55 protein-coding genes (2 of these 55 cut by a window edge) are annotated in these 57,671 nt (G+C 36.6%); 21 read left to right on the plus strand and 34 right to left on the minus strand.

Going from position 1 to position 57,671, the window contains the following annotated elements; translation table 11 throughout:
- Together IPP64_12610 and IPP64_12615 are read left to right on the plus strand one after the other, a co-directional pair.
- Positions 1 to 1,243, plus strand: partial view of an AMP-binding protein gene (locus IPP64_12610; protein ID MBL0330229.1) — the 3' portion only. The gene continues 182 nt to the left of window position 1, outside the view; the window shows 1,243 of its 1,425 coding nt (coding positions 183-1,425); its start codon lies beyond the left edge, outside the window; it ends in the stop codon at positions 1,241 to 1,243.
- 8 nt (positions 1,244 to 1,251) lie between these two features.
- Positions 1,252 to 3,204, plus strand: coding sequence for a tetratricopeptide repeat protein (locus IPP64_12615; protein MBL0330230.1), 1,953 nt, complete (start codon positions 1,252 to 1,254; stop codon positions 3,202 to 3,204).
- Positions 3,205 to 3,211: 7 nt separating this feature from the next.
- On the opposite strand, the gene IPP64_12620 is transcribed toward IPP64_12615, so the two are convergent.
- On the minus strand, positions 3,212 to 3,844 hold the full coding sequence (locus IPP64_12620; protein ID MBL0330231.1) for a DsbA family protein: 633 nt from the start codon (positions 3,842 to 3,844) through the stop codon (positions 3,212 to 3,214).
- Complete coding sequence (locus IPP64_12625; GenBank protein ID MBL0330232.1) at positions 3,834 to 4,457, minus strand: trimeric intracellular cation channel family protein; 624 nt, start codon at positions 4,455 to 4,457, stop codon at positions 3,834 to 3,836. Before IPP64_12625 ends, IPP64_12620 begins: the two co-directional genes overlap by 11 nt.
- Before the next feature lie 110 nt (positions 4,458 to 4,567).
- Here IPP64_12625 and IPP64_12630 point away from each other — a divergent pair, with 110 nt between their 5' ends.
- The 6 genes from IPP64_12630 to IPP64_12655 all read left to right on the plus strand — a co-directional run bounded on the left by IPP64_12630 (position 4,568) and on the right by IPP64_12655 (position 11,636).
- A complete protein-coding gene (locus IPP64_12630) occupies positions 4,568 to 5,020 on the plus strand; it encodes a winged helix-turn-helix transcriptional regulator (protein ID MBL0330233.1) in 453 nt (150 codons plus the stop codon).
- 4 nt (positions 5,021 to 5,024) lie between these two features.
- A complete protein-coding gene (locus IPP64_12635) occupies positions 5,025 to 7,400 on the plus strand; it encodes a 3-hydroxyacyl-CoA dehydrogenase/enoyl-CoA hydratase family protein (protein MBL0330234.1) in 2,376 nt (791 codons plus the stop codon).
- A gap of 75 nt (positions 7,401 to 7,475) precedes the next feature.
- The gene (locus IPP64_12640; protein ID MBL0330235.1) at positions 7,476 to 8,651 is read left to right on the plus strand and encodes an acetyl-CoA C-acyltransferase; all 1,176 of its coding nucleotides are present in this window, start codon (positions 7,476 to 7,478) and stop codon (positions 8,649 to 8,651) included.
- A gap of 84 nt (positions 8,652 to 8,735) precedes the next feature.
- Positions 8,736 to 10,508, plus strand: coding sequence for an acyl-CoA dehydrogenase family protein (locus IPP64_12645; protein ID MBL0330236.1), 1,773 nt, complete (start codon positions 8,736 to 8,738; stop codon positions 10,506 to 10,508).
- Between the two features lie 77 nt (positions 10,509 to 10,585).
- Complete coding sequence (locus IPP64_12650; GenBank protein MBL0330237.1) at positions 10,586 to 11,029, plus strand: methylated-DNA--[protein]-cysteine S-methyltransferase; 444 nt, start codon at positions 10,586 to 10,588, stop codon at positions 11,027 to 11,029.
- A gap of 55 nt (positions 11,030 to 11,084) precedes the next feature.
- Complete coding sequence (locus IPP64_12655; GenBank protein MBL0330238.1) at positions 11,085 to 11,636, plus strand: methyltransferase domain-containing protein; 552 nt, start codon at positions 11,085 to 11,087, stop codon at positions 11,634 to 11,636.
- Here IPP64_12655 and IPP64_12660 read toward each other — a convergent pair.
- Positions 11,633 to 12,112, minus strand: a complete 480-nt coding sequence (locus tag IPP64_12660) for a hypothetical protein (GenBank protein ID MBL0330239.1) — start codon at positions 12,110 to 12,112, stop codon at positions 11,633 to 11,635. The genes IPP64_12655 and IPP64_12660 overlap by 4 nt on opposite strands.
- 45 nt (positions 12,113 to 12,157) lie before the next feature.
- Between IPP64_12660 and IPP64_12665 the strand changes: the two genes are divergently transcribed.
- A complete protein-coding gene (locus IPP64_12665; protein ID MBL0330240.1) occupies positions 12,158 to 12,766 on the plus strand; it encodes an FMN-binding negative transcriptional regulator in 609 nt (202 codons plus the stop codon).
- Between the two features lie 2 nt (positions 12,767 to 12,768).
- On the opposite strand, the gene IPP64_12670 is transcribed toward IPP64_12665, so the two are convergent.
- The 5 genes from IPP64_12670 to IPP64_12690 are packed head-to-tail and all read right to left on the minus strand — an operon-like array spanning position 12,769 to position 15,579.
- A complete protein-coding gene (locus IPP64_12670) occupies positions 12,769 to 12,996 on the minus strand; it encodes a (4Fe-4S)-binding protein (GenBank protein MBL0330241.1) in 228 nt (75 codons plus the stop codon).
- Positions 12,997 to 13,007: 11 nt separating this feature from the next.
- Positions 13,008 to 13,289, minus strand: a complete 282-nt coding sequence (locus IPP64_12675; protein MBL0330242.1) for an N-acetyltransferase — start codon at positions 13,287 to 13,289, stop codon at positions 13,008 to 13,010.
- Between the two features lie 6 nt (positions 13,290 to 13,295).
- A complete protein-coding gene (locus IPP64_12680; protein ID MBL0330243.1) occupies positions 13,296 to 13,853 on the minus strand; it encodes an NAD(P)H-dependent oxidoreductase in 558 nt (185 codons plus the stop codon).
- Positions 13,854 to 13,861: 8 nt separating this feature from the next.
- Complete coding sequence (locus tag IPP64_12685; protein ID MBL0330244.1) at positions 13,862 to 14,881, minus strand: aminotransferase class I/II-fold pyridoxal phosphate-dependent enzyme; 1,020 nt, start codon at positions 14,879 to 14,881, stop codon at positions 13,862 to 13,864.
- Positions 14,882 to 14,937: 56 nt separating this feature from the next.
- Positions 14,938 to 15,579 carry an O-methyltransferase gene (locus IPP64_12690; protein ID MBL0330245.1) on the minus strand — a complete coding sequence of 214 codons (642 nt, stop codon included), beginning with the start codon at positions 15,577 to 15,579 and terminating at the stop codon, positions 14,938 to 14,940.
- A 249-nt stretch (positions 15,580 to 15,828) separates the two neighbouring features.
- On the opposite strand from IPP64_12690, the gene IPP64_12695 reads away from it, so the two are divergent.
- Positions 15,829 to 18,642: a PD40 domain-containing protein gene (locus IPP64_12695; protein ID MBL0330246.1), complete on the plus strand. Its 2,814-nt coding sequence runs from the start codon at positions 15,829 to 15,831 to the stop codon at positions 18,640 to 18,642.
- Positions 18,643 to 18,731: 89 nt separating this feature from the next.
- Here IPP64_12695 and IPP64_12700 read toward each other — a convergent pair whose 3' ends face one another.
- The 4 genes from IPP64_12700 to IPP64_12715 all read right to left on the minus strand — a co-directional run bounded on the left by IPP64_12700 (position 18,732) and on the right by IPP64_12715 (position 21,067).
- The gene (locus IPP64_12700) at positions 18,732 to 19,208 is read right to left on the minus strand and encodes a T9SS type A sorting domain-containing protein (protein ID MBL0330247.1); all 477 of its coding nucleotides are present in this window, start codon (positions 19,206 to 19,208) and stop codon (positions 18,732 to 18,734) included.
- The gene (locus tag IPP64_12705; protein MBL0330248.1) at positions 19,193 to 20,449 is read right to left on the minus strand and encodes a CotH kinase family protein; all 1,257 of its coding nucleotides are present in this window, start codon (positions 20,447 to 20,449) and stop codon (positions 19,193 to 19,195) included. The genes IPP64_12700 and IPP64_12705 overlap by 16 nt, the downstream gene beginning before the upstream one ends.
- The gene (locus IPP64_12710; protein ID MBL0330249.1) at positions 20,446 to 20,811 is read right to left on the minus strand and encodes a proprotein convertase P-domain-containing protein; all 366 of its coding nucleotides are present in this window, start codon (positions 20,809 to 20,811) and stop codon (positions 20,446 to 20,448) included. Before IPP64_12710 ends, IPP64_12705 begins: the two co-directional genes overlap by 4 nt.
- Before the next feature lie 70 nt (positions 20,812 to 20,881).
- On the minus strand, positions 20,882 to 21,067 hold the full coding sequence (locus IPP64_12715) for a YwbE family protein (GenBank protein ID MBL0330250.1): 186 nt from the start codon (positions 21,065 to 21,067) through the stop codon (positions 20,882 to 20,884).
- Between the two features lie 145 nt (positions 21,068 to 21,212).
- Between IPP64_12715 and IPP64_12720 the strand changes: the two genes are divergently transcribed.
- Complete coding sequence (locus IPP64_12720) at positions 21,213 to 23,135, plus strand: PD40 domain-containing protein (protein MBL0330251.1); 1,923 nt, start codon at positions 21,213 to 21,215, stop codon at positions 23,133 to 23,135.
- A gap of 79 nt (positions 23,136 to 23,214) precedes the next feature.
- Here the strand turns inward: IPP64_12720 and IPP64_12725 are convergent, their stop codons facing one another.
- The 13 genes from IPP64_12725 to hpt all read right to left on the minus strand — a co-directional run bounded on the left by IPP64_12725 (position 23,215) and on the right by hpt (position 35,906).
- Positions 23,215 to 24,531, minus strand: coding sequence for a DEAD/DEAH box helicase (locus IPP64_12725; GenBank protein ID MBL0330252.1), 1,317 nt, complete (start codon positions 24,529 to 24,531; stop codon positions 23,215 to 23,217).
- Between the two features lie 413 nt (positions 24,532 to 24,944).
- Positions 24,945 to 25,394, minus strand: coding sequence for a GNAT family N-acetyltransferase (locus IPP64_12730; GenBank protein MBL0330253.1), 450 nt, complete (start codon positions 25,392 to 25,394; stop codon positions 24,945 to 24,947).
- Between the two features lie 65 nt (positions 25,395 to 25,459).
- Positions 25,460 to 27,103, minus strand: coding sequence for an alkaline phosphatase family protein (locus IPP64_12735; protein ID MBL0330254.1), 1,644 nt, complete (start codon positions 27,101 to 27,103; stop codon positions 25,460 to 25,462).
- A gap of 29 nt (positions 27,104 to 27,132) precedes the next feature.
- Complete coding sequence (crcB, locus tag IPP64_12740; protein ID MBL0330255.1) at positions 27,133 to 27,501, minus strand: fluoride efflux transporter CrcB; 369 nt, start codon at positions 27,499 to 27,501, stop codon at positions 27,133 to 27,135.
- On the minus strand, positions 27,494 to 28,069 hold the full coding sequence (locus IPP64_12745) for a phosphatase PAP2 family protein (GenBank protein MBL0330256.1): 576 nt from the start codon (positions 28,067 to 28,069) through the stop codon (positions 27,494 to 27,496). The genes crcB and IPP64_12745 overlap by 8 nt, the downstream gene beginning before the upstream one ends.
- Positions 28,070 to 28,117: 48 nt before the next feature.
- The gene (locus IPP64_12750) at positions 28,118 to 29,035 is read right to left on the minus strand and encodes a tail fiber domain-containing protein (protein MBL0330257.1); all 918 of its coding nucleotides are present in this window, start codon (positions 29,033 to 29,035) and stop codon (positions 28,118 to 28,120) included.
- On the minus strand, positions 28,983 to 30,872 hold the full coding sequence (locus tag IPP64_12755) for a hypothetical protein (protein ID MBL0330258.1): 1,890 nt from the start codon (positions 30,870 to 30,872) through the stop codon (positions 28,983 to 28,985). The genes IPP64_12750 and IPP64_12755 overlap by 53 nt, the downstream gene beginning before the upstream one ends.
- The gene (locus tag IPP64_12760; protein ID MBL0330259.1) at positions 30,869 to 31,831 is read right to left on the minus strand and encodes a T9SS type A sorting domain-containing protein; all 963 of its coding nucleotides are present in this window, start codon (positions 31,829 to 31,831) and stop codon (positions 30,869 to 30,871) included. The genes IPP64_12755 and IPP64_12760 overlap by 4 nt, the downstream gene beginning before the upstream one ends.
- 31 nt (positions 31,832 to 31,862) lie before the next feature.
- The gene (locus IPP64_12765) at positions 31,863 to 32,069 is read right to left on the minus strand and encodes a hypothetical protein (protein ID MBL0330260.1); all 207 of its coding nucleotides are present in this window, start codon (positions 32,067 to 32,069) and stop codon (positions 31,863 to 31,865) included.
- 47 nt (positions 32,070 to 32,116) lie between these two features.
- On the minus strand, positions 32,117 to 33,025 hold the full coding sequence (locus tag IPP64_12770; GenBank protein ID MBL0330261.1) for a T9SS type A sorting domain-containing protein: 909 nt from the start codon (positions 33,023 to 33,025) through the stop codon (positions 32,117 to 32,119).
- 125 nt (positions 33,026 to 33,150) lie between these two features.
- Entirely contained in the window at positions 33,151 to 34,179 is a 1,029-nt protein-coding gene (gene obgE, locus IPP64_12775) for a GTPase ObgE (GenBank protein ID MBL0330262.1), read from the minus strand.
- 128 nt (positions 34,180 to 34,307) lie between these two features.
- Complete coding sequence (locus tag IPP64_12780) at positions 34,308 to 35,306, minus strand: adenylate kinase (GenBank protein MBL0330263.1); 999 nt, start codon at positions 35,304 to 35,306, stop codon at positions 34,308 to 34,310.
- Positions 35,307 to 35,354: 48 nt separating this feature from the next.
- A complete protein-coding gene (hpt, locus tag IPP64_12785) occupies positions 35,355 to 35,906 on the minus strand; it encodes a hypoxanthine phosphoribosyltransferase (protein ID MBL0330264.1) in 552 nt (183 codons plus the stop codon).
- Between the two features lie 123 nt (positions 35,907 to 36,029).
- On the opposite strand from hpt, the gene purE reads away from it, so the two are divergent.
- From purE to IPP64_12820, 7 genes are all read left to right on the plus strand, one after another.
- Positions 36,030 to 36,542 carry a 5-(carboxyamino)imidazole ribonucleotide mutase gene (gene purE, locus IPP64_12790; protein ID MBL0330265.1) on the plus strand — a complete coding sequence of 171 codons (513 nt, stop codon included), beginning with the start codon at positions 36,030 to 36,032 and terminating at the stop codon, positions 36,540 to 36,542.
- Between the two features lie 123 nt (positions 36,543 to 36,665).
- The gene (locus IPP64_12795; GenBank protein MBL0330266.1) at positions 36,666 to 37,514 is read left to right on the plus strand and encodes a hypothetical protein; all 849 of its coding nucleotides are present in this window, start codon (positions 36,666 to 36,668) and stop codon (positions 37,512 to 37,514) included.
- Positions 37,515 to 37,566: 52 nt separating this feature from the next.
- Complete coding sequence (locus tag IPP64_12800) at positions 37,567 to 39,684, plus strand: helix-hairpin-helix domain-containing protein (protein MBL0330267.1); 2,118 nt, start codon at positions 37,567 to 37,569, stop codon at positions 39,682 to 39,684.
- 4 nt (positions 39,685 to 39,688) lie between these two features.
- Complete coding sequence (locus tag IPP64_12805; GenBank protein MBL0330268.1) at positions 39,689 to 40,075, plus strand: hypothetical protein; 387 nt, start codon at positions 39,689 to 39,691, stop codon at positions 40,073 to 40,075.
- 1 nt (position 40,076) lies between these two features.
- Positions 40,077 to 41,015 (plus strand): hypothetical protein, encoded by a 939-nt coding sequence (locus tag IPP64_12810; GenBank protein ID MBL0330269.1) that lies wholly within the window; start codon positions 40,077 to 40,079, stop codon positions 41,013 to 41,015.
- A 69-nt stretch (positions 41,016 to 41,084) separates the two neighbouring features.
- The gene (locus IPP64_12815) at positions 41,085 to 42,290 is read left to right on the plus strand and encodes an alanine dehydrogenase (protein ID MBL0330270.1); all 1,206 of its coding nucleotides are present in this window, start codon (positions 41,085 to 41,087) and stop codon (positions 42,288 to 42,290) included.
- A gap of 16 nt (positions 42,291 to 42,306) precedes the next feature.
- Positions 42,307 to 42,789: a DUF4348 domain-containing protein gene (locus tag IPP64_12820; protein MBL0330271.1), complete on the plus strand. Its 483-nt coding sequence runs from the start codon at positions 42,307 to 42,309 to the stop codon at positions 42,787 to 42,789.
- Positions 42,790 to 42,795: 6 nt separating this feature from the next.
- Here IPP64_12820 and IPP64_12825 read toward each other — a convergent pair whose 3' ends face one another.
- Both IPP64_12825 and IPP64_12830 read right to left on the minus strand, forming a co-directional pair.
- Entirely contained in the window at positions 42,796 to 44,076 is a 1,281-nt protein-coding gene (locus IPP64_12825; protein MBL0330272.1) for an ABC transporter permease, read from the minus strand.
- A gap of 72 nt (positions 44,077 to 44,148) precedes the next feature.
- Positions 44,149 to 44,904 carry an ABC transporter ATP-binding protein gene (locus tag IPP64_12830; GenBank protein MBL0330273.1) on the minus strand — a complete coding sequence of 252 codons (756 nt, stop codon included), beginning with the start codon at positions 44,902 to 44,904 and terminating at the stop codon, positions 44,149 to 44,151.
- Positions 44,905 to 45,062: 158 nt separating this feature from the next.
- Here IPP64_12830 and IPP64_12835 point away from each other — a divergent pair, with 158 nt between their 5' ends.
- The 3 genes from IPP64_12835 (at position 45,063) to IPP64_12845 (ending at position 49,692) form a co-directional block, all read left to right on the plus strand.
- Positions 45,063 to 46,328, plus strand: coding sequence for a tryptophan 7-halogenase (locus IPP64_12835; GenBank protein MBL0330274.1), 1,266 nt, complete (start codon positions 45,063 to 45,065; stop codon positions 46,326 to 46,328).
- 85 nt (positions 46,329 to 46,413) lie between these two features.
- Positions 46,414 to 47,946 carry an NAD(P)/FAD-dependent oxidoreductase gene (locus tag IPP64_12840; GenBank protein MBL0330275.1) on the plus strand — a complete coding sequence of 511 codons (1,533 nt, stop codon included), beginning with the start codon at positions 46,414 to 46,416 and terminating at the stop codon, positions 47,944 to 47,946.
- A 153-nt stretch (positions 47,947 to 48,099) separates the two neighbouring features.
- Positions 48,100 to 49,692, plus strand: coding sequence for an NAD(P)/FAD-dependent oxidoreductase (locus tag IPP64_12845; protein ID MBL0330276.1), 1,593 nt, complete (start codon positions 48,100 to 48,102; stop codon positions 49,690 to 49,692).
- On the opposite strand, the gene IPP64_12850 is transcribed toward IPP64_12845, so the two are convergent.
- From IPP64_12850 to IPP64_12880, 7 genes are all read right to left on the minus strand, one after another.
- The gene (locus IPP64_12850; GenBank protein ID MBL0330277.1) at positions 49,689 to 50,426 is read right to left on the minus strand and encodes a hypothetical protein; all 738 of its coding nucleotides are present in this window, start codon (positions 50,424 to 50,426) and stop codon (positions 49,689 to 49,691) included. The two genes, IPP64_12845 and IPP64_12850, sit on opposite strands and share 4 nt — an antisense overlap.
- 5 nt (positions 50,427 to 50,431) lie before the next feature.
- Positions 50,432 to 51,139, minus strand: coding sequence for a hypothetical protein (locus tag IPP64_12855; GenBank protein ID MBL0330278.1), 708 nt, complete (start codon positions 51,137 to 51,139; stop codon positions 50,432 to 50,434).
- A gap of 6 nt (positions 51,140 to 51,145) precedes the next feature.
- A complete protein-coding gene (locus tag IPP64_12860; protein MBL0330279.1) occupies positions 51,146 to 51,955 on the minus strand; it encodes a hypothetical protein in 810 nt (269 codons plus the stop codon).
- Positions 51,956 to 54,181: a M48 family metallopeptidase gene (locus IPP64_12865; protein MBL0330280.1), complete on the minus strand. Its 2,226-nt coding sequence runs from the start codon at positions 54,179 to 54,181 to the stop codon at positions 51,956 to 51,958.
- Between the two features lie 26 nt (positions 54,182 to 54,207).
- Positions 54,208 to 55,788: a hypothetical protein gene (locus IPP64_12870; protein ID MBL0330281.1), complete on the minus strand. Its 1,581-nt coding sequence runs from the start codon at positions 55,786 to 55,788 to the stop codon at positions 54,208 to 54,210.
- A gap of 94 nt (positions 55,789 to 55,882) precedes the next feature.
- The gene (locus IPP64_12875; GenBank protein ID MBL0330282.1) at positions 55,883 to 56,500 is read right to left on the minus strand and encodes a hypothetical protein; all 618 of its coding nucleotides are present in this window, start codon (positions 56,498 to 56,500) and stop codon (positions 55,883 to 55,885) included.
- Between the two features lie 83 nt (positions 56,501 to 56,583).
- On the minus strand, positions 56,584 to 57,671 hold the 3' portion of the coding sequence (locus IPP64_12880; GenBank protein MBL0330283.1) for an AMP-binding protein. 199 nt of this gene lie beyond the right edge of the window; only the last 1,088 of its 1,287 coding nucleotides appear in the window; the start codon falls outside the window, past its right edge — the gene reads right to left on this strand; the stop codon is at positions 56,584 to 56,586.

Genomic DNA, 57,671 nt, shown 5'->3' on the forward strand with positions numbered 1-57,671 from the left:
TTTATATACTTCCGGAACAACCGGAAATCCGAAAGGTGTAATGCTTTCCCACAACAATTTAATTAGTAATTCTATTGCTTGCCAAGTACTTGCTCCATTTGAGCATACTTGGATTGGATTGAGCTTTCTTCCTTTAAATCACGTTTACGAACGCATGTTGAGCACCCTCTACTTTTACCTAGGTGTATCGGTGTATTATGCAGAAAGCATAGAAACAATTGGCGACAATTTAAAAGAAGTAAAGCCGCAAATATTCGGAACGGTTCCACGCTTATTGGAAAAAGTATATGATAAAATTGTTGCCAAAGGCGAAGAACAAACAGGAATCAAAAAGAAGTTGTTTTTCTGGGCGCTTGATTTAGGCTTGCGTTATGAACTGAATGGTGCAAACGGATGGTGGTATGAGTTCCAATTAAAAATTGCCAACAAACTTATTTTCTCTAAATGGAGAGAAGCGTTGGGTGGAAATGTAGTTGCTGTTGCTTCCGGTGGAGCGGCCCTTCAACCACGTTTAGCACGGGTATTTCAAGCGGCACGCATTATTGTTCTAGAAGGCTATGGATTAACTGAAACCTCTCCTGTTATTGCCGTAAATAATTTTTTGCCAAATGGTATCAAGTTCGGAACGGTAGGACCATTAATTGATAAAGTTTCTGTGAAGATAGCCGAAGATGGAGAAATTTTAGTAAAAGGACCGAACGTGATGTTGGGTTATTATAATCGTCCAGATGCAACAGCGGAAGTAATGGACAGCGAAGGCTGGTTTCATACCGGTGACATCGGAATATTTGAAGAGAATCGCTTCTTAAAAATTACTGATCGTAAAAAAGAAATTTTTAAAACCTCTGGTGGTAAATACATTGCTCCGGTAATGATTGAAAACAAACTCAAAGAATCGCCATTTATTGAACAAGTAATGGTTATTGGAGAAAATCAAAAATTTGCATCCGCATTGATTGTTCCTGCATTTATTTTCTTAAAAGAATATTGCAAACGCAAAGAAATTGAGTTTACCAGCAATGAAGAGGTTATTAAAAATCCAATCATCATTGCACGCATCAACAAAGAAGTTGAAAAAACGAATGCCACCTTGGCGCAATACGAAAAAATTAAACGACCTGCATTGCTTTCTCGTGAATGGAGTATCGATAAAAACGAAATGACTCCCAAACTTTCATTAAAACGAAAAGTTATTATGGCAGCCAATAAAGAAATAATCGAAAGTATTTACGCAGCAGAATAGATGAGCATATGTCTACCAAAAAGAATCACAAGCACAAACCACACGAAACAAAAGCGAAAGAGCAATCTCCTTCGTTTTCAATTGATAAAAAATTAGTTCTTAAACTTTCTTTGGTTCTTGCACTCGTTGCATTTCTGCTGTATTCGAATACACTCAAGCATCAATTTGTATTGGACGACTATTCTGTCATCAAAGAAAATCAATTAACAAAAGGCGGAACGGCTTCTCTGAAAGAAATTTTTTCGAGCAGCTATCGAGAAGGATATGGTAATAACGAAAACAATCTTTATCGTCCTCTTTCAAAAGCAATGTTTGCGATTGAATGGCAAATCTCTCCCGACAATGCTCATTTTCACCATTTGATAAATGTTTTGATGTACGCATTGGTTTGTGTACTTCTATTTATCGTTTTGCTGCGCTATACAAAATTCAACATCTATTTATTGTTTCTCACCGTACTCATTTTTGCCGCCCATCCAATTCATACTGAAGTAGTGGCAAATATTAAAAGTCGGGATGAAATCTCCAGCATGCTCTTTATCTTATTATCCTTGCTATGCATTCACAAATACCTTTCAACCAACAAAATTTTAATGTTGATTGGAACATTGATTTGTTTCTTTCTGGCTCTTCTATCAAAGGAATCTGCAATTGTTTATGTGGCATTGGCACCGTTGTTTATTTATTTTTTTACAAACACATCTTTCAAAAACAACATCAAAATAACGGGAGCGCTTACTATTGTTGCAATAGTATACATGATGCTTCATGTTAAAATCATTGGAAGTATTGGCATTGATAACATTCCGGTAATCGACAATTCATTGCTTTACACCACCAATGTGTTTTATCAAAAAGCAACGGCAATCTTGATTATGGGAAAATACTTTTTATTGATGTTATTCCCTCATCCATTGTCATGTGATTATTCTTTTGACACCATTCCGTTAGTTACATCCTTTGCAAACATTGGATTTTTGTTGGCATTATTTTTTCATGTATTCTTATTGTATTATGCCATCAAAAAAATAAAAGAAAAACACTTACTCTCATTTCTTATTTTATTTTATTTAGTAAGTATGGCGTTGGCATCAAACATATTCATGCTGATTGGAACGCACTTAGCAGAGCGTTTATTATTCTTCCCTTCTGTCGCTTTTTGTCTTGCTGCAGTTTATTTCTTGAGTAGATTATTTAAAATGGACATGGCTGATCATTCAGCAAAATTAAATTCGCTATTCAAAGTGAACACCACATTACTCGCAATTGTTGGAGTGGTGATGGTTTTGTATTCAGCAAAAACATATTCCCGCAATAAAGATTGGAAATCAGACACCACCTTATTTGGTCGCGATTTAGAAACCGTTCCGAATAGTGCTCACATGCTCTTTTATTATGCAAACAACTTAGCAAACAAGGATTCATTAAATGCAGTTAAAAATCCGATTGAGCGTGAGCAACGTTTAATAAAAGCACAAAAGAGTATCACGAAAGCACTCCAACTATATGAATTGTTTCCTGATGCACACAATGTAGCCGGAAGAGTTTACTACGAACAAAAAAATTACGAAGCAGCATTTAAAAGTTACAGCAGAGCTTTAGAAATGAATCCCGGAAAGGGAATGTATCACAACAATGCAGGAACCTGTTTATTCTCTGTTGGAAAATTTGATGAAGCAGCAAGAGCATTTGAGAAAGCGGTTCAAATCGACAAATACGATGTGGATGCACAATGTAATTTAGGAAGTGCATATGGAGCAATGGGTGAATCTTATAAGAATCAAAAAGATATGGCCAATGCCAATAAGATGTTTCTGATTGCGATTGAACATTTTAAAAAGGCAACAGAGATCGATCCGAATTATAAGTCGGCATACCAATTTATTGGAATCACCTACAATAATATTGGCGATACAGCAAATGGAGATATTTGGCTAAAGAAAGCTGCGAGAATAAAGTAACAGCTACTTACTTTTCTGCAAGAATCTTCTCAATTACATTGCTCAAATTCTCGTAATCAACATATCCTTTTGCGATAAGGTAAAACTGATTGTCTTTCACCAATATCACGGCAGGAAATCCCGTAATGCCCCACTCCTGAATCATTTTAAAAAGGTTGGTGGTTTCCATTCTGAATTCGTCCGAGTTCAACTTTTGCAAAAATGAATCGGGATCAATTCCATAAGGCTTGATGAGCTCCGTATAAACAGCATCCTCTTGCAAATCATGCCCATCAATGTATTGTGCTTTTTGAACAGAAGAAGCGAAAGCAATGGCATCCTTTTGATTAAACGATTTAAAAACCTCTAAAGCAATGCATGGTTTTAAAGAAGATTGATACAATGATTTATCCCTTAATTTAGATAAATAAGGTTCTCCGAATTTCACACCGGTCATTTCTTCTAAGCGCGGCAATGCTTTCAAAATATAATCGGCAAAATCACCAATTAACCCTTCCCTGGAACCAACCACCATTCCACCGCTGATAATTTCAAAATCCATTTTTTCAGAATAGGCTTTCTCGATTTTTTGAATCACGGGAGAAAAGCCATAACACCAACCACACAAAGGATCGTAGATATAAATTATTTTAGATTTCATTCTTTTCTTTAATAAACTTCGGTAAACTTAAATTTTTCTTCACCGCAACAATGCGGATTCCTATAATTAACAATGCTGCCAACAAAAAGTTCATATTCCGCTCACAACCAATATAATCAAGTGTTAAATAAGCAATTGCTCCAAACAAACAAGCGGTGGCATATATTTCTTTTTTAAAAATAATCGGAATTTCATTTGTTAATACATCGCGAATCACACCACCCATAACTGCGGAAAACATTCCCATAATGGCCGCAATAACAGGATGAACGCCCAAACTCATGGCCTTTTCAGTTCCTACAATTGTAAACATAGCGATACCAATGGTATCAAATAAAAAGAAGGTCCTGCGCAATTTGATGAGGACTTTAAAGAAAACACTTGCCAGCACCACCCCAATCATAATGGCATATACAAAATTGAGGTCGTTGACCCAAACCAAGGGATAACTGCCTAGAAGAATATCGCGCAAACTACCTCCACCGATGGCGGTGATAAAGCCAATAAACCCTGCTCCAAACCAATCGGGTTGAGCCTTGTCGTTAGCCGCCAATGCCCCTGAAATGGCAAAAAAGCCTGTTCCTAAAACCTCTAAATAATACTGTGTTTGCATCGTTGAATTATGTGCAAAGTTAGTCAAGAATATAGATATGACGAAAATCAATGAAAAATACTTGATATTATGCTTGCATAATAAATAAAAATTATTATGTTTGCATAACAATGTCGAAAAAGCATACAGAAACCGTTGATTCAAAATTAAAATCTGCCTGGCAGATTATTTCCCGCATGTACAATGCAGAGGCAGCCCAATATGGCGGCAGTATTGCCATTGGTCATTTTTTATTGAATATAGACAGTGATGAAGGAGCGTATGCTTCTGACATCGCTCCCAAACTGGGAATGGAGAGTACCTCCCTCTCTCGTATCATCAAAGCACTGGAAGACGAGAAACTCATTATTCGTAAAGCCGATAAAGAAGATAAACGTAAGGTTAAACTTATCTTAACACAAAAGGGGAAAGAAAATAAAGAACTTGCAAAAAAGATTGTCCGCAATTTCAATGCGGAAATAGAAAACAAAATCGGTAAGAACAAAATCGATGAATTTTTGAAAACAGTGAATGACATTATTTCATTGGCTGAAGAAAAAAACAGAACGTTAAAACTTGGTTAACATTATGAATAGAACAATTAAAAAAGTAGCCATTCTTGGTTCGGGTGTAATGGGAAGCAGAATTGCTTGTCATTTTGCAAACATTGGTGTAGAGGTAATTCTATTGGACATTGTGCCCAAAGATGCAACTGCCGATAAAAAGTCTAGAAACAAAATTGTGGACGATGCATTGGCGTTTGCATTAAAATCAAACCCATCACCGATTTATCGCAAAGCATTTGCAAAGCGTATCACAACCGGCAACTTTGATGATAACATGAAAGATATCGCTACTTGCGATTGGATCATTGAAGTGGTGATTGAACGATTAGATATTAAAAAGCAAGTTTTTGATAATGTAGAAAAGTTTCGAAAACCAGGAACATTAATTACATCGAACACTTCCGGTATTCCTATTCATCTAATGAATGAAGGTAGAAGTGAAGATTTTCAAAAACACTTTTGTGGCTCTCACTTTTTTAACCCTCCACGCTATTTAAGATTGTTGGAAATTATTCCTACACCAAAAACTTCACCTGAAGTAGTTGACTTTTTAATGAAGTATGGAGAATTGTATTTAGGAAAAACTACCGTTTTATGTAAAGATACTCCTGCCTTCATCGCCAACAGAATTGGCGTTTACGGAATCATGAGTTTGTTTCACACAGTTGAAAAAATGGGGTTAACCATTGATGAAGTAGATAAATTAACAGGACCGGTTTTAGGCCGACCGAAATCTGCAACCTTCCGTACGTGTGATGTTGTAGGATTAGACACCTTGGTGCACGTTGCCAATGGAGTTGCTGCCAGCTGCCCAAAAGACGAATCCATTGATGTTTTCAAAATCCCTGGTTATGTTTCTAAAATGGTAGAAAATAAATGGCTAGGAAGCAAAACCGAACAAGGGTTTTTCAAAAAAGTAAAAGGTGCCGGTGGAAAATCAGAAATCCATTCCTTGGATTTAAAAACATTGGAATACAAACCATCCGTTAAAGCAAAATTTGCAACCTTAGAAGCAACAAAAACTATCGAAAATCTGCGTGATCGAATGAAAGTATTGTTGGCAGGAAAAGATAAAGCAGGAGATTTTTATCGTACTTCTTTTTATGGATTGTTTGCTTATGTTAGTAACCGTATCCCGGAAATCACAGATGAACTTTATAAAATTGATGCGGCCATGAATGCCGGTTTCGCTTGGGAACTTGGACCATTTGAAGCATGGGACGCACTTGGAGTTGCAGAAACAGTGAAAGCGATGGAAGCTGCAGGAAACAAACCGGCACAATGGATTTACGATATGCTTTCTTCCGGAGCAACTGCTTTTTATAAAGTAGAAAACGGAAGTAAAAAATATTACGACATTCCATCCAAATCTTTTAAAGTAATTCCGGGAACTGAATCATTTATCATCCTAGATAACATTCGTTCCAACAAAACAGTTTGGAAAAACAGTGGTGCCACCTTAACCGACATCGGAGATGGAATTGTGAATTTAGAGTGGAATACAAAAATGAACTCTATTGGTGCTGAAGTAATTGAAGGCATCAACAAATCTATAGAAATCGCTGAAAAAGATTTTAGAGGATTGGTGATCTCGAATGAAGGAGCAAATTTTTCGGCAGGAGCGAATGTGGGAATGATCTTCATGATGGCGGTTGAACAAGAATACGATGAATTAAACTTCGCAATCAAAACATTCCAGAACACCATGATGCGAGTTCGTTACTCTTCAATTCCAGTTGTTGTGGCTCCCCACAATTTAGCATTAGGTGGTGCATGTGAAATGAGTATGCACTCCGACAGAGTTGTCGCGCATGCTGAAACCTATATGGGATTAGTTGAATTTGGAGTTGGCTTAATCCCAGGTGGTGGTGGAACGAAAGAATTCGCAGTTCGTTTATCAGATGAATTACAAGATGGAGATATTGAATTAAATAATTTCCGCGATCGTTTCTTAACCATCGGACAAGCAAAAGTTGGAACATCCGCTTATGAAGCATTCGACTTGGGATATTTAAGAAAAGGAAAAGATGTAGTTGTGATTTCTCGCAACCGCGTTTTATCAGAAGCAAAATTAAATTGTATTGAAATCGCGGAAGCAGGTTATACAAAACCGGCTGCACGAAAAGATATTCGTGTATTAGGAAAACAAGCATTGGGATTAGCTTACTTGGGTGCAAACTCGATGCAAGTTGGAAATTACATTAGCGAGCACGATGTGAAAATCTCTCAAAAATTAGCTTACGTTTTATGTGGTGGTGATTTATCGTCTCCAACATTGGTAAGCGAACAATATTTATTGGATTTGGAACGTGAGGCATTTTTATCGCTTTGCGGAGAAAGAAAAACATTGGAACGCTTACAGTCAATTATCACTGGAGGAAAAATATTACGTAATTAGATATTAGATGTTGGATATTGGACTCAACACAGAAAATCCAAAATCCCAAAATCTAAAATCCAAAATCTTTAAAATATGAACGCATATATTGTAGCTGGTTTTAGAACCGCAGTAGGAAAAGCAAACAGAGGTGGATTTAGATTCACCCGTCCGGATGACTTAGCATCTGATGTCATCAAACATCTAATGGCAAGCGTTCCAAACATTGCCCATGATCAAGTAGATGATTTAATTGTTGGGAATGCAATGCCTGAAGCAGAGCAAGGATTGAACATGGCGAGATTAATTTCGCTGATGGCATTCAATACAGATAAAGTTGCAGGGATGACCGTGAACAGATATTGTGCTTCCGGTTTAGAAACAATTGCAATTGCTGCAGCAAAAATTCATGCAGGCATGGCAGATTGTATTGTTGCAGGTGGAGCAGAAAGCATGAGTTTAATTCCTATGGGTGGCTGGAGAATCGTTCCCCACGCTGGTGTTGCACTCGCACATCCTGATCATTATTGGGGAATGGGATTGACAGCTGAAGCGGTTGCGAATGAATATAAAATTAGCCGTGAAGACCAAGATGCATTTGCTTTCAACTCTCATATGAAAGCGATGAAAGCCATCAAAGATGGTAAATTCAAAGGTGAAATTGTTCCAATCAAAGTTTCTGAAACGTATGTTGATGAAAACGAAAAAAAGAAAACAAGAGATTTTATTGTTGATACAGATGAAGGTCCACGTGCCGACACTACCCTTGAAGCATTGGCAAAGTTAAAACCAGTGTTTGATGCCAAAGGAAGTGTGACTGCAGGAAATTCTTCACAAACAAGTGACGGAGCAGCATTCGTAATGATTGTGAGCGAGAAGTTTTTAAAAGAAAACAATTTAAAACCAATTGCACGCATGGTGAGTTTTGCTGCGGCAGGTGTTCCTCCAAGAATCATGGGAATCGGTCCAGTTGCAGCTATTCCGAAAGCGTTGAAATTAGCTGGAATGAATTTAGGTCAAATTGATTTAATTGAATTGAATGAGGCATTTGCTTCTCAGTCATTAGCTGTTTGCAGAGAATTGGACATCAACCAAGACATTGTGAATGTGAATGGCGGAGCAATTTCACTCGGACATCCACTGGGTTGTTCCGGAGCAAAATTATCGGTTCAATTATTCTCAGAATTAAAACGTCAAAATAAAAAATACGGAATTGTCAGCATGTGCGTTGGTACAGGCCAAGGCGCTGCTGGAATTTTCGAAATGCTTTAACAAAGTGACTAGGTGACTAGGTAACTAAGTAACTAAGTAACTAGGTAAAATAAAAAGAACATTAACATTTAAAATCATAAAACTATGTCATTAAAAGGCGGAGAATTCCTAATAAAAGAAACAGAAGCAAAAGATGTTTTTATTCCTGAAGAATGGAACGAAGAACAATTGATGATTGCTCAAACATGTCACGATTTTTTAGCTCAAAACGTTTGGGATAAATTGGATCGTATTGATGCGCAAGAAGAAGGATTAATGGTTGACTTGCTAAACAAAGCAGGAGAACTTGGTTTGTTGGGAATTTCTGTCCCTGAAGAATATGGTGGATTCGGAAAAGATTTTACTACTTCGATGTTGGCAACAGAAATTTTGGGTGCTGGCCATTCATTTGCTGTGGCGATTTCAGCCCACACAGGAATTGGAACACTACCAATTTTATATTATGGCACAAAAGAACAAAAAGCGAAATACATTCCAAAGTTGGCAAGTGGTGAGTGGAAATCAGCATATTGTTTAACAGAACCAAGTGCAGGTTCTGATGCTAATTCAGGAAAAACAAATGCAAAACTTTCTGCTGATGGGAAACATTATATTTTGAACGGACAAAAGATGTGGATTACCAATGGTGGATTTGCAGACATCTACACTGTTTTTGCAAAAATTGATGACGATGAAAACTTATCAGCGTTTATCGTAGAAAAAACTTTTGGTGGAATTTCATTAAACCCGGAAGAACACAAAATGGGAATTAAAGGAAGTTCAACGCGACAAGTATTCTTTAACGATTGCAAAGTTCCGGTTGAAAATTTATTGTCGGACAGACAAAATGGATTTAAGATTGCCGTAAACATTTTGAATCTTGGTCGTGTGAAACTTGCAGGTGCAGCCATTGGTGGAAGTAAAGAAACAAATACAAAATCTATTCAATATGCAAACGAGCGTAATCAATTCGGCAGACCGATTGCGAAATACGGAGCTATTCGTCATAAATTAGCAGAACAAGCGATTCGAATTTATGCTGGGGAGTCTGCAATCTATCGTGCAAGTCAGAATATTGAAGATGCAACAAAAGCTTTGATTGCTGGCGGAATGGATGAAGCAAAAGCAAAACTAAAAGGCGTTGAACAATTTGCTGTGGAAGCGGCCATCGTAAAAGTGCATGGATCAGAAGTATTGGATTATGTGGTAGATGAAGGTGTTCAAATTTACGGAGGGATGGGATACAGCGCAGAAGCTCCAATGGACAGAGCCTATCGTGATGCACGTATCAACCGTATTTTCGAAGGAACAAATGAAATCAACAGAATGTTAACGGTTGATATGATGTTGAAGCGTGCCATGAAAGGCGAATTGGATTTGATGGGACCCGCACAAGCAGTTGCTGCAGAGTTGATGGGCATACCTGATTTCTCTACTTCAGAAACAACAACGTTCTCAAACGAGAAAAAATATGTAACCGGATTTAAAAAATCGGTTTTGATGGTGGCTGGTGCTGCTGTTCAGAAATTAATGATGCAGCTTGGAAAAGAGCAGGAAATTTTGATGAACATAGCCGACATGATTATTGAAACCTATGTTTGTGAATCAGTGTTATTACGTGTAGAAAAGTTGGTAAGCATTAAAGGAGAAGACGCTTGCAAAGTTCAACTGGACATGATGCGTGTTTACATCAACGATGCTGCGGACAGAATTCATAAATCAGGGAAAGAAGCCATCAACACCTTTGCAACAGGCGATGAACAGCGCGCGATGCTAATGGGTTTAAAACGTTTTACAAAAACAGAACCTTTAAATACAACGGAGGCAAGAAGAAATGTTTCAGCTAAATTGATTGCTGAGAATAAATATTGTTTTTAAAATTTAGCATTGCTAAGAAACATAGAACCTATAGGAAACTATAGGTTTTTTGTTTTATATGGTTTAATTTTGACAGCATGGAACTCCATACCGCATATTACTCCTCTCCTATCGGCACTCTTGAGATAAAAGGGAACGAAGCCGGATTGCAAAGTTTGTTGTTTTTGGACGAACCCGTTGAGGCTACCGAAAAAGTTCACGAATCGATAAAAGAAGTAACCTATCAGTTGGACGAATATTTTATCGAATTTCAAAAAAAAGTGTGGAAAGAACTTCAGGAAATTCCATTTGGTAAAACCTGGTCGTATTTGGATATTGCTTTAAAATTAGGAGATGAAAATGCAACGAGGGCGGTTGGTAGTGCCAACGGGAAAAACCCCGTTGCCATTATTGTTCCTTGCCACCGTGTGATTGGTAGCTCGGGCAAACTCACCGGCTATGCAGGAGGATTGTGGCGCAAAGAATGGCTTCTCAAGCACGAGCAAGGTGTAATCTTTGGCAAACAAACTGAACTCTTTTAAATTTCATATTCCAGTTATTTATTGCTTAATTTGTAGTACTAATACAATTGCGCGCGTGAGCAAGAAAGACTTTTTTTCGGAATTCCTAAAACAAGGCAAAAACATTGGGTCTGTTACTCCCAGCTCAAAATTTTTGGTAAAAAAAATGGTGGATCCGATCCAATTCAAAAATGTAAAATGCATTGTTGAACTTGGACCTGGTACCGGTATCATCACGCATGAAATTTTAAAAAACATGCCCCAAGATGCAATTCTTTTGGCTTTTGAAATCAACAAGGAATTTTGTGACATCTTGAATCAGATTGATGATTCGCGATTAAAAGTTATCAGCGACTCTGCAGAAAAATTAGAAGAATACTTACAGAAATACAATGTAGAAAAAGTAGATTACGTAGTGTCATCACTTCCACTTTTCATGATTCCCAACACAGTGGTAGACGCCATTCTGGAAGTTGTATTAAAAGTATTGAAGAAAGACGGAGCATTTATCCAATATCAATATTCTTTAAATGCCTATAAACGTTTTAAAAACACATTTAAAAATGTGGCTTTAAATTTCACACCTATGAATATTCCTCCTGCTTTTATATTCACCTGCACCATTTAGGGAGCATTGATGGTTTCCAATTCTTCAAACGATTCAACAATCAACTGCTTTTTCTTTCTACCCACCCGATAATAAACAATTGCACCCTGAGTAAAATCTGCGATGGGAACAACCAGATTCATCGGTGGACTACCTGGTCGACCGCCTCCTCTGTTTTTCATAGAAGCAAAATGAATTTGAAAAACACCTTTCCCTTTAAGTTGATTCGAACAAACCACGGGATTTCCCGGAGCCAGAACCGTTGCATCGGCAAGTTTAAATACCGTAAACGCAATTGCTTTTTGCGTATAGACATTAACAACCGAATCGATGGTAAATGTGCATTTTTTCGATTTTTTCAATTCCAGCACATGGTTGGTCGTGGATGTTGGAGATGCACCCGCATTAATTGTTTGTTTGGTGGCTTTCTGAAGTTTCAACTCTTGCGCAAACGAAACAGTAGAAATAAAAATCAATCCCAAAAATAATTTATTCATTTTATTCAAATTTATCAATTGAGTAAATTTAGTTATTTTTATAGTATGTATATACCACCTTATTATAAAGAATCGGATGAGCAGAAACTGATTGCATTTATGCAAACTTATAATTTTGCTACACTTATAAGCACGAACAATGCCAATATTTTAGCAACACATTTACCTTTTGTAATTGAGAAAAGAGGAGAACAACTCTTTTTAGTTTGCCATATGGCGAAAGCGAATCCACAGTGGGAATCCTTTACAGAAAATGAGGTTCTTGTCATCTTCCAAGGACCGCATGCGTATATTTCGCCTTCAAACTATGAGAAACAACAAAATGTCCCAACGTGGAATTACATTGCCGTTCATGCAACAGGCAAAGCAAAAATCGTATCAAACCCGTCAGAAGTGATGGCATTGATGGAAAAAACGATTCATCAGTTCGAACAAAAATTTTATGAGCAATGGAAAACCTTATCTCCTGATTATATCAATGGAATGTTAAAAGCAATTGTCGCTTTTGAAATTGAAGTGACGAAACTCGAAGGAAAATTCAAACTAAGCCAGAACAAAACAAAAAACGAACAACAAAACATCGTCCATTCATTAGAACAAAGTGAGGATACGACTCAAAAAGAGATCTCTAAGGAGATGAAGAAAAAACTATAACGTTATTTATAGTTTTTATGGTAGCTCAACGCACCTGATGGGCAGCAATCAATCTGTTGCATTATTTTTTCTGACGTAGCGCCATCTATTTTCACCCAAGGCTTTTCAGTTGGCTTAAAAACATCGCCTAAACCTTTCCAACAATTTTTAGAATGGGTACATTTATGTGGTTGCCAAGCAACAGTTAGGTCGTTATTCTTGTAGTGAATGGTAACTTCTTTATTTTCCATCGTTCTTAAATTTAAAATAAAACATCGTTGTATTCGGGTACTTTATCAAAAATGGCTTTTGCAAAAGGGCAAAGTGGCAAAATTTTAATTTTATGTTCTCGTGCAAAGTTAACAGCTTTAGCTACGAGTTGTTTACCCACTCCTTTTCCTGACAAAACAGGATTGACTTCCGTGTGAGAAATAATCATTTTGTCTGCTCCCGCCATCGAATACTCTAATTTTGCCAGCACTTCATTATTTTCTTCAACAGAAAATAAACCTTTATTTGGTTCATGTATATGTTTGATATCCATCTGCTGTTATTTCATTTTATTAAATGCTTCTGTAAACCAAAGTAGTTCTTTCAAAAATCCGGCAGCACGTTTATCTGTTGTTTCTGTATGAATTGCATTTCCTTTCTCGTCAAAATTATCTTGAACCAGTGGTACAGGGAACGTAGCAGAAACAGGAACAGCTCTAATCTTCAACAAAACGGATTGCAAGAGCGCCAATGCATTTAGTCCTGCAAAATTTCCGGAAGAGACACTAGCCAATCCGATTGGTTTATGATACCATTCGTTATACAGTAAATCGATTGCATTCTTCAAACTAGCAGGGTATCCACCATTGTATTCCGGGAAAACCATAATCACGGCATCAGCCTTCATTATTTTTTCAGAAAACAATTTAGATGCTGCATCGGCATCAGCCGTTTTTGAAAGTCGCTCCTCCAACACCGGAAAATTAAATTCTTTCAAATCTAAAATTTCGGAGGTCGCAAGTTTATTTTCTTTAATGTATTTGTCAAAGTACAATGCAACATTGTGACTTTGCCGATCGATTCTTACGCTACCTGAAATTATTGCGATGTGGTACATATTTAAAATTATTTAATTGATTTTAAAACCGTTTCTGTTTTTGCCAACATTTCATCCGTAAAATCCAAATGGGTTACGAATCGGATGGCCTGTTTCCCAAAGCCGACAGCTTTGATGTGATGATCAGCGAGCTTCTGAAGAAAGGCCTCAGGATTTACAGTAGCTTTTAGATTAAAGATAATGATATTTGTATCAACAGGCAATACCGTATCTATATAATCTAAAGAAGCCATCGTACTTGCCAATTGTTTTGCTCGTGCATGATCTTCTTTCAAGCGCGTCACATGATGCTCCAAGGCATAAATTCCTGCCGCTGCCAAATAACCTGCCTGGCGCATACCACCACCAAATACTTTTCTAACTCTTCGTGCTTTACGGATAAATTCTTTTTCTCCTAATAGTATTGAACCCACCGGAGCGCCTAAGCCTTTTGAAAGGCAAATAGATATAGAATCGAAACAATTTCCGATTTGAGAAGTAGTATAACCGGCTTCAACAATTGCATTAAAAATACGAGCGCCATCCAGGTGATACTTTAAATTATTTTTTTTACAAACTTCGGATAGTTCCTGCATTTGTTGCAAAGAATAACAGCTTCCACCTGCTCTGTTTGCGGTATTTTCTATACAGACTAAACTGGTTTGTGTTAACCAATCGTAGGTAGGATTAATACTTTCCTGCACCTGTTGCGCAGAGATTCTGCCTCGGTCGCCTTGAATTAATTTTGCCTGTGCACCCGAATTAGAAGCAATACCTCCACCTTCATAATTATAAATATGAGCGGTTGTATCACACAGCACTTCATCACCGGGTTGTGTATGCACTTTTATTGCAATCTGATTGGTCATTGTACCAGAAGGACAAAATACAGCGGCTTCTTTTCCGAACATTTTTGCCGCTTTTTGCTCCAAGGCAATAACTGTTGGTTCTTCACCAAACACATCATCTCCAACTTCAGCATTAAACATGGCATCCAACATTTGTTTTGATGGTTTTGTAACCGTATCGCTTCTTAAATCTATTATCATGGAAATTATATTTTGTATTCATCTCCCTCTCTTTGAGAAGAGAGCGAAGTGTGGTGTTATTTTTTTCTGGCAATCATTAAACCATCGCGCACCGGTAACAACATGTGTTCAACACGCGGATCGTTGTGAATTTTTTTATTGTAGTCGTGGATGGCTTTTGTATCGGCATCCATTTTATTTTCTGCATCTAATACTTTCCCACTCCACAATACATTATCAGCAATTATATAACCACCTGTCCTTACTTTATCGAAAATCAAATCGTAATAAGCAGCATAATTTTTTTTATCGGCATCAATAAAAACCAAATCAAACGTTTCATTGATAGTAGGGATAATCGTTAAGGCATTCCCTAAATAATAATTCACACTATTGGTTAAGCCGGCTTCATCAAAAAAGGAACGCACCATCTTTTCTAATTCCTCATTTACATCTATAGTGTGAAGTTTTCCGTTTTCTTGCAATCCTTGTGCTAAGCAAATACCTGAATAGCCGGTATAAGTACCAATTTCCAATATTTGTTTTGGTTGGATCATTTTGCTCAACATTGTCAATAAATTCCCTTGCATGTGGCCCGACAACATTCTTGGCATCATCACTTTTGCATGCGTTTCTCTATTCAACTTTTTAAGCACATCGGATTCATCCTGAGACAGCTCTAAAGCATAATTTTCTATTTTTTCGTCTATAAATTCCATTCTTATCTCAATTTGTATCACGAATGTACACAATAATGTGGTGTTCTAAAAAAAAACCTAAAAATCGAAAACAACACAGATATATCTAAGGATTCGGAGGTGTTTTTGAATTTTAAAATCAGCCTTTTCAACGATGCGATGTTTATAAGTTTGGGTTTTATGAAGTTGCAACACGCTATATTATAGAGAATTTAGTCAAGTTAATAGAAGAACTGTGCTTACTCCTTTGTGTTAACAAAAACCAATTCTATGAAAAAAACACTTTTAGTCTTTTCCATTCTACTCCTGTTTTCCAATGCTTTTGCACAAAAAAGCATGAAACCCAATTTAAAGCAGCTTAGTAAAGAAGAGGCCAAAAAGCTTTCTGATGCAGAATATTTCTTCACAGAAGAAAACTACTTAAGAGCTTTACCATTGTTTATTGAGCTGATGACAGCTCACTCTGATGATTTATACTTTAAATTAAAATCGGGTATCTGTTATTTGAGTAAAAGCGATGAAAAGAATAAGGCCATCGACTTATTTAAAGCTGTTCAAACAGGAGATCCGAAGAATACTGAAATCAACTTTTATCTGGGCAGGGCTTATCATTTGAATTACGATTTCGAATCGGCAATTATGTCCCTCAATAATTATTTAGCGCAAAAGCCGGCTCCTTCTGTTAACCAACAAATTCTGGCAAAACGCTACATCGAGAACAGTAAAAATGCAAAAGTATTTATGGAGATCAAGGTAAGATGTGATATTTCTAACATTGGAAATGTCATCAATACCGAAAATCAAGAAGGCGTACCGGTGATTTCATCCGATGAATCTGTACTTATTTATACCTATTCAGGTCCAAGAAGTACAGGAGGATTGATGGATGAAGAATTTAATCCAGATCCTAATGGTATTTATTATTTAGATGTATTTATTGCACAACGCGTTGGCGAAAATTGGTTAAATCCTGAAAGTATCGGAATTAATATCAATACAAAGAACCACGATGCTAGTATTGCGTTATCCTCTGACGGACAAAAGCTATTTATCTTCCACAGTACAGAAAAAGATGGTGGAGATATCTATATGAGTACTTTAAAAGGAAATACTTGGGGCGAGGCCGTTGCACTTGGACCAAACATCAATACAAAATATTGGGAAGGCAGCTGTTCTTTATCATCGGATGAACAAACCTTGTACTTTGTAAGTGAACGTCCGGGTGGTTTAGGAGGACGAGATATTTATATCAGCAAAAAAATGCCTGACGGAAGTTGGGGAAAAGCAGAAAACTTAGGACCAACAATCAATACACCATTTGACGATGATGCGCCTTTTATTCATCCTGATGGAATTACCTTATTCTTCAGTTCTCAAGGACATAATAGCATTGGTGGATACGATATTATGTATTCCGCTTTCAAAGATGGTAAATGGGGAGAGCCAACAAACATTGGCTATCCAATTAATACAACAGAGGATGAACGCTATTATGTATTAACAGCAGACGGTGAACATGGTTATTATTCATCGGATATGAAAGGTGGATTCGGACAACAAGATATTTATTCTGTAACTCCAGGATATTTTGGTGAAAAACCAATTTTAGCGTTGGTGGTAGGAACTGTATTTGCAAATGATAATGCGGTGGATGCTACTATCAGTGTTACCAACGCAGAAACCGGTGAAAAGCAAGGTACTTACCACTCTAACTCTGAAAGTGGTAAATATTTAATTGCATTGACTCCCGGAAACAATTATAAAGTTGCCATAGAAGTAGAAGGATATGAAGCACAGATACAATATGTAAATGTTAAGAGTTTAGAAACATTTGTTCAGGTGCAAAAAGACTTTAAACTTTATACAGATGAGTATAAGAAAAATAGTGGAGTAACTTCTGTAAAAGATTCTTCTAATCTTATACAACTTCAGATTAACGAACAAATAAGAAGATACAACGAAGAGCGAAAAGCAGAAATTTATGAAGCAAGGGTTTACCAAGATCTTATTCGTAAATATGGTGAACTAAAAAAAGAATGTGTTACCTATAACTTAGAACTGGGAACCTTTGAAAAAGCAAGCGACTTTAATCCTTCTAAATTAAAAGGATTAGGTGATATTCAAGAACGTAAAGATGCCTTTGGAACCACTTTTTACTTTGGCGGTTTTGAAACCTTGTTGAATGCTGAGATATTCAAATACAAAGTGATAGACAAGGATACCTCTTTAAAAAATGTTGTTGTAACTGTAAATGATTGCGGTGCTCGCAAACTTATTCAACAATATTATTCTTACGAATACACACGTAAAGATTACAATGCCCCTACTGATACAAAATTAATAAAGGAGAAAAAAGGAATTGTAGATTTAAATACAAATCAAGTTGTAACCAACCTGGTGAAGGATGAAGGAAAATCTGAAATCTCAGGGTTAACGTATAAATTAGAAATTGGAGCAGTTGATAATCCAAACGATTTTAAAGGACAGGACTTAAGCAAATACGGCAAGATTGAAAGCAAAACATACCCTGATGGTAAAACACGTTACACGATGGGACCTTTCAAAACATTAGCTGAAGCTGAAGCCTTCAAAAAAATGTTGATTGAAAAAGAACCTGCTGCTGCAGAATCTTTCGTAACGGTTTTCTTCTTTGGTGTTCGTAAAACCATGGAAGAACAGAACAACCCTTGTAACCCGAATGCACCAAGTGATTTCTCAGCGTTTGTTGGTAAAGATTTAAACGACAAAGACACCTACAATAAATTGTTGGAAATGGCCGGAAACAATTGTGCAGAAGGATTAGTATTTAGAGTTCAGATTGGTGCTTACCGCAAACCACAAAACTTTAAACATAAAAACTTAAACAAATTAGAGCCTCCTGCTCCCCAAGTAACTCCTTATCCGGATGGTATTACTCGTTTCACGATGCGTGAATTCACCACCCTCAAGGATGCTGAAGCATTCCGTCAGGAATGTATCCGTTTAGGAACGAAAGACGCATGGGTTACTGCCTTTTACAATGGAAACAGAATGTTGCTGCAGGATTTAATCGCAAACAATTTCTACAATAGAAAAATCAACTAGTTTTTATAAATCACTAAAAAGAAAAAGGTTAATCGGAATACACGATTAACCTTTTCTTTTTTTATTTAACTACGAATAAAACGTTGAAGTTACTTTTGCACCAACAACCTTACTGGCTTCACAACATCTTTCCCTTTTTCAATAAATCGGCATACGTAAGCCCCATTCGTGTAATTTGATAATGAAATTCGAAACCCATTAGTCAACAAACTGTTCATTGACAACACGTCAATTTCTCTTCCAAAAACATCTGAAATAACAAGAACCGTTGAGTTGGTTATTGCAGTATTTTCTGAGTTCACAAATGCATAATCCGAAGCAGGATTCGGAAACAACGAAATCACATTTTCTGATGCTGCAATTGAATTTACTCCAAGGGTGTAGCAATTTCCGGGCATATTCGCATCCAACCAATCAATTCGTTCTGCTATCCAAGCTTTGAACAAATCAATATCACCTTGGAAAGTTGTTGGCTGAACTCCAATCTCCGGTGTTCCCACGTCAACGCCCAATGTTGCCCATTTTTCCTGATGACGGATTTGAGCTGAATCTAAATAAACGGCCATCGAATCAATGTAATTAAAGAGATATGTTGTATCCAAAAGCTGTTTCTAGCGGTTAACCATCTACATTTTAATTCATTTTGAAAAGTTGTATCCTGCATCATTCTTACATACCAACCATTTGAATTTACATCAGGACCATCATCATTAATTTTATGTGCCCAACCCGAACCATCTGTAGCAGAAAAAATACTACTCCCCGGAATATCTGCCCAAGCCCAATCAAAATCCCATACCGGTCCAGCTTTTAATTTCCCTCCTTTATCGTCTCTATTTTTATGCATGTACCAGCTCTTTTTAAAACCATCGTTGTTACGTGAAAGCTCATTTATAATTAAATAATCGATGAAAGAACCTGTACTCAAATAGGCTCTGTATCCAGTTAAAGGATCAGCAAATCCGGGACTATACAACGCACTTTCTAAGCTATTAATGTACGTTTGAATGTATGTTTTTTGTTGAGGAGTAATTTTATCAGGCTGAGGATAATCGTATACTAAATGAACATCATAAGTCGGGTGATCAATTGGATGATAACCTAACAACCAACTATTTGTTCCATCCCAATAATCATTTTTAATAATATAACCGCCAGTAAGCTGTAATCCAGCATTGTCAAGTGAATCTAATCTAGAGATATCCACACGGTTGCTATCGCGTTTAATTTTTTCACTCAAGAAATAAATTCCTTGGTATTGGCCATTTATCAAAACTTCACAATGCTTTGATCGCACGCCATAATGACCCATTTCATCAAACAATTTATTCGCAAGTGTATTACGTACATAAACTTTATCATTGTAAGTAGCTAGTAAACACCAGTCGTGCTCTGCCGGCATCCCAAGCAAAATCGTATCATTTTCCGCTAACAATGTATTTCGAGTTTCAATGGAATAAGGTTTTTGAGGCAAGATGGACGAAAACGCACCACGAATTTCAATGCCAATATTATTGTTGTAGGCATTGGGAGCATCGGTCACATAATTGGTAACACCCGGGCCATTATAAATAATTTTCATGTTTGCATTAATCTTTGGTTCATCCACAATGGTTTGCGAAAACGTATTGATTAACACAATAGGCAAATTAGAAGAAGTAAAAACATTCGGAAGCGGAGCTGCCGGACCAAAGGTAATGTTCCAGCTCAAAACGTTTCCGGCATCAGCAGCATAGGTATCAACAATTCGAAGTTTCCATGTGCCATTTCCGTTTTGCCCGTTATTGGCATTTCCCAATGTGTTCATCGGTTTAAATGTACCGGTGAAAGGAGCGGTGCCGGATACAATGGATGTGGTGGCACTTTGACTGAAACAGGTATTGGTAAAATTATCGTCACTCCCCCGACATACGCCAATAAAGTAATACTTGTTCCATCAGGAGCTATCAAATCAATGTTTAAATCCGAATCCCAAGTATGTGTAATATCGATACAGACACCTATTAAGCCATGTGTACCGTTTAAGGTACTTGGTGTTAAACCGGATACATTTAATAAAAAGTCGTTCGCTAAACCATCATCAGAAATAGGACCTATTGCACCAGAATACGTTTGTGAAAAGGTAGGAAGAGAAAGAAAAAGAAAAATTGCAGAAATTAATTTTTTCATAAATAATGTAAATTCGTTTAAAACAAATCTACAGTAAAAACAATTGTTTCACAAACCGAAAAACAAAAAATTAGCCTATGATTTCCTGAACACGACCAACTTGACGTGTATCCAATTGAACTTTTATGCCTCTTGAATGAAAAGCTGCACTTGTTAAAATAAATTGCACTTTGCCTCGTGTCCGTTTTCCGGTACGTTGATCCTTTTTAAGAACAACATCAACCTCCAGTCCTAAGGTTATATTAGAACGAAACATATTGGGTGTATGAGGAGCTTTTAAATTCATTGACTTTCGCACAAAATTAATTATATTTGGGTACCTTATCTAATATTGCATTATGAAAAAATTAGTTCTATCGATCTTTTGTCTCTTTTTTATATTGAATAGCTTCTCCCAAACCATGAAAACCCGCAAATGGAGAAAAACGGAGAAAGATTCACTTCTCAGAGCTCAAACGTTCTTTCAAGATCAAGATTATCTTCTCGCATTGCCGATTTTCGAAAAATTAGAGCAAAGTCACCCTAAAGAATTGTATTTAAAATATGTGATGGGTATTTGTGGATTGTATCGTAGTGACGTTCATCAAAAATCATTGGAATATTTAGAAATTGTGTATGCAAAAAATAAAAAAGCTGCAGGAATCAGATATGACCTTGCACGTGCGAATCATTACAATAATAAATTTGACGAAGCACTGCTATTGTTGGAAGAATATTTAAAAGATAAAAAAATCACTGAAAGAGAGCGGAAAGATGCAGAACAATTGGTTGAATATTGTAACAATGCAAAAATTTTAGTTGCTTCACCTGTTGACGCCAAAATTGAGAACATTGGAGATATTTTAAATACGGTTGGTTCAGAATATGTCCCCGTTATCACTTCCGATGAAAGTGTGATTATCTATACCTATACCGGTGACCAAAGTGTGGGTGGCTTACAAAACGGATACAATCAAGCCGATAGCTTCGGTATTTATTATGAAGATGTTTTTATCAGCCACAAAGAAAATGGCAATTGGGTGAGTCCTTCCAGCATCGGAACAAATATCAATACGAACATTCATGATGCTGCCATTGCAATTTCGAATGACGGACAAAAGTTATTCGTATTTAAAGACAACAGTTATGATGGTGGCGATATCTACATCAGCAAATTGGATACAACCAATTGGTCCCTTCCTGAAAAATTGAATGGAGATGTTAATACTGCTGCTTGGGAAGGAAGTGCCTCCTTATCATCAGACGAAAAAACATTGTACTTCTCGAGTGAACGCCCCGGAGGCTTTGGTGGAAGAGATTTATACAAAGCCAGTTTGTTAGCGGATGGATCATGGGGAAATATTAAAAATTTAGGCGAAAAAGTAAATACGCGATTGGATGACGATGCACCTTTTATTCACCCCGATGGCAAAACACTTATTTATAGCTCACAAGGCTTGAATAGTATGGGAAGCTATGATATTTTTTTAACGGAATATTCAGCTTCCGATTCATCTTGGTCGACACCTAAAAATTTAGGTTACCCCATTAACACACCGGATGACGATCGCTATTTTGTTCTTTCTACAGATGGAAATAGAGGTTATTATGCTTCCGGTAAAGAAGGAGGATTTGGCTTGCACGACATCTATGTAGTGGATATGCCCAACGATTTTGTGAAACCAAACGTAATGATGGTAAAAGGCGTTACATTTTTAGACGATAAACCGGTATTCGCAAATGTGGAAGTTGACATTGCTGATAGAAATGAACGCTACAGAAGTATAAACACTCATGCTACCGATGGTGGTTATTTAGTGAATTTAGTATCCGGACAAAATTATAAAATCACCTATAAACTAAAAGGGTTTCCAGATCAGACAAAAACAATTGAGGCCATGACCTTGAATGGATATACCGAAAAAATAATCGATATTAAATTCAGCACCAAGGTGGACAGTGCAAAAATTGATTCGACAGCTGTTCCAACGCTTGCAAAAACAGATTCAACCAAAACTACTCCTTCAGCAACATTTGACAGTGGAAACTTTTCAAAAGATGGTTTAGAATTTAAAGTACAGATTGCAGCCTACAACTTGCCAAAAAATTATAGATATGATTATTTGAAGGGATTGGGCAATGTAGAAAAACTGTTATTAGACGATGGCATTACCCGCTTTACGATTGGCGGATCATTTAAAACATTAAACGATGCCATTGCACATAAGAATAAAGTTAAAGAAGCCGGACAAAAAGATGCATTTGTAACGGCCATTTACCAAGGTAAACGCGTTTATTTAGAAGATCTAGAAAAGCTTGGATTGATTCCGGCAGTTCCGAAGTAAAACCACCTAAAAATAGATTTCTCGACTCCGCTCGAAATGACAGTTCTTTGCATCATTTAGAACAGAGTCGAGAAATTATTTAAGATGCAGTTGTATGTTTGCGTTTACCGCCAAACCATTTCTTTTTAGGTGCTGATGAATTTGGTTTTGCACCAGAAGAAGCATTTCCTCCCCCACTGCGTTGCCCGTTTCCATTTCTATTTTGTCCATGATTACGAGGCGGACGTTGTTGTTTCGCTGCTTTCACAACATTGTGATTCATTAACGGATAAGCATGATTATCAATAACCGGAATATCTTTCCCAATTAACTTTTGAATATCTCTTAAATATTCTTTCTCTTCAGCATCACAAAAAGCAATTGCAATTCCGCTTGCTCCTGCTCTTCCTGTTCTACCTATGCGGTGAACATACGATTCAGGAACGTTTGGTAATTCATAATTGATAACGTGCGTTAATTCATCAATATCAATTCCACGTGCTGCAATATCCGTAGCAACCAAAACGCGTGTTAATTTAGATTTGAAATTATTCAATGCATTCTGACGAGCATTCTGGGATTTATTTCCATGAATCGCTTGCGATTGAATTCCATTCTTAATTAAATCTTTGGCCACTTTATCTGCTCCATGTTTGGTTCTTGTAAACACCAATACGCGTTCGATTTTTTTATCTTTCAATAAATCTACCAATAAGTTTTTCTTATTCTCTTTATCTAGAAAATAAACAACCTGATTGATTGTATTTGCAGTAGAAGAAACAGGAGTTACCTCTACTTTTGAAGGGTTAACCAAAATGGTATCTGCCAACTTCACAATAACCGGAGGCATGGTTGCTGAGAAAAATAAAGATTGACGTTTAGCCGGTAATTTTGCAATTACTTTTTTCACATCGTTTACAAAACCCATATCCAACATTCGATCTGCTTCATCCAAAACAAAAATTTGAATTCTTGAAATATCCACATGACGTTGATTCATCAAATCCAACAAACGACCGGGAGTAGCAACGAGCACATCGATTCCGGCACGCAAAGATTCAACTTGTGAGAATTGATTTACGCCACCAAAAATTACTTTGTATTTTAAGTTGGTATTTCTTCCATAATTGGCAAAGCTCTCACCAATTTGAATAGCCAACTCTCTTGTTGGGGTTAAAATCAAACTTCTAATGTGACGTTTTCCTTGCGGTGGCGTTTTGTCTTCCATTAATAATTGGATAATCGGAATAGCAAATGCTGCTGTTTTTCCTGTACCCGTTTGTGCACAACCTAACAAATCTTTTTTAGCCAATACCAATGGAATGGATTGTTTTTGAATGGGAGTAGGTGTTGTGTATCCTTCTGTTTTTAAAGCCTTAAGGATCGGCTCAATTAAATTTAAATTTTCAAATGACATTGTATATGTATTTTAGTTATAGACCGAATAAAATGATAGACGTTCCATTCATCGGTCTGATGAAAAGGAATTCTTTTTTACTGGTTAAACTTCTAATTTTTGGGATAATGATACTCCGAAAGCATTGAGAGATAAGGATACTGGACAAGCCAGCATAACAATGAGTAGTTTAATTCATGTAATATGAAACAAAGGTACGCATTATAATTGGATAAGTAGTGATTTAAATTGACCGCGGTCATTTTATGAAGAAATAATGCGGAGTAAAAAACACACTATTAAAAAAAGCCCTTATGGCAACCGTCATTGCGAGGAACGAAGCAATCTCTCACGATGATCATTAGAATTGTTAATTGGTAGAGATTGCTTCGTTCCTCGCAATGACGCTCTGAATAGAGCATTCTCGCTTTGTATTATTTCTTCTTTTTATAAATTCCATCAATCTTCTTCGCCATAAAATTTTCAGGTTTGGGAATATTTTTAAATCCGTAACGCGCATAAAGCGTATGCGCATCTTGCGTCATTAAACAAAAATTACGCAATCCTTGCAATTGCGGATGCATCAGAATACACTCCATTAACCATTTGGAGAGTCCATTTCCTCTAGCAGATTCAATAATAAAAACATCCGCTAAATAACCAAACGTTGCATAATCTGTAATCACTCTTGCAAAACCAATTTGTCTCTCGCCATCATAAACGCCAAAGCACAGCGAATTTTCAATTGCTTTTTGAACAATCTCAACAGGAATTTCTTCAGCCCAATAAGAAGTGGAAAGAAATCCATGTATAACAGCAATATCCAATTTCGACTTATCTGTGGAAATCTCGTAATTGCCTTTTAGGTAAGTCTCAATTTTCATATTTTTTTACACACAAAATTTGCCCTACCCCTTCTCCTTTTGGAGAAGGGATTAAGGGATGAGGTTTACTTAACAATAAACGAAATCGGTTTTCCTGTGGTGCCATTCGGGAATTGAATGTTCAACAACATGGCCAATGTAGGCGCAATATCCGTAATATAAACTTGTTCTGTTGAACTTCCTTGTTTGATGTTCCAACCATAAAACAACAAAGGTACGTGTGTATCATAACTATAAGGAGAACCATGAGTGGTTCCTGTTGGCATAAAATCAACATAACCGGGAGAATAATTTACAAGCACATCCCCAGAACGTTTCGCATTGTATCCTTTTTGCATCAGATAACGAACCCCCTCTGTGAACTGGGTATTGTTCATTGTTGTTCCAGTGATCACTTCCGATACATCCGCAAATTTCATCATAAAAGCAGCAACATCTTCTTGTACTTGTGGCAAGTACAATTTTTTTGCTTCAATCACTCGGTGATTTAAAAATAGTTGTTGATTCGAATATGATAACACCAAGGAATCACCATAGGTTTTCGTCAGATACTTTTTCAAACTGTCTGTCATTTTATCCTCATTCACATATCCTGCAGGAATTTTCAAATCAACCAAATAGGCCGGTACTTCCGGAGCTGCATGATCAGCGGTTAAAAATATCAAAGCATTGCCTTTTCCAACTTGCAACTCAATCGCTTTTATTAACTCTGCTAAATCTTTATCCAACCTTAAGTAATCATCTTCTTGTTCAATTGAATTCGGACCATAGCTATGTCCGATATAATCCGGAGAAGAAAAAGAAATCGCTAAAAAATCAGTGGCTGTGGATTTTCCTAAGTTTTCTTGTTTCATTGTTTCAATCGCAAAATCTTTTGTTAAACTATTTCCAAAAGGTGTATTCCGTATCATTCCATAACCGCCATTCTTAGGATACAAGTTTGGCAAATCATGTGGAAACACGGGTTTTAATTCTCCTTTAGCCAAGGTTTCATATTTATTATCATCCGGCAAACTCTCGGTATATTTTTCAATTGGCAACAATGTATTCCAAGGCTGACTCAAATAGAATTTAGGTAATTCTTTTTTATTGAACTCTTGCACCCACTTTGGTAATTCAGCCATGTAATACGTGCTTGAAATAAAACAGCCATTGCTTCCATCAAACCAATAGGCAGCATTGGCAACATGTCCGGCTGGCAAGATGGCACTTCTATCTTTTAAAGCAATTCCGATTACTTTTGATTTCATATTAGAAGAAATGCGTAATTCATCGGTGATAGTAGTCGTGAGTAAATTAACTGGCGACCGTTTCCCTTCTTTTGCAGTTGTTCCCAAACCTGTTACTTTATTATCTTCCGCACAATACATGTACTTCTGGGTGTTTTTATCAAACCAATCGTTGGCGATGATTCCATTTACAGCCGGAGTTGTTCCGGTATAAACAGCAGCATGACCAGGACCAGTATACGTTGGCACATAATTGAAATTGGTGTTTTTACAAAAGAACCCTTCGTTCACTAATTTCTTAAAACCATCCGTTCCAAATTTATCCCAAAAACGATAGATATAATCATAGCGCATTTGGTCAATTACAATTCCAACAATCAATTTTGGTTTTGTAGCTTTTGGAGCTGGTTTAGTTGTTTGTGCAACAGCCGTAAAAGCAAACACATTTACAGCAATAAATAAAAAATATTTCTTCATCATTTTATATTAAAGAGTTTGAACCAATGCAATTAGGCGGTTTGTTTCGATAAAAAATAAACCAATGCCACACAAACAGTTACACTGATTAAAATATTCGCAATGGCAATCATCATATTCCCGGAACGCATCAGCTCCACAGTTTCAAAACTAAATGTAGAGAAGGTGCTGAATCCACCACAAAAGCCGATAACAATTAACGTTTTTAATGCCGGACTTGCATCCGCTTTTCCGCTAAACACACCTACCATCAAAGCTAAAACCAAACAGCTTAAAATATTTGAGCACAATGTGGCAATCGGGAAAGAAGATTTGAAATTATTTTTTACAATTTCAGAAATCCCAAATCGAGCGACACTGCCTAATCCACCGCCTAAAAATACGAGTAGAATATTATTCATTGTAAATCTTTCTATTAAGTAATTGATAAATTTTAAACACTAAGATTCCGATACCCATTCCTAATATCGCACCAACAGCGATATCAGCAGGGTAATGCACACCATTGTAAATGCGACTATAGGAAACAAATGCCGCCCAACCAAAAATAGCCCATCCGAAATACTTGATTTTATTTTTAAACAGTAAGCTTAAAAACATAGCCAGGGCAAAGGTATTGGCAGCATGAGAAGAAACAAATCCATACGTTCCACCGCAGCCATCGTTCAAATGCACTTGCGATTGAATTACTAAATTATGACAAGGACGATAACGCATGAAGGTCTGTTTAAATGCATGTACAGAAATTTGGTCGGCCAATACAATTACCAAAACTGCTCCGAGAGCAACCAACCATACCTTTTTGCCAAAATGTTTATAAGAAAGAAATAGAAAAAATGCGTAGAGTGGAATCCAGAAATATTTATGACTCACCCAAAACATGACCACATCAAAAAAGGAATTGTACTTACTGTTTAGATACAGAAAAAGCGCAGTGTCAATTTCTTTTATGGATGTGATTAGGCTCATAATTTATTAGCAAATTCAATTTACATGCAAATATACTTACTATTGCTATTACTGCTGCTTCACCATTTTTTTTGTTTCAATTATTTTTCCATCAACCACAAGAGTATAGGTATAAATTCCATTAGAAAGGTCTTGAGCAAAAACGTTAATACTTCCATTTCCTTTTTCATTTAAATTAACTGATTGTATTAATTTGCCTTGCGCATTATAAAAGAGCATCTGTGCCTTCAAAACAGTCTCAGGTAAAAAGTAATTAATTGCTGTTTGTTCAGCAAATGGATTGGGTACATTTTGCTCAAGTATGATGTTTTGATTGTCTTTTAAATTGATATCAATAGATGATCCTGCGATGGTGGAATTACCATTTTGTTGCATGTTGTGATTGCTATTACAACATGAATTCACAGTCGAAATTACATCGGTTAAGGTTTGCGTCAAGCTATCAATTTTATTTTCTTGCTCTTGCATTCCTTTCATTAGAATTGCGATAAATGCATTGTAATTTAATGTCTTGAAAGTGTAAGAGGGGTTTGTTATATTTCCTAAAGAATCATATTGTGGAAGCGTTGTTGTGCTTGAAACAAGCTCAGGCAATAACACTTCCACTTGCTGGGCTATTAAACCATATTGTTTGCCACTTGGTAAATTCAGATTGTGGGAATTTAAAGTATCAAAAAAGAATGACTTTGGTGCTAACTGATTAATAATTTGTAGCGCATTAGAAAGGGAATCTATATTAGTTTTGATATTTTGATCAGATGGACCATATGTCGTAACCGTTATAGTCCCGTTAATATTCACATCACCATCAAAATAACCTGCATATTCAGTAGCTCCTGTTCCTGGCACACTGCCGTAGACGCCAATGTTATTATTCACTCCCGCAGACACAACAAATCGTCCTCCGAAATTACTACTTGCTGAGCCATTTGTTGTGGATAATACCCACATTTCTAATCGTTGCATTGTTAGATACAAAACTTCCAGCGGTGTTTCTGATTGCAGTGCTTCCATCTGCCTCTGCGAATACACCAATATTATTTTGCGCATTGGTAGCAAAAGCTTCTACAGCGTGATTTTCTGCATTTACTGTTGCGCTAACAAAATTTGAACGAGATTCGAAATATCCTCCAACATTTGTTGTCGCACCACTAGATGTTCCATAAACGCCACTATTAATTCTATTATTTCCTGTTGCATTGCCAGATGTTCCAAAACCATATCCAGTAAGAATAGTTGATTGGGCAACATCATCATTTAACGTATAAGAACCTGAAACTTGAAATTGTGTATTGTTTGTAACTCGTCTATGTACTTCTAATTTAGAAGAAATCGGAGTGGTACAATTGTCTCCAATTTTTACAAAATTAACTCCATCGTTTAAGATTCCAGCGGGGTCAGAGAAATAATAGTTAAAACCATTCAATGGAACATCAAAATTATTTGATAATGGAATAGCTGTGCCACAATATCCTCCTATATTAGAATTGTTTTCCGGCACATAAATTACATCTCCGTCACTGCTTAAAGCCAATACACCTAGCCCTGGATTTGTAACAGTAGGACTACTAGATGTTAATTGTCTAAAACGCAATCCACTTGCGTTCGGAAGCACAACCCCTGTACCATTTACTCGAGCATTAATTTCTAAACTGTTTTGCGGACCAAAACTTGGGGTTAAATCATTTGAAAGACCAATACCTACCCAAACATTATTATCACCTAAAATCATTTTATGATTTGCATTAGGAATGGCATTAGCACCAAGTGCTGAGGAGTTTATTAAATTTGGAGTAGAGGTAGGATTACCATTGTAACCCGCACGGTAACCAACATAAGTGCAAGTATTTCCGCTCTCAGTGTATCCAGATTCAAATCCATTGTAAACGTTATTAAAACCAAATTGATTGTCATGCCCAGAATATGCTCCGTTATAAACATTGCCATAACCATCTAAAATTAGACGAGCAGCATAATATCCATTAATAACATTTTCGTTACCATTTCTGATGTTATAGCCGGCTATTGCACCCGTAATTGAATTGTTAAAACCACTATTAATTTCTCGTCCCGCATCGTATCCTGAAAAAGTGTTGTGATGTCCATTGCCTAATGATGTTAAATTTTCACCGGAGTAAGCACCAAGATAAGTGTTGTAACTTCCTGTTTTATTGCTAACACCTGATATCTCACCAATAAAAGTATTTGAATTACCAATTGTGTTTTGAGATCCGCTTGAATAACCAATAAAAGTATTCGCATTTGCAGGCAATGCTGTATTGTTAAAACCTGCTCGCGCTCCAATAAATGTGTTTCTTTCCGCTGTTGTATTGCTTATTCCAGATTGCCATCCCACAAATGTATTGTTTGCTCCAGTTGTATTCACAACACCTGCTTGAGCACCAACAAAAATATTACGAAAATTTCCAGTTTGTCCTCTCCACATAGTCATGACATTCCCTATCATATAACCGTTATTTTGAATTAATGGAAGTATAAAATCTTGTACGTTTACATTACCCGAGTTGACTGTAAGTAATTGATTAGGTGTTCCAGTATTGATACCAATGAAGCCAGCGGTAGGACCAGTATTGTTTTGAATAAATAACCTCGTTATACCGAAGGTTCCCAGCCGAATTGGAATATTATTTGTTGCAGATGAACCGAGAAAATTATTTCCAAGGTTCATTGGAGGATTAGGATTACCACCTAATTGCCAATTTTGAGAATACGCTGGTGAACAAAGAAGAAGTACGATAATTACAATCGCACCTGAACTGATGACTTTGGAGAAGTGTTTCATGGTTTTTCAGTTTTAATGATTTTAGAAAAATATTCTTGATTATTGTAAATGACTTTTATTAATAAAATAGAATTATTGAACTTGCTTATGTCAATTGGCTCATTATTGTTGGAATTCACAGAATATACTTCCTGACCGAGTGTATTATAAATTTTCACCGAGAATGCGTCTTTAAATTTTTCAGAGCTAATTTTAATAAACTCGCTTGTAGGATTAGGGTAGATGAAGATTTTACTTGACTCAATCTCTGGAACATCAGTATAAATATAGTTCAAAGCATACAGAGAATCAGTGGAAACGCAAATGTCATCTATAAAATAATAGCTTGAATTATTTGCTGGCTGAATGTCATTAATTGTTGTGCTAGCATTATCAAAAAAATTACCTAACATAACATTTGTATACATTGAATCAGATACAAATGAACCAAAAACCTGTGTCCAATTAGATGTATCAGAAATAACAGCACTTGAATAAACGTGAGCAAAATTATTTTGAATAGGAGGGCTTGAAATATTATAAGACATTGTAGAAAACTTCACTCCCATCTTATTCTGTCCACAGCAAATATCAAAAGGATTATTGTATTTAAGCACCGACTTAAATGAAACAAAGTACTTTGTTCCGATTAGTAATGGAGCTGTCAAATTTGCTCCAATCAATTCATCATTTCCGAAATTTGCTTTGTCATACAAAATTACTCCGCAATAAGCACTCCCAGAAGCTGGTAATTGATAACCTATAAAATTCTGAGGAACGCTAAATGAATCAACAGCACCGCAAATGTTGTAATAATCGGGTGAACCCTTATAGGCTGTCCAATCGAGGGTGTAATTAATTTGGTCCCAATAATCTGGACATCCTGTGTATTGCTCAAACGAAGGATTCGGTACAAGATTAACCTGAGCTTTCATCATTACGGTAAACAAAACAAAGAAGTAAAATAAAAGTTTTTTCATATTACTGAAAAATTAAGTTAAAATATTGTCTTTAGCTTGGTGTTCCTACGAAACCAGTAGTACCTAGAATGGTCATACGTTGAGGACCACCAGCAAAGAAAGTGATGGGTTGAGTAGCAAAATCGTTGCGTACTTGCAAGGCCCCCGCAGGACCTGTGCCGTCCCATCCGAGGAATTGACCTGGAACTCTAAGATGTCCTGGATTTCCTCCTTGACTGAATAAAAGATTGACGAACACAGTCGTAAAAACAAACAATACTAAGAATTTTCTCATGTTTCGTTGATTTAATGGTGAATGATTAATTTATATGTCGTATTGGAAATATTTACAAAATAAAATCCAGCGTTCCAATCCTCTGTGTTTATAACAACCATTTCGCTACACTTCGCCCTGTAAAACACATTTTGGCCAAGTGAATTATAGATTGAAATTGGCGAACCGCTTTCTGTTTGAATTGAGATTAGGTTATCAGCTGGATTCGGAAAAAGGCTGATAGTTTTAGAATCATTTAATTCATTTATGGACGTAACGTAATTAGCACAGAACATCGAATCGGTTGCAAGACAAACTTCATCAACAAAATAATAAGCATAAATTCCAGTGGAAGGATTAGTAACAATTGTGTTTAAATCATCGAAGAAATTTCCAATTAGAAGAAATTTGTAAGCCGAGTCTGCTATAAACGAACCCGACACCCTGAGCCAGTTCATCGTATCATTGATAACCAAATTGTAATTTATTGTAGCATTGTTGTTTATATTAACTGTAGATGTTTTAACAGTTGAAAATCTTGCCCCGATATTATTCGTGTTATAGCCCATTGGAGCACCATCAGCACAATTGACTTTAAACGATAAATAATATTTTTGAAACGGAATTAATGGAATTGATAGGCTATCACCAATAATTTCTCTGTAAAGACCCCCATCCCAGTATGTAATTAAGCCTGCATAGGCACCACCTTGAGCAGCTGGTTGATATCCATAGCCGTTATTGGGAACATTGGAGGAACATGAGTGAAAATAATCAGGACTATCATTAAACGTATCCCATCCTACAGCTTTATAAATATCTCCAACAGATGTCGGACAGGCTGTATAGTCTTCAAATGAAGGGTTGACAACAAGGTTCTGAGCCTTTACAGTAACTACAGTAAAAATGATAAGGAAAGAAAAAAGTAGGCGTTTAATCATGTAATAAAGTTAAAACTATTTTGCTGAAAAGCAAATGCTCCGAACTTTATTGTCATAGGGCAAATTTAACACTAAAAAAAATCAAAAAACGAAATCCGATCACTTAAAAACGTTCCAAAACATACTTAATAATCAAACGTATTATCCTTCGCATTCAGTTGTTTCCACAACTCATCTTTTAATTGTGTCAATCCGAATCCTGTTTGTGAAGAGAAATATAATACGGGAACGGTTTTCTTTTCTTTGAATCGTTTGTTCATATCCTTTTTCATTTCATCCAACAACTCTTCATCCAACATATCGCATTTAGAAACGGCAAGAATTCGTTTTTTATGAAGCAACTCAGGGTTGAATTTTTCTAATTCGTTCAAGAGAATTTTATATTCTTTGACTATATCGTCTGAATCGGCAGGCACTAAAAATAAAAGCGTAGAGTTACGTTCGATGTGGCGCAAAAATCGCAATCCAATTCCTTTTCCTTCGCTCGCCCCTTCAATAATTCCGGGGATATCCGTCATTACAAATGATTTATAATCGCGGTATTCTACAATTCCTAAATTAGGAACAAGTGTAGTAAACGGATAGTTTGCAATTTCAGGTTTTGCTGCCGAAACAACAGAAAGCAGAGTTGATTTACCGGCATTTGGAAAACCCACCAAACCGACATCGGCCAATACTTTTAATTCTAATATTTTCCATTCATCTCGTCCATCGCCACCAGGCTGAGCATAACGAGGCGTTTGATTTGTTGAAGATTTGAAATGATCATTTCCTAATCCACCTCTACCACCGGGCACAACAATAATCTCTTGTCCGTCTTCTGTAATTTCGCCTTCTACTTCACCGGTTTCCGCATCACGAATGATTGTCCCCAACGGCACATCCAGAATTTCATCTTTCCCTTCAGCGCCTGTCATGCGGGCACTTCCACCGGCACCACCCGGCTCGGCAATAATGTGTTTACGATATTTTAAATGGATGAGGGTCCAAAATTGTTTGTTCCCTTTCACAATAATATGTCCACCTCTACCACCATCACCACCATCGGGTCCGCCTTTAGCCGTTAATTTGCTACGGTGTAAGTGTACAGAACCTTGTCCTCCTTTTCCGGAGCGACAACAAATTTTTACATAATCAACAAAATTCGAATCCATTCTTTTTATTCCCCTTCTTATACCAATGCTTAGCTAAATTCCGCAAGTGCGGAATTTCGTTTAGCATTGGAAATGCCTTGCAGTAAATTAAACTGACGCAATTCGGCATATACGCCTATTCACAAAACTTATCTTTTTTTCTTCGCTGCTTTTTTAGGAGCGGCTTTTTTTGCAACTTTTTTAACAACCTTCTTCACCACTTTTTTAGGTGAAGATTTTTTAACAATCTTCTTTACTGCTTTTTTCACTACTTTTTTTGCAACTTTCTTCGCTACCTTTTTCGGAGCCGATTTCTTCGCTACTTTTTTGGGAGCTACTTTCTTCACGACCTTTTTCGTAACCTTTTTAACAACTTTCTTTGCTACTTTTTTCGCTACTTTCTTCTCAACTTTTTTTGCAACCTTCTTCACCACTTTCTTAGGAGCCGCTTTCTTAGCAACTGTCACTACTTTTTTCGCAACTTCTTTTTTCGCAACTTCTTTTTTCGCTGGTTTACTTTCAACTTTAGCAACCGGCTTTTCTGCTTTCGGTTTTGAATCAATCACCGATTTTGCAGAACGTGGATCAATCACTGCACATAAGTTTGTGAAAATCTGATCAACAGTTCCGATTCCATTTACCGGTCGGTATTTCCCTTGATTGCTATAATACGCTTTCAATGGAGCTGTTTTATTATTGTATTCTTGAATGCGATTGCGAATGATTCCTTCATTTTGATCATCCGGACGACCGCTATCCATTCCTCTTAACAACAAACGTTTTGTTAATTCCGAATCACTTACTTCCAATGCCAACATCATGGTAATAGAGGTATGTTTTTCAAACAACAACTTATCCAACGCTTCTGCTTGTGCTTCGGTACGAGGGAATCCATCAAAAATGAATCCTTTTGCATTCGGATTGCTATCTAATTTGGAGCTAATCATTCCGATTACCACTTCATCAGGAACCAAAACACCTGCATTCATCAACATTTGAGCTTCTAAGCCCAATTGCGTTCCGGCGGCAATTTCACTTCTTAAGATATCACCGGTAGAAAGGTGTACCAATTGATATTTTGCAATTAATTTCTCCGATTGAGTTCCTTTGCCTGCACCTGGAGGTCCGAATAGTACAATGTTTAACATGGCGTTGAGTGTTTGAGTGATACGATTAGGTTTTAGAAATTAGCATTATTATTTTTTATCATTTTCATAATCCAGCACATAGATGTCTTCCAAATTACGTCCAAGTCCTTTGTAATCTAAACCATATCCTACAATAAAATCATTCGGGATAACAATGGCTGCGTATTCAATCGGAACCGTTTTCGTATATGCATTTGGTTTAAACAATAAGGTTGCAATTTTAATATCTGCTACACCTAATGCTTTCAATTGCTCCCACACATTTTCAATGGTGTTTCCTGTATCCACAATATCTTCAACAATCACTACGGTTCGCCCTTTTATTTCTTCGTTTAAACCAATCAGTTGTTTTACTTTTCCTGTGGAAGAAGTTCCTTCATAAGAAGCCACTTTCACAAAAGAAATTTCACATTCGATGTTTACTTTTTTCATTAAATCGGCAGCAAACATAAACGAGCCATTCAACACAGCAAGAAACAAAGGTTTTTTATCCTTTAAATCTTTATTGATTTGTTTGGCAACTTCTCCAACTGCTTTTTGAATTTCAGAAGAACTAATTTTGGTCTTAAACGTATGTCCGTGAATTACAACACTACTCATAAAAAGGCTATTAATTCACCAAAAATAAACAAATTTAGCTGAAAAAAAACCTGAAAACTTTATTTTATTCTTCGCTGATAAAAACATACTTTTACTGCTATAATCCTTAAAAAAAACGATTTTATGACACCAAAAGTGAGTATTATCATGGGTAGTACATCTGATATGCCTATTATGCAGGAGGCTGCCAAGATTTTAAATGAATTCAAAATACCATTCGAAATTAACGCACTAAGCGCCCATAGAGTACCCGAACAAGTAGCTGATTTTGCAAAAAATGCACATACAAAAGGCATCCGTGTAATTATCGCAGGTGCAGGTGGAGCAGCCCATTTACCGGGAGTTGTTGCCGCATTCACCCCAATACCGGTGATTGGCGTACCGTGTCGCTCTGCAATCTCCATTGATGGATGGGATTCGGTACTTTCGATTCTTCAAATGCCTCCGGGGATTCCCGTAGCAACCGTTGCGTTGGATGGTGGACAAAATGCCGGAATTTTGGCCGTTCAGATTTTAGCTGCCGGGGATGACGAACTCTTGAAAAAAGTAATCGATTTTAAGGAAAACTTGAAAAATAAGATCCTGAAAGCCAATAAAGAGCTTTCAGAAATTAAGTTTGAGTTTAAAACCAACTAACTGAATATCAATAATTTAAAACAAATCAAACCATCGTTAGCGGTACAATTTTAATAACTGATAACAATGCCTTTGCATAGCGGTAATAGTAAAACCGGATTTTCGTTGAAAATAGTCCCTGAAATGAAACACGCATATATTACACTTTTGAGTATTTTCTCCTTTTTGAGCGTTCACGCTTGGAACGACAACAATCCAATGGGCGCTCGTTCATCTGGTTTAGGGAATGCCTCTGTTTCGTTTGGGGATGTTTGGAGTGCGCACCATAACCAAGCCGGACTCGGTTTTGTTCGCAACATCTCAGCCGGAGCCTATTACGAAAATCGTTTTCTTTTAAAGGAAATCAGTATAAAAGGTGGAGCCGTTGCTGTTCCGGTAAAAGGAGGAACATTCGGACTTTGCATTAGCAATTACGGATATTCGTTATATCATGAAAACAAATACAGCCTTTCCTTTGCAAAAGCATTTGGGGAAAAGCTTTCTTTTGGTTTGGCGATGGACTACCTCTCCACTACTATTGCTGAAGGTTATGGAAACAAAGGAGTGCTGGCTGGCGAATTTGGAATACAAGCAAAACCCTTAAAAGGATTAACCATTGGCGCTCATGTGTTTAATCCCACTCGTACAAAAATTGCAGATTACGATACCGAACGTCTGCCAACCATTATCCGCTTCGGTGGCGATTATAATTTTTCCGACAAAGTAACCCTTGCAGTGGAAACAGAAAAAGACATTGCTCAAAAAGCTATCTTTAAAGCGGGCATTGAATACAAACCTGTTAAAGAATTATATCTTCGTGTAGGCGTTGGAACCAACCCAACATTAACCTCCTTTGGTTTCGGAATCAATTTAAAGAATTTCAAAATTGATGTTTCCGGGAACTATCATCAAACTCTCGGTATCAGTCCGCAACTTGGATTAACCTATATCTTCCAAAAGACGGAAGCTACATCTGCGAAAGTTGGACAATAACAAAAACATATTACTTCTTCACAAAAATTTCGTTTTTTCGAAAAACGTTGTGTTGCTTCTACTTTTAAGTTTCAATTGTTCTCTTTTCACGTATTCGCAAGACACTACAAAAAAAGTAGACGATAGTTCCATTCAGCAACAGTTGGAAAACATTGCCGAAAACACAAATGACGAAGAAGCAGATTACACCAATCTCGTAGAAGTTTTGGTTTATTCCAGTCAGAATCCCATCAACCTCAACAAAACGAATCGAGAAGAATTACAAGCACTGGAATTATTAAACGATATTCAAATCAACAATTTACTTACACACATCGAAAAAAATGGAAAGTTAATTACCATCTACGAACTTCAGGGAATCAGCGGGTTTGATTTGCAAACCATTCAAAAAATACTGCCGTATGTAAAAGTAGCCGACAACTTTACTTCTGCTCATTTCGGAGCGAAGGAAATGTTTAAAAACGGACAACATGTTGTTTTATTCCGCTATGGACGAACGATTGAAGACCAAACAGGATTCTCTGCCACCGACAGTGCATCCCTTGCCAAGAGCATCAACTCGCGTTATATCGGTAGTCCGGATAAAATTTATGCCCGCTATCGTTTTACTTATGGCACAAACATCAGTTGGGGAATTACAGCAGAAAAAGATCAAGGTGAATTGTTTTTTAAAAACAAACAAAAATTTAATTACGACTGGTATGAAAATTCGTTGAAAGGAAATCAACAAACCGGTTTTGATTTTTATTCGGCTCATTTTTATTTGAAAAATGTAAAATTCATCAAAGCATTAGCTATTGGAGATTATCAAGCAACATTCGGACAAGGTTTAACGCTTTGGAGCGGTCAAGCATTTGGAAAGAGTTCGGATATTATGTCTACCAAACGATCCGCTGGCGGGTTACGGGCCTACACTTCCGTTGACGAAAACAGATTTATGCGTGGCGGTGCAACCACCCTGGGATTCAAAAAATTTGAAGCAACCGCATTTTATTCCCGTAAGCGTGTAGATGCGAATGTAAGCGACACCACCGATACGGGTGAAGCAGCAGAAATATCTGCCTTGCAAGAAACCGGATATCATAGCACATCGAGTGAAATAGCCGACAAAGATGCGATTCGACAAACCATGTTGGGTGGAAACATTGCTTACAAAGGTGGAAAATTCAATGTGGGTATTACCGCTTTGAGTTATCAATTGGATGCAAATTATGATCGAGCATTATCGTATTACAATCAGTTTGAATTTGCATCTTCCAAAAATTTCAATGCCGGGATTGATTATAATTTTATTGTTCGCAATTTCAATTTTTTTGGCGAAGCGGCTATTAGTAAAAATGGAGGAAAGGCATTTGTGAATGGAACATTAATCAGTTTAGATCCTCGCTTATCTTTAACACTCTTACACCGTTATTACGAACGTAATTTTCAAAATTTGATGAGCAATGGATTTGGAGAGAGCACCAGACCTGCAAACGAAAAAGGATTGTATATCGGGATGGTAGCCAAACCTACCAACAAAACAACGGTTACTGCCTATTACGATCGTTTTGAATTTCCTTGGTTAAGATATCAGGTCAATGCTCCTTCATACGGCAATGATTACATGGCACAATTCAATTATACACCCTCCAAGAAAGTGGATATGTATGTACGCTTAAGAACACGCGACAAACAAAAAAATGCAACAGGTGTTGATTTAATTAATTACTTGGTGCCCGTAAAACAAAGTAATTATCGCTTCAACATTTCTTATTCAATTACTCCATCAATCAAACTCAAAAACAGAGTAGAGTTAATCGATTATAAATTGGATAATAACAAAACACAAAAAGGATATTTGGTGTATCAAGATGTGGTGTACAGTAAATTAGGTAAACCACTCTCGGTAACACTTCGTTATGCTATTTTCCAAACCGACAGTTACGATGCGCGCATTTATGCGTATGAGAATGATGTCCCGGGATCTTATTCCATTCCTGCCTATTACGACCGAGGCTCCCGATTTTACATTCTACTCGACTACAACTTAACCAGAAGAATCGAATTATGGTTGCGTTATTCTCAAACGTTTTACGACAACAAAGATGTGATTAGCGAAGGTTCACTTACCGAAATACAAGGAAATACAAAGTCGGAAGTAAGAGCACAAGTGCGATTTAAATTTTAGTTGAATGATTAACAAAGCAGAATTAAGAGCATTTACAACCTGGATTAACGACAACAACATTTGCTATACAGTTGTAAAACCCAATGCCGTGATTGAGCTAAAAGACGCCCTCGAAAACAGTGCCGCTGTTAAAAACATTTCTAAGGATACGATTTATCCAATGTTAGTGAATTTGAAAGAGATAAAATCAATCAGCAAAGAAGCACGCGATCATTTTTCGATGCAAAACAGAACACCGGGCATCACTGCTATCGGATTGCTCATCAAATCGCCTGCAAGTAGAATCATCGGTAACTTTTTTCTTGGCTTGAACAAATCCACTGTTCCTGTCCGACTTTTTACAAATGAAGAAAAAGCTGTACTTTGGCTAAAACAATTTTCAAAAGAATAGTATGCCTAAAGATTTGGACGAAATATATAAGCGAGTGTGTGCTTTAACAGGTGAAAAGATAAAAGCAAAAGCAAACAAAAAAACAGAAGTATTAAAAGGATTAAAAAAATTAGAAAACACACTTAAATCCAACAAAAAGCAAGAAGAAGAGAATTCGAAACGTATTGATGAGATTTTAAAAGTTGTCATCTCCTTTGCGAATTTAAAATACGATAAAAAAGCCCGCCTTTCCAACAAAAAAAGTCATTTTGACGCACTCGCTTTAGGCATCAACATGCTGGGTGAAGAGCTGGAAGCCTCCACCATTTCACTTCATGAAAAAGAAGTGTTACTGAAAGAAATTCACCACCGTGTAAAAAACAACTTACAAGTTATTTCCAGCTTACTCAATTTACAATCAGAAAAAATAACTCAACCTGATTTATTGGAGACCTTCATGGAAAGTCAGAACCGGATTCGGGCCATGGCATTGGTACACGAGAAATTATACCAATCCAAAAACTTATCGCAAATCGATTTTACAGAATATGTGCATTCTTTTATTCACCAGATGAATAATAGCTATAGCCTACATCCCAATAAAGTAAAATTTCACATGAATGCGGATATGCAACCTCATTTTTTCAAAATTGACACCGCTATTCCTTGCAGTCTGATTTTAAATGAGCTAATCTCCAATAGCTATAAATATGCATTTCCAAACAATCGCAAAGGAGACATTTACTTACGTTTTGGTTTGCATAAAAAAACAAAACATAGCGCATTGTATGTGATTGAAGTAGCCGATAATGGAATAGGTATTCCGAAAGAAATTGATTTCCAAAACACCACCACACTGGGCTTGCAATTGGTTGACCTGTTAACCAACCAAATTGAAGGAAAAGTAACATTAGACAGAAAGGGTGGCACCAAATTCACAATCCAATTTCCGATAGATTAAAAATTGAACACAAGCGAATGACGCTCATTTCCTGATAAAAACTATCTTTGTATCCCAATAAAAAACAAGATGAATAAATTAAAGATTGGCGTTTTGCGCGAAGAAAAAAGTCCACCGGATAAGCGAGTTCCATTAACTCCATTGATCTGTGCTGAATTAATACGTAAATATCCACACCTAGAAATTGTTGTACAACCTAGCAAAATTCGTTGTTATGAAGATGCTGAATACACGGCTTTTGGTGTTCCATTGCAAGAAGATTTAAGCGACTGTGAAATTTTGATGGGTGTAAAAGAAGTACCAAAAGACCGCTTATTGGCGAATAAAAAATATTTTTTCTTTTCACATACCATCAAAAAACAAGCACACAATCAAAAGTTGATGCATACCTTGATTGAGAAGAAAATTCAGATGATTGATTATGAAACGCTGACCGATAAAAACCACAACCGTATTATTGGATTTGGGCGTTATGCCGGCATTGTGGGTGCTTACAATGGTATTTTAGGATACGGAAAAAAATACGACCTCTTTCAATTACGTCCTGCCAATATATGCAGAGATAGAGCAGAAATGGAAGAAGAATTAAAACGTGTTAAATTGCCCAACATTAAAATTGCGTTAACGGGCGGTGGACGTGTAGCCAACGGAGCAATTGAAACATTAAGTGCATTGCGTATCCGAAAAGTAACTCCGGAAGAATTTATGATGGGATCATTTCGGGAACCGGTTTACTGCCAATTGAATCCACGCGATTATGTGGAACGCAAAGGCGATCACAACTTTGATTTACAAGACTTTTTCGGCCACCCTGAACATTTTGAATCCACATTCGCGAAATATGCAAAGGTGACGGATATTTATATTTCTGCACATTACTGGGATCCTCGTGCTCCCCGTATGTTTGAATTATCCGACATGAAAGCACCTGATTTCCACATCAGCGTAATTGCGGATATCACCTGTGATGTTCCGGGCTCTATCCCAACCACTATTCGTGCCTCCTCGATTGATAAACCTTTTTACGGGTATAATATTCGTGAAGACAAAGAAGATTTGCCATTTAATAAAGATACAGTATGCATTATGGCAGTTGACAATTTACCATGTGAATTGCCACGCGATGCCAGCGATGATTTTGGAAAAGATTTGATGGAACGTGTGCTTCCGAGCATTATTGGTGAAGATACGGATGGAATTATTGAACGAGCAAGTATTTGTAAGGATGGAAAATTGATGAAGGATTTTGAATATCTTTCTGATTATGCTTATTAATATATTTGACAAAAAAATGAAAAAGGCGCTCCTTGCCATTCTATTAGGTATAGTATTATTGACTATAGGATATTGGATAGGTTATATGAAATCTTTTGCAGAGGGAGTAGCAAATGATCTTAATAAAAAAAAAGCCAATATTGAGTGGATGCAGCCTTCTGCAACTGCAGAGCAATTTGATTCATTTTTTGAAAAATTCATTTCCGATAGCACCTTTCAACTTTCAAGAATTAAGTTCCCTTTGACTTCTACAACTTTAGTAAACGGAGATGAATATCTAACTGAAAAATTACAAATCTCTGACTGGAAGTATACGCCACTCTATAGCAATGATACTTATACATCTCAGATTTATGATAATTTTCAAATGAAATTGAGAAATTCCGATGAAAGAATGTTTTGCTGGAAAGGAATTGAAAATGGTATTTGTATTCAATACATGTTCAAATGTATCTGCGAAAGATGGTTCTTAATTGAGTACAATGATTTTTCTACTTAAAGTTCTCTAAACTTTCCTTTTAAATCTATTTACAATTAAGGAAACACCCATTGTAAATACAAAGAATACGATTAGTTTGACTGAACCGACAGCAATATCTGCTAAGCCTCCTCCTCTTAAAAACAATTCATAGAATCCATTGAGTGCCCAGTTGAGTGGCGACACCACGCTGATGTTGCGCATCAACTCCGGCATCACATATGTTGGCACCCAAACTCCGCCAATTGCTGAAAGCAATAGAATTGTTAATGAACCCATAATTGCTCCTTGTTGTTCTGTTTTAGCAATGGTTCCCATCATCACACCAAATCCTGTTGCGGCCAATGCAGTGGAAAGTGAAAGGAATACAATGGCGGCAGTGCTATTCCCTATGATTAATGTTGGCAAACCTAACATCGGTAAAAACACCAATCCAACAGAAAGCATCAATACAAACTGAATCAAACACACTAAAATATAAACAGAAATTTTTCCACCTAAGAAGATGAGATAGGAAGTAGGAACCGTTTGTAAACGCAGCACACTTCCATCATTTTTTTCTTTCACCATGCTTCCCGCCAATGGAAGTACAATAAAAAACATTGCAAAAATGGCCCAGGCCGGAACGTTGTGCTGAACGGCATTGGGAACAATTTCGCCAATCTGTTTGGATGCATATACTTCTTTATACTTGATAATTTGCGATTGCGAAAATGCATTTTTAGGCGCATTGTTTTTATCGGGAATCAGTTCAGAAATCTGCTCCGAAAAAGTTTGGAACATAATTTTTGTTTTGATCTCCGAAATAAATTCACGCAAGCTACTGGTGACAGCTGTTAAAAATGATTTCTTAGTAATGGGATCAATATAAATTTTAATTTCTATCGAATCGGAAATAGGCGTTGAAGTATCGGATGTTCCGAGTGTTTGTTGTACCAACGTTTTAACGTTGTTTCGAATGGCTTGTGTTGCACCTTTTGGAACAACAATGCCCACTAAAAATTTCCCATCAGAAACCGCTTTCTCTAATTGTTCGGCAGTGGCCGGTACTCCATCAATGGTATTATTAAATGTGCACATCCCCGAATTACGCAATCCTTGTTCGATTGAAACACCTAATGTGTCTTTGTCTTCATCCACAAAAAGAATTGGGATACCCCTTTCATTCAAACTTTTAAAAGCAGAATCCTGAATGAGTGTCATCACAAAAATGAGAATCATCGGCATAATAAAAAGCACAGCAAGCCCCACTCTATCTCGCAATAGAATCAATGCTTCTTTTTTTATGGCAGCTAATAATTTAATCATTCTTCTAGTTCCCTTGTTCTCGACTAAGCTCGAACTGAAGAGTATGTCAGTTCGAGCGGAGTCGAGAAGTCTTTAATCACCCAACGTCCGTTTCGTCAACTGCAAAAACACATCTTCCAAATTCCGGCATCCTGTATTTGCTGCAATCAATTCTTTCGGACTTCCTTCTATTATAATTTTTCCATAATCGATAATCGCAACACGTGAACAAAAATGTTCTGCCTCTTCCATGTGATGAGAAGTATAAATGATCGTCATCCCAGACGTATTCAATCCTTTTAAATGATTGACAATCACATTTCTGGATTGCACATCCACCCCAACGGTAGGTTCATCCAAAAACAAAATTTTAGGGTCGTGCAAAATACCGGCAATCAAATTCACCCTTCGTTTCATACCACCGGAATAGGTAGACAATCGTTTGTTTGCAGCATCGGTTAAGCTAAAATGGTCCAGCCAGTTTTCAATTTTATCTTTTAGGGACTTCCCGCTTAACCCATACATATGCCCATAAAAACTCAAGTTTTCGCGGGCAGTAAGCATTGGATAAAGGGCAATATCCTGAGGAACGACACCAATAATTTGTTTGATGTCATCCATATCTTTACGGATCGCTTTTCCATCAATAAGTATATTGCCATTCGTTGGAGGAAATAAACCACAAAGAATCGAAATGGTAGTTGTTTTTCCAGCCCCATTGGGTCCTAACAGACCAAACACTTCCCCTTCATGGATGGCCAATGAAATACCATTCACAGCAGGGCGATCAGCCCCCTGAAAGGTTTTGCTAAGGGATTCAATTTTAATTATGGGTGCAACGGACGTCATGGGTGGCAAATTTAGCAAAAATTAAGACAGTGGTCATCCTGATAAAATTCATGTTTTAATCCCTCCTATTTCTTCAAATATTGGCTACATTTGTTGCAGAATTTCAACGAAAATGAACAATTTAAAACATCAATTGTTTTAGTTCAAAAATGATGCATATGAATACTGAAAAAACAGATGTATTGGTTATTGGAGCTGGTCCTGCGGGATGTATAGCAGCTTCTATTGTCCACAAAAACGGATTAAGCGTTCGTGTAGTAGAAAAAGTAAAATTTCCACGCTTTGTGATTGGCGAAAGCTTATTGCCACGTGTAATGGATCACTTGGATGAAACCGGATTATTGGAAGATGTAAAGAAAGCAGGCTTTCAAGAGAAATTCGGAGCAAAATTTTTATTGGGTGACAAAGTATGCGATTTTAATTTCGCAGACCAATTCAGCAAAGGATGGACTTGGACATGGCAAGTACAACGTGCTAAATTTGATAAAGTTTTAGCGGAAGGCGTTGCAAAAAAGGGAATTCCCGTTGAATTTGAGATGGGAGTTACAGCAATTCAGTTTAACGAAGATGAATCATCGGTAACAACGGTAGTTGATGCCAATGGAAATGAAAAGAAAATAGAAGCGCGTTATATCATCGACTGTAGTGGTTATGGTCGTGTTATTCCAAATTTGTTAGGACTAAACAAGCAATCCAGTTTCGACCCACGCAAAACACACTTCACGCATTTTAAAGATCCGAAGCGTCATGAAGGTGCTGAAGGAAATAGAATCACCGTTGTTATCCATGAACAAGAAGTTTGGATATGGATAATTCCTTTTTCAACAGGAGAAACCTCTGTTGGATATGTTGCGAATCCGGAATTTTTCAAAGATTATCCGGAAGATGCATCAGAAAGAATGAGAGCCCTGGTGAATGCAAACCCAATTTTGAAAGAGCGTTTTAGCGGTCAGGAAATGGTTTTATCACCAAGAACGATTGATGGATATGCCATTACTTCCACCAAATTTTATGATAAAGGATATGTAACTGCAGGAAATGCAACCGAGTTTTTGGATCCAGTGTTTTCTTCAGGAGTAACGTTTGCGATGGAATCAGGTTCTACAGCTGCAAAAGTCGTTTCCAGAAAATTAAAAGGAGAAAAGGTAGACTTCCAAACGGAATATGTTGACCATATGATGCAGGGAATTGATACATTCAGAACCTATGTAAAAAGTTGGTACAATGGTGATTTACACCAGATCTTCTTCACCAAAGAACCGGATCCGGGAATCAAAAAACAAATTTGTTCGGTATTAGCAGGATATGTTTGGGATATGGAAAATCCATTCGTAAAAAAGCATGAGCGTGCGGTTAGCACACTTGCAAAAATTATCAGAATGCAAAAAGCCTCTGCTGCTGAAGAAGCTGCAAAAGGGAATTAATTACCAAACAACTTAGTATAAAAAAAGGAGATGATAAATACACATCTCCTTTTTTGTTTTTATATTTAGGCATTATAAAACTACCATGAAAATCAATATCATCGGAGGAGGCGTTTCGGGTTTAACTGCAGGCATTTACTTGCAGATGAACGGCTTTGAAACGCATATCTTCGAAAAACACTCTATCCCGGGTGGGCTCTGCACCAGCTGGAAAAAAGGGGAATACACCTTTGATAGTTGTGCACATTGGATATTGGGTTCGGATACTGGTTCTTCCTTTTATAAAATTTGGTCGGAGATACTGGACATGAAAAAAATCGAATTTCATAACCATGATATTCGTGTGGAAGTGGGAACAAAAGATCACGCCAATAAATACGGGAAAAAAAACTTTAAGCTATATACCAATCTGACGGTTTTAGAAAACTACATGATTGATTTGGCTCCGGAAGATACCGAGGAAATAAAAAAATTCATCAAACCGATGCGCATCATGCAAAAGTTTGACCTACCTCCCATCATGGATGATTTGCCGTTCTTTCCGGCCATTGTTCGAAGTATAAAAATGACGAAGTATCTGGAATTTTTATACTGGTTTTTAAAAATTAAAAATTACACCAATTATACGTACGCTAAAAAATTTAAGAATCCATTCCTGCGCGAAAGCTTTGAATTGCTGTATGATGGTGAAGAAGTAAACATGATGGTATTAACAATGCCATTATCTGTATTCGATAAAAAAAGTGCTGGCTATCCGATTGGTGGCTCAATGGAATTTGCAAAAAAAATTGAGCAAACCTATATTAAATTAGGCGGCACCATGCATTATAAAACACCGGTTAAAAAAATCATTACAGAAGATGGTGTTGCAAAAGGATTGTTGGTGAGAAACGATGTGAAACACTTTTCAGACATTACCCTTTCTGCTGCAGATTGGAACTTTACAGCATTTGAGGCATTAGATGGAAAGTTTGTAGACCAACACATGTTGGATGTACGTGATTTAAAAAAGTTTGAAGTGTTTTATTCCGTCATGCAATTCTCCTTTGGGATAAACAAGGATTTGAGTGAATGGCCGCATTTTTTTCGCGTTCCATTGGACAAACCACTTATGTCTCCGGATGGTTCGGAATATCCGCGATTTGAAGTACATATTTATAACTACGACAACACACTTGCTCCAAAAGGGAAAACATCGGTAACGGTAAGTTATTATACAACTAACCGAGAATTTTGGATTGATGCTCGAAAAAATGATCGTCCAAAATACCGTCAAGCAAAAGAAGAATTTACAGAAAAAATTATCGACCTTTTAGATCAAACCTTAGGCGGAATAAAAAACAATATTGAAGTGATTGATGTTGCTACCCCGGCTACATTCCAACGCTACACAGGAAATTGGAAAGGCAGTACACAAGGCTGGTTGCCCGGCAAAAATTTATTAGCCAAATCTCCTGTTGGATTTAAATTTCCAGGATTAAAAAACTTTTACTATTCCAGCCATTGGAATCAACCCGGAGGTGGATTACCAATCGCAATAAAAACAGGCAGAGATGTTGCAAAAGAAATTTGCAAAGAGTACAAAGTGAAGTTTAAGACTATTCCTCAAACGAAATAGTTATTTCCTCTTGGACGTTTACAAAATTTAACCACAAATACATTTTTCATTAAATCAGGCCTACGTTATGAGTTCATAAAAAATCTGCTTGAAAGGATTCTTTTTGTCCGTTTAGCCATAAATACGACTATCTTAGTTCTGCGATAAGCAAACATGAAAAATCTATACTCCTCCGATTTAACAAAATCTACTTACGATGCCATTATTATTGGATCTGGAGTTGGAGGGTTAACCACTGCAGTATTTCTCGCAAAAGCCGGAAAAAAGGTATTGGTGCTTGAAAAGCATTATGTCCCTGGCGGATTTACACATACTTTCAAACGTAAAAAATTTGAATGGGATGTTGGTGTTCATTATGTTGGACAAGTAAATCTGAAAAATAATCTCATGCGCAAAACATTTGATTACATCTCTGATGGAAAATTAAAATGGGCGGACATGGGAGATATTTATGATCAAACCATAATAGAAGGTACAACCTACAATTTTAGAAAAGGAAGAGAAAATCAAATCAATCAAATGATTGAATATTTTCCAGATGATGAAAAAGCGATTCGTACCTATTATGACTTAGTGCAAGAAATCGGAGCGAATTACACCCCTTTTTTTTCGGAGCGAACGATGCCATTGTGGCTGAGCAAAACAGTGGGATATTTTATGCGGAGAAAGTTTTATAAATACTCGCAAAAAACAACTTATGAAATCTTGCGAAGCATCACCTCCAACGAAAAACTGATTGCTGTATTATGCGCACAATGTGGCAACTATGGATTATCACCAAAAGAAAGCAGCTTTGCTATCCATGGTATGATTGTCGAACATTTTATTGAAGGTGGAAACTATCCCATTGGTGGCGCTTCCAGCATTCACAAAAGCTTAATTGATGTTATTGAAGCAAACAACGGTATTGTTGCCATAAAAGCAGATGTAAAAAAAATCATCATCGAAAAAAACAAAGCAATTGGCGTTGAAATGATGAATGGCGATCAATTGTATGCCTCAACCATTGTCAGCAATGCAGGTGCACACAATACGTTTAACAAACTCATTTCGAAAAACATTCAAAAAGACGAAAACAGCATCGCACTAAATAAAATCAAGCCTTCCGTTTCGCATGTCTGCATCTATGTTGGTTTAAATGCGAGTGATGAAGAATTGAAATTACCCAAATACAACATCTGGCTGTTCGACAATTATAAAATTGACCAACTGCAGGAACATCATTTAAAAACTAAAAACAGTAGTTCGCCAATTTCCTACATTTCATTCCCTTCCGCAAAAGACCCCGATTGGCAAAAGAATCACCCGGGAACATCCACGATACAAGTATTGGGATCCTTCCCGTTTGAATGGATGCAAGAATGGGAAAATGGAAAATGGCAAAAGCGTGGTGAGGATTACGAAAAAAGAAAGGAAGAAATAAAAAAAGTTCTATTGGACAAGCTACTACAAACATTACCACATATCAAAGATAACATTGAACTTTGTGAACTGTCTACTCCACTATCCACCAAACATTTTACCAATTATGATCAGGGAGAAATTTATGGATTAGAACATACTCCTGCCCGGTTCAATCTTATGCAATTACGACCACGAACAAATTACAAAAATCTTTATTTAACAGGGCAAGACATTGTTTGTGTTGGAGTTGGTGCGGCAATGTTCTCAGGTCTCATCACATCCATTGCCATCTTAAAAAGAAATTTATTGTGGAAAGTAATCCGATACAAAGTAGCGGATTAAAAGGCAAGGAATCCGATTCCTATATGGAAGTTAATAATCTGATGATTCATAAGTCGCAATCCACCATGTGTTTCAAACATTGATTTTGTGGAGTACATGGATTGTGTATTCCCAAAACCTTCAGAAGGAGCGAGCATAAATTTAATTCCACGGTCAATTACGATTTTATCCGCAACAATTCGTTGTCTCCCAAAGGAAAATCCTACTCCAAATTTCTCAAACGAAATTTTTCCTGAGCCTTGAGTTACGGTTGTTCTACCTGTAGGCGAATTGGAATCCTGTATACTCCAATGATTGGGATCATAAGCAACGGTATTTGAAAACATCATTGCTTCCCATTTTACATAAGGACCATACGGTGCAAAATTTGCTCTTTTGAATAACTTTATTCCAACCCCAAACCCCATTGAAGTTAATACCGCAGGTTTCTTTTTATCACCATCATACCTTACATATAAAACATCTGTGTAATCAACTCCAGTTCTTGCATACTGAATCATCAAACAAATCGCTTTTCTTCGATGATGGACGTATTCAAGATTTAAACCATGAGAAGAACTTATTCCTACTGGTTCAAACTCCCCATTATTTGTAGCTCGTGCAGTTGGTCCTGAAAATGCTGGAAAAAACTTAACAGAATAAGAAACGATTCCGCGTTTTCCTATATATCCGGGAACTTGGGCGAAGGAACAGGTAAAAATAAAAAGAAAAAAAACAATACTTAATTTCTTCATCCGTATTAAAATGCTAAAAAGCCAATTCCGATAAATGCATTAAAAATCGGGTTTAAATTTAAACTACCTGAAACGTCTGACGACAAATTACTTTCATGATTGTCGAGTGGATCGGAAGAATAGATCACCATTAATGTACCTCTGATTCCAAAATCGACCACATACTTATGTTCAAAAACACGTTGTCGACCTCTGGAATACGAAAATCCAAATCCTTTCAAATTAAAACTTCCACCAGGCTGAGAAACCAATGTACTACTTGCATATCCTGTACTCACATATTCGAGATAGTCTTTGTATTTCATCTTGCACATCATAAACTGCCCATCCCATTTAGAATAAGCACCCAACGGGGCAAATTTTGCTTTGTTAAATCGTCTAAAACCTAAGGAATATTCAATTGTAGAAAGTTTTTCAAAATCTGGTAGCTCATTATATCCACCGGCAGGATCGAAACTGCTTGTACGAATTTTCCTGTTCGAATACCTAACTGAAATGCACATTTCGCGTTGCTTACTAATCACATAATTTACATTTAACGAATGTGTTAATACAGCACGATTCAGTTTGTAATCAAAAGCAAAATTTAAAAAATTAGGGGATAGAAGGTTTGAATATCCAACGGTAAAGCGCTTACCCATATAACCGGGTGTTTGTCCGGATACACCAAAAAAAACGAACAAGAAAAACAGACATAGCGTTAATTTTCTCATCCTTTTTTAAAATGCTAGAAAACCAATTCCTAAATGAACATTAATAAGCTGTTCTCTGGCGATGCGTAGATTCGACTCTCGTCTGAAATAAGCTGTCACATTCGTTGTATATTCATCACCAGCAGCAAGGGTAATAATATTTAAGGCCGGTGTATACGCAAATCGAATTCCATAGTCTAATGAAATTTTATCATTCAATATTCTTTGATAACCGAAGGTACATGCAAAAGCAATATTTTTATACGTATATTCTCCTTCACCCAAACTTCCTTTCACAGTTAAGTCATAATCATTGGGGTCAGGGTGAGCAAAATTCTTGTAATCGTATTTTAACTTTTCAAAAAACATAAGAACTTCCAATTTTCTATATCTACCAACCGGGGGAATAAACCCTTTCTTAAATGTTTTAATACCCAAACTTAAATTGATTGATCTTAACAATGCCGGCTTAGAGAAATTTCCGGCATACTTATACCCTCCCGGATAAGGATATTGATCCTCATTACCAAACATTTCTCCGAAAAAAGTACCATTGGTCGTGCCATTTGAATAGGCAACTCCGGTGAGCAGATATTGAGCAGAAACACATACCATCTTTCGTTCCTTGTACACATACTCCAGATTCAGACAATGAACATTATTTAAAGTCGGTGACGCTTCATCAGATGGATTTGCATTTAACGGACCAGGACCTTTGGGAGCAATCATAAAATAATTGCTGTATCCGATAACACAACGCTTACCAAAATAACCGGCAATTTGTGCATTTGAGACAAATGCTGATACTACAAATAGCAAACTATATATTAATTTCATTTATTTCGGCTTTTTAGCAACATGCATTAATGAATTATAAACGAAGGATGTAACCAAATCTGTATTGTCTTTTGATTTCGTATAACGCGTTTCATACTTCATAACTTCTCCATTTTCCAAATTGAATAAAATGAAAAAGTAAGTATTGTGAGATTTTTTACCTTTTTCATTGTAGATTCCAGTCCACGCCAAATATTTAGTCCCATACTTTTCAATCAATGTTTTTATTTCATCCGAACCAACAATCATTTCATCTGAATTATCGCCATGATTAAATCGTTCGGTGAGCCAATCATTCATGATGCTGTTCAAATTATAACGGTCCATATCAGCGGTCGTCATATTTTTAGTACTTATCATTTCATAATTAAGTTTCAAACGATCCGCACACTTCTTTTGAATTTCAGCTAGTTTCACTTGTTTTTCTTCCGACTCAAAATAGTTAATCATTTCTTCACGATTCACTGTTTTCACTTTCATGTAAAAAGGTTCTAAAAACAATACTTTTTCAATACCTAACAAGGTGTATTTGTTTTTATTTTCTTTCGCAATTTGATCTTCCAGCTTTTTTCGTTCTTTATACGTCAAATTATCTTTTTTCTCTTCCGCTTTTCGCGTCAAGCCTTTCGAAGCTCTTGTAAAACGTTTTACAAACTCAGCGTCTTCTAACAATCCAACAAATGCATATTTTGTAAAATTTTCATCGGTTGTAATTTCTACCTTTTGCTGTTGCTTTTTAATTTTTGAATACTTACTCTCTTCTGCAGTTGTATCAACAGTTTCAACAGGAGTTTTTACGGTATCCAACGCCAGTAGTTGAGCCTTACTTGTTTTCGAAAAATCATTTAAATACAACTGATTCGAATTAACCAATTCTGAAAACAAACTATCTGTCAACGCAGACAAAACAAGATCTTGTGGATTTTTTTTGTACGCTTTATAGGTATAAGAAAGTGCCAACGTATTCAATTCTTTAGCATCCAGCTGATCCAATAGATAGTAAACACGTTGAGATGGCCCTTCAATTTTCTCATAATCAGGAATAGAATACGACTTAGAACTTAAACGGGCATTATTTGCAATACTATATGTGTATTTTGATTTGTTTCGGTTGCTATACGACTCTGCAATTGTGATATTGTAAAGCGCTTTAGCTACCACCTTTTTCAGATACACATTTTCAGGATATTTTTCCAATAAGATATACGATGCGTAAATTGCATTGATATAATCTCTGTCGACCAAATACAAACGGCAGGATTCAAATCGTGCAATTTCTCTGACTTTCTTAAATTCTTCTTCTGAAACAATGTATTTCTTACGACTCGCTTCATCCAAAACAGCTAATTCCGGCTCAACAGCCCCTCTTCTCTTACGAATATTTGGATGTGTACTTTTGGTATCATCGTAATCATCATTTGATTTTATCTCAGCCGTTTTCTTGAGAAAAAAAGTATCCGGTAAAATAAGATATTGATCTTCGAAAAAAGATTTTTTAAAATCAACTAATTCAAAAGGCAAATACGAATATTGCAATACATCAAACGCACCATTTAATGCTTTCACGCTGTAACGAGATTCCTTTATCCTTGCCAACCCTTCCGCATCTGCCTCCGTTTCATTGTCTTGAGAAAAGCGATATTTAGCAATATTTCGTGCTTCATAAGAGCCGGTTTCATAAGAACTTGTTCCTTTGTCCAGCTTTATATTTTCGATGTATTGATTTACAGAATGTTTTTTTACAACATGCGTAATTTCATGAGCAAGTACATACGCCAATTGAGCCTCATTCTCCAATTGTGCAAGCAAGCCAACGTTAATAAATATAAACCCTTTGTCGAAAGCATGTGCATTCACATCCGGTGACTTTGTAACATAAATATGAATCTGTTTTCTGAGTTCAGGATCATTTTTCAATAACTCATCAGCAACTTTATTCACATAATTCCCTAGCGGATCATTAATCAACACATCACCACTTAACAACAAATCTCTCAAAAAGTAGTTGCTGGAAATGGTAAACTGTTGCTTCGCCATACGGTCGGTTCCATATCCAATCGTTTTAATATCCTCTTCGGATATAGAACGAGCCGTTTTCAAAAACTCTTCAGGCAATAAACCTGAAGACGTTAGCGGCATATAATTCGAATCATACTGACCGTAAACACTGCCTGTAAAAAGTAAGATGAACGCAAATACAATCTTAACAACAAAGAATTTCTTCATTTAAACGTATATTAAACTATTAAAAGTTATTTAATTTCAATTGAGAAAAGCATGTTCTTTTTCTTTTTACGCTCAACTGCAATTAAGTTATTTTTTTTACCATCAATAAAATTGCGGCAATACAAATTCGTTTCATATTGCTCTGCTTCACCCAAATTGTATTTTTTCACTTCCCCTTTTTCATTAATATCAATTCCGGCAACGAATCCGCCTCTTCTACTCTGATGCACTTTGGGTGCTTCGTTTTCTTTCAAAGTAAAATTCTCTATATGATCTAAATAAAACAAATGTACATGGTTCCCTTTTACTGCTGAAGAAAAGGAGATTCCAGTTCCGGATGCACTGCCTTCATGCTGGCGTTTCGGAATTTTTTTAATCCAACCCAAATTACCTGCAGGGTCAATGCTAAATACAAAAATATCATTCGCATAAGTATCATAGGTTGTTGTAGTTGTTTTACCGTTATAATGTGTTGTAGTTACCACATAATAAATTTCAGAAACAATCACCGTTGAGCCATTTTCCAGAAAATGAATATTTTTAATTTCTAAGTTATTAATGCCCAAATCTTTTTTATCATTCCCTTCGTTTTTCTTCTCTTTTTTCTCCAACTTTTCTTTTTGTCTGTCGGTCATAAATGATTTAATAATATCAGAAGGAATTTCATAATACCCGCCACCCAACTTAGAAAACTTACCATTCGCAACATCCAACTTCACCATGTATGCACCATCAATGGAAGGGTTTCCCATTTTAGAATAAAACCCTGCCACCACAATATTGTTCGCTTTGTCTTCGTACATGTAAGTATCACGCAAGATATAATCATCCAATTTTAATTCAATCACTTTCGGATCCTTTTTGTCTTTGGAATACACTAAAATTTCAAAATGCCCTTCTTTTCCTTCTGCACCACGCACATTGATTAAAAAATACAGCTTCCCGTCATTCGATACTTGATAATCGACCGTACTCATTTGTGCTTCCGTATAAGGCATTTCATACTCTCCACCCCAAATCAGTTTCAAACTTTCATCATACATGTAAAAGCCATATTCCTCTTTATTCAATTCATTTTTTCGCTCGCGGTTGTGCAACGTATATTTAAAAAACAATTTTGTTTTATCATTGGAATTCGTGATACCGTATCCCCAACCGCCACCAATAATTCCTCTGGAACTTTGAAAAAGTTTTACAGGTTCACCGGTTACATCCAGAGAAGCAGAAGAAAATTCAACAGCAGACAACCCTTCAGTTTTCGTATCTTTAAATACTTCACGTACAATTACAAATGATTTTTTGGTAGTCAGCGCAACTCGCTCGAAATACGACTTTTTATTATCAAACAAAGCCTTTAGCTTTGGTGAATTAGAATTCGAAAGTGTTAATCCTGAAAAAACTTGAAATCCAACCTTTTCCAAGTTATCGCCCTTAGAATATGTTAACAAAATATCCCCATTTGCAAGTGGATTCGTTTGTGAAAGAGGTAAACCATCTTGACTTTCAAATTCAGATGAATGATTAATAGAATAAGGGCCTTTTTGAGAAACAGCAGTTTCTGCAATTAATAACAATCCGATAATTGGAAAGAGCAGTTGAGCTTTCATAACTGAATAGAATTTATTGTTTAAGACTACAAGATAAAAAAAAATCCCGCCCCAAATACATGGAACAGGATTTAAATGCAATTCGGGTAAACACTTATTTCTTCATCTTTTTTGCCATAGTGCCACCAACAGTTTTACCAGCTTTAGCATAGCATTCTTTAATAGAATTAGATGGATCGAAATCCCAATCGCTACCACCCATATTTACACCTTGAGCAGTAGTTTCACCTTTTGCCATTACTTTACCTGTTGCTGTTTCTACCCAAGAAATTTCAAATTTGCAATATGGATTCACTTTCAGTACTACAGAGTTAAAACCTGGCTCCGTAACAAGTACTTTCACATGAATCGTGTATTTAGCATCTTTTTGATTTTTAGCAGCAGTTGCATTGGTTTTTCCTTTGAACAATTGCTTATTGATTAACTCTTCAAACATTGGCTCATACATGGATGCACGATTATTTTTCCATTGTTCAGCCCAACGATCACCCTTTCCTGGCTGTTTTTCGTTTCCTTTTTTAATTTTTTCGTCTAAATACTCTTTTTCAGTTTTTTTACCAACCATCATATCAGTATACTCATACTCGATGTTGAACTTCGTTTCACCTTTTAAAAAAGCAAGGTCTTTGTCTCCTTCGGTAATTTTTTGAGCACTTGCAGCTCCTGCAGTGGCCAAAAAGCCAATAATTGCAATTAATTTTAATTTTTTCATGTGTTTTATTTTTAAAGTTTAGTTTCCTATTGATACAGAGCAAATGTAATAAAATTTTGATAGAAGTGCTAATGGAAAAGCCTTTATCGCTTATCAAAAAACACAACTGGTTTTCTGCTTAATTCAGGAAATTGGAGTTTATTGATCACGTCCACATCCTCAAATTTCACTTGTGGAGCGACACGTAATTTTGCTCGAAAGTGGTCTTTAATATCTTTTTCGAAATTTTCAGGAACAACATCACAACCGATACGGATCAAAATTTCATCTGTACCAATTTCATTCGTGAATACTTCTACAACATAATTTATTACACCATCAATATTGTTTAAAATATCATACAAAGCTGGTGGATATAATGTAGTTCCTTTGTATTTAATCATTTGTTTTCTTCTGCCCACAATTGGTCCCAAACGAATGGTTGTTCTACCACACGAACAAGGTTCTGAATAATGCGAACATAAATCGCCCGTTTTAAAACGCAACAATGGCATTCCTTCAACACCCAACGTAGTAATAGTTACTTCACCCGGTTCACCTTCTGCCACTGGCTTATTGTCTTCATCTAAAAATTCCACAATCACCAATTCGGGGTGATGGTGACCGCCTTTTCCGGCTGAACATTCCGTAAACGCAGCACTCATTTCGGTACTCGCATACGTTGAATACAATTTGATATCCCATTTGTCTTTTATGCGTTGCCCAAGCGTTGTGAGTGTAAAATCTTCATTTCTTAACGATTCACCAATACAAATGGCTTTGTTGATGGAAGTGTTTTTATAATCGATGCCGTTTGCTTCGGCATATTCAATCAGTTTTAATAAAAAAGAAGGAACGGTAACAAATGCCGTTGGATTAATACGATTGATGGTATCCCATTGCAATTCGGGAATTCCACCTCCAACTCTTACAACTCCGGCTCCCAATTTTCTGATTCCTAAAAAGTAAGCCAACCCGGCCATAAAGCGTTTGTCCAAGGTGGTCATTAACTGAAAAACATCATCCGAAGTTGAATCAGCACATTCAAATGAAATACATTCATTATAGGCTAATCGGTCTAAATCTTTGTCGGTCATCGGAAACAACACCGGATCACCCAATGTCCCGGAAGTAGTGATGTAGTCGATGATTTTACTTGGCGGCACACAAATAAAATCATCATTCCGATTTT

The organism is Bacteroidota bacterium (genome assembly GCA_016722565.1).
Lineage (GTDB): Bacteria > Bacteroidota > Bacteroidia > 2-12-FULL-35-15 > 2-12-FULL-35-15 > 2-12-FULL-35-15.

What these genes read in the sequence shown, in the direction of transcription:
- IPP64_12645 (MBL0330236.1), top strand. Translation starts at nt 8,736, where the DNA reads ATGTCATTAAAAGGCGGAGAATTCCTAATAAAAGAAACAGAAGCAAAA.
- IPP64_12675 (MBL0330242.1), bottom strand. Translation starts at nt 13,289, where the DNA reads ATGGATATCAAACATATACATGAACCAAATAAAGGTTTATTTTCTGTT.
- purE (MBL0330265.1), top strand. Translation starts at nt 36,030, where the DNA reads ATGACACCAAAAGTGAGTATTATCATGGGTAGTACATCTGATATGCCT.
- IPP64_12700 (MBL0330247.1), bottom strand. Translation starts at nt 19,208, where the DNA reads ATGGCCGTTTATTTAGATTCAGCTCAAATCCGTCATCAGGAAAAATGG.
- IPP64_12860 (MBL0330279.1), bottom strand. Translation starts at nt 51,955, where the DNA reads ATGAAATTAATATATAGTTTGCTATTTGTAGTATCAGCATTTGTCTCA.
- IPP64_12640 (MBL0330235.1), top strand. Translation starts at nt 7,476, where the DNA reads ATGAACGCATATATTGTAGCTGGTTTTAGAACCGCAGTAGGAAAAGCA.
- IPP64_12735 (MBL0330254.1), bottom strand. Translation starts at nt 27,103, where the DNA reads ATGATGAAGAAATATTTTTTATTTATTGCTGTAAATGTGTTTGCTTTT.
- IPP64_12720 (MBL0330251.1), top strand. Translation starts at nt 21,213, where the DNA reads ATGAAAACCCGCAAATGGAGAAAAACGGAGAAAGATTCACTTCTCAGA.
- IPP64_12730 (MBL0330253.1), bottom strand. Translation starts at nt 25,394, where the DNA reads ATGAAAATTGAGACTTACCTAAAAGGCAATTACGAGATTTCCACAGAT.
- IPP64_12710 (MBL0330249.1), bottom strand. Translation starts at nt 20,811, where the DNA reads ATGAAAAAATTAATTTCTGCAATTTTTCTTTTTCTTTCTCTTCCTACC.
- IPP64_12830 (MBL0330273.1), bottom strand. Translation starts at nt 44,904, where the DNA reads ATGACGTCCGTTGCACCCATAATTAAAATTGAATCCCTTAGCAAAACC.
- IPP64_12680 (MBL0330243.1), bottom strand. Translation starts at nt 13,853, where the DNA reads ATGTACCACATCGCAATAATTTCAGGTAGCGTAAGAATCGATCGGCAA.
- IPP64_12805 (MBL0330268.1), top strand. Translation starts at nt 39,689, where the DNA reads ATGATTAACAAAGCAGAATTAAGAGCATTTACAACCTGGATTAACGAC.
- IPP64_12615 (MBL0330230.1), top strand. Translation starts at nt 1,252, where the DNA reads ATGTCTACCAAAAAGAATCACAAGCACAAACCACACGAAACAAAAGCG.
- IPP64_12635 (MBL0330234.1), top strand. Translation starts at nt 5,025, where the DNA reads ATGAATAGAACAATTAAAAAAGTAGCCATTCTTGGTTCGGGTGTAATG.
- hpt (MBL0330264.1), bottom strand. Translation starts at nt 35,906, where the DNA reads ATGAGTAGTGTTGTAATTCACGGACATACGTTTAAGACCAAAATTAGT.
- IPP64_12780 (MBL0330263.1), bottom strand. Translation starts at nt 35,306, where the DNA reads ATGTTAAACATTGTACTATTCGGACCTCCAGGTGCAGGCAAAGGAACT.
- IPP64_12745 (MBL0330256.1), bottom strand. Translation starts at nt 28,069, where the DNA reads ATGAGCCTAATCACATCCATAAAAGAAATTGACACTGCGCTTTTTCTG.
- IPP64_12670 (MBL0330241.1), bottom strand. Translation starts at nt 12,996, where the DNA reads ATGGAAAATAAAGAAGTTACCATTCACTACAAGAATAACGACCTAACT.
- IPP64_12845 (MBL0330276.1), top strand. Translation starts at nt 48,100, where the DNA reads ATGAAAAATCTATACTCCTCCGATTTAACAAAATCTACTTACGATGCC.
- IPP64_12630 (MBL0330233.1), top strand. Translation starts at nt 4,568, where the DNA reads ATGTCGAAAAAGCATACAGAAACCGTTGATTCAAAATTAAAATCTGCC.
- IPP64_12840 (MBL0330275.1), top strand. Translation starts at nt 46,414, where the DNA reads ATGAAAATCAATATCATCGGAGGAGGCGTTTCGGGTTTAACTGCAGGC.
- obgE (MBL0330262.1), bottom strand. Translation starts at nt 34,179, where the DNA reads ATGGATTCGAATTTTGTTGATTATGTAAAAATTTGTTGTCGCTCCGGA.
- IPP64_12725 (MBL0330252.1), bottom strand. Translation starts at nt 24,531, where the DNA reads ATGTCATTTGAAAATTTAAATTTAATTGAGCCGATCCTTAAGGCTTTA.
- IPP64_12820 (MBL0330271.1), top strand. Translation starts at nt 42,307, where the DNA reads ATGAAAAAGGCGCTCCTTGCCATTCTATTAGGTATAGTATTATTGACT.
- IPP64_12795 (MBL0330266.1), top strand. Translation starts at nt 36,666, where the DNA reads ATGAAACACGCATATATTACACTTTTGAGTATTTTCTCCTTTTTGAGC.
- IPP64_12750 (MBL0330257.1), bottom strand. Translation starts at nt 29,035, where the DNA reads ATGCAACGATTAGAAATGTGGGTATTATCCACAACAAATGGCTCAGCA.
- IPP64_12705 (MBL0330248.1), bottom strand. Translation starts at nt 20,449, where the DNA reads ATGAACACATTGGGAAATGCCAATAACGGGCAAAACGGAAATGGCACA.
- IPP64_12650 (MBL0330237.1), top strand. Translation starts at nt 10,586, where the DNA reads ATGGAACTCCATACCGCATATTACTCCTCTCCTATCGGCACTCTTGAG.
- IPP64_12850 (MBL0330277.1), bottom strand. Translation starts at nt 50,426, where the DNA reads ATGAAGAAATTAAGTATTGTTTTTTTTCTTTTTATTTTTACCTGTTCC.
- IPP64_12815 (MBL0330270.1), top strand. Translation starts at nt 41,085, where the DNA reads ATGAATAAATTAAAGATTGGCGTTTTGCGCGAAGAAAAAAGTCCACCG.
- IPP64_12715 (MBL0330250.1), bottom strand. Translation starts at nt 21,067, where the DNA reads ATGTTTCGTTCTAATATAACCTTAGGACTGGAGGTTGATGTTGTTCTT.
- IPP64_12870 (MBL0330281.1), bottom strand. Translation starts at nt 55,788, where the DNA reads ATGAAAGCTCAACTGCTCTTTCCAATTATCGGATTGTTATTAATTGCA.
- IPP64_12685 (MBL0330244.1), bottom strand. Translation starts at nt 14,881, where the DNA reads ATGATAATAGATTTAAGAAGCGATACGGTTACAAAACCATCAAAACAA.
- IPP64_12825 (MBL0330272.1), bottom strand. Translation starts at nt 44,076, where the DNA reads ATGATTAAATTATTAGCTGCCATAAAAAAAGAAGCATTGATTCTATTG.
- crcB (MBL0330255.1), bottom strand. Translation starts at nt 27,501, where the DNA reads ATGAATAATATTCTACTCGTATTTTTAGGCGGTGGATTAGGCAGTGTC.
- IPP64_12865 (MBL0330280.1), bottom strand. Translation starts at nt 54,181, where the DNA reads ATGAAGAAATTCTTTGTTGTTAAGATTGTATTTGCGTTCATCTTACTT.
- IPP64_12760 (MBL0330259.1), bottom strand. Translation starts at nt 31,831, where the DNA reads ATGAAAAAACTTTTATTTTACTTCTTTGTTTTGTTTACCGTAATGATG.
- IPP64_12620 (MBL0330231.1), bottom strand. Translation starts at nt 3,844, where the DNA reads ATGAAATCTAAAATAATTTATATCTACGATCCTTTGTGTGGTTGGTGT.
- IPP64_12810 (MBL0330269.1), top strand. Translation starts at nt 40,077, where the DNA reads ATGCCTAAAGATTTGGACGAAATATATAAGCGAGTGTGTGCTTTAACA.
- IPP64_12835 (MBL0330274.1), top strand. Translation starts at nt 45,063, where the DNA reads ATGAATACTGAAAAAACAGATGTATTGGTTATTGGAGCTGGTCCTGCG.
- IPP64_12875 (MBL0330282.1), bottom strand. Translation starts at nt 56,500, where the DNA reads ATGAAAAAATTAAAATTAATTGCAATTATTGGCTTTTTGGCCACTGCA.
- IPP64_12770 (MBL0330261.1), bottom strand. Translation starts at nt 33,025, where the DNA reads ATGATTAAACGCCTACTTTTTTCTTTCCTTATCATTTTTACTGTAGTT.
- IPP64_12755 (MBL0330258.1), bottom strand. Translation starts at nt 30,872, where the DNA reads ATGAAACACTTCTCCAAAGTCATCAGTTCAGGTGCGATTGTAATTATC.
- IPP64_12690 (MBL0330245.1), bottom strand. Translation starts at nt 15,579, where the DNA reads ATGGAATTTATAGACGAAAAAATAGAAAATTATGCTTTAGAGCTGTCT.
- IPP64_12855 (MBL0330278.1), bottom strand. Translation starts at nt 51,139, where the DNA reads ATGAGAAAATTAACGCTATGTCTGTTTTTCTTGTTCGTTTTTTTTGGT.
- IPP64_12625 (MBL0330232.1), bottom strand. Translation starts at nt 4,457, where the DNA reads ATGCAAACACAGTATTATTTAGAGGTTTTAGGAACAGGCTTTTTTGCC.
- IPP64_12665 (MBL0330240.1), top strand. Translation starts at nt 12,158, where the DNA reads ATGTATATACCACCTTATTATAAAGAATCGGATGAGCAGAAACTGATT.
- IPP64_12660 (MBL0330239.1), bottom strand. Translation starts at nt 12,112, where the DNA reads ATGAATAAATTATTTTTGGGATTGATTTTTATTTCTACTGTTTCGTTT.
- IPP64_12695 (MBL0330246.1), top strand. Translation starts at nt 15,829, where the DNA reads ATGAAAAAAACACTTTTAGTCTTTTCCATTCTACTCCTGTTTTCCAAT.